This window comes from Nitrospira sp. T9 (genome assembly GCF_052156535.1).
Taxonomy (GTDB): Bacteria; Nitrospirota; Nitrospiria; order Nitrospirales; family UBA8639; genus Nitrospira_E.
In genome coordinates this window covers 1-57,671 of the sequence record NZ_JBQKUP010000024.1, presented here as the reverse complement: position 1 = coordinate 57,671, position 57,671 = coordinate 1, and the positions used below count along the sequence as shown (strand labels likewise).

Here is a 57,671-nt window from a genome sequence, read left to right as displayed (position 1 = left end):
TGCTAGAACAAGCTTTAGAACATGCCCGCCCACTGGACGATTTCTCCAAACACTTGTCGAGCGCCGCAACCGCCTCAACAACCTGGGCGAAGATCGACACCGTTCAGAATACCCGTGAGAAAATTGCCAAGTCACTTGCGCCGCTAAAGGACTTGAAGCTCTTGGTGGCAGCCGAAACTGCCAGTTCCATCGCCCGCTTGTCGAGCACCATCAATACAATCTGTGAACGTATTCGCCTTAAGGAACGGTTGGTTTACGAAGAAGCTACTATCGGCCGAAAAGAAGTCACCGTTACTGGGAGTTTTAGTCCCGGCATGAGAATCGACGCGGCACTCGTTGCTAATACATCGTGGTTGCGCGCAATCCTTTGGTCTTTCGTCTTTGCCTTGCGAGAGGAAACGATTCAAGCTTTAGGGTTTAATCCATTTCCATTGGTCGTACTGGATGATCCGCAGGTGATGTTCGATCCCCGCAACAAACGAAAATGGGCAGAAGAACTGGCCCGTTGCGCCAACATGCCGATCACCGAGATGATGGGCTCGCAGCTCATTGTAACAACACACGAGCGCAACTTCTATCAAATGTTGATCGAACACGAAAAACTTTTTGCGCAGGAAGGCCTCATCGGCGGCGTGAATAAAATATCCGGCGTCGCTACCGTCGCCAATGGTGGCGAACTTCAGCGGAGTTATGACGAAGCCAAGGCTACCAACGACGACGCCAAGGCGCGTGAATATATCCGCAAGGTTCGTATCTACTGCGAAGACCTAATCAAGTTCATGCTACGCAGTGTGAGCAATGAGATTACTGACTTGACGCTCAACAAGCTAAAAGAGGAATTGAAAAAGTTACGCAGGGACCATGTTGCACCGTATGACCGCAAGGCGTTTGAAGAACTTATCAATGCTCTAAACGAGAGCATTAAGGCCATCCAATATCTCAACGAAACTCATCATAAGGAGGACGGGACCTACAGTATCGCCGAGGCCGAGGTTGTGAAGCAGTATTGGGAAAAGACCCTGCTCGATAAAATTCATACAGCCTTCGGCGTGTTCGACACGTTCGAGCTATTTACAGGTGAACCTCGGACTTTCCCATGGGCGAAGAACGTCATCGAGTTCCCCGATGGGCATAAGAGCAAGGTCAAATCCGCAGAAATGCAGCAGACCGGTGTGGCCGCCGCCGCGAAGACAAATGGGCGAGCGGGGGACGGTGTGCTGACTGTCGAGGAATGGGAAGCCGGTGAGAAAGTCGTACTTCCGAATCATGAATTGTTCCAGCTTGCCGCAGGAACGCTCGATCCCGTTGCCGGTATCGGTGACCTCATCATCGTGAGTAATTACGCGAAGACCAATCCGCTCGACCTCGTCGTAGTCGCCTCAGGAAGCACACTGCTCGCCCGGCGGCTTAACAGGCCTGATAACCATTCCGAGATCGTCGTCTTGACTGGCCAGGCGGTTGATCCATCGACGTTGCCACAGCCGGTCATTGTTCAGCCTGATAACCAATTTCGAAAAATTGTGGGGACGCTCTTCGTTGCGCATCTGTTACCTGTGCCACCAAGCGACCCTGATAGGGAGTTTATCGCGTTACCCAATACAGGAATTATCGAACAAACGCTAAAAGGCGCACGGCTTTTTAAGGTGCAGGGTCGTAGCGCAGAACCTATCGCCTTGGAGGGACAATACCTCATCACGCGCGGAAAGGTGATCAAGACGGACGCCATAGCTTCACTTGATGGACGGTTGGTGGTCGGCATCGACGAGGATGGTGCGCGTTATTTCAAACGCCTCCGGTGCCATAAAAAGCTTGTTGTGCTGGAAAGCCTCAATCCTGACGGATCGACGGCAGCCGAAGTTCTCAGCCTCGACGGCTCTCACGCATTGCCAAAGATTACGGAAGCGTTAGAAGTCGTCGGCGTGCTATTCGAGTTGCCGAATGCCAAGGATGCAACCGTCTTGTCCTGATCGCGGTGCCATGTCACCATAATAATGAATAACCGATTATGGTGGTCAAATTGAAGGAGTTGATCAGGGGATAATATTTGGTCACCAGCACTAACGGTATAATTGTTTCCATCGCCCCGTTTCATGTATTCGATCTCTCTCATCATTTTCGCGAACTATCCCAACGCCCATTGCAACCTGCTGACTGAATTCAATCTCCGCACATGAAGAAAGATCTCTCAGGGCAACTGGTGTTTTCGCCGAGCGATCTCATCTGCTATCTGGCATCACCGTTCGCGTCCTGGATGGACCGATACGCCTTGGAGAAACCCGGAGCCGTTGCGCCTGATGAGGAAACCGAGGATGGACGACTGATCGCGCAAACCGGCGCACAGCATGAACGCGCGGTGCTTGATGAATTCAAAACATCTGGCGCCAACCTGGCCGAAATTCCAAGGACCGATCCTACCGTTGCCCGGACAACGACCCTCTCCGCAATCAATGGAAAATTCCCCATTATCTATCAGGCCTTTTTGGAACATGAACCGTTCGCGGGGTTTGCCGACTTTCTTTTGCTCGATGAAACCGGATGGTATCAGGTGTGGGATACGAAACTGGCCCGCTCACCCAAGCCTTATTATGCGATTCAACTTTGTTGCTATTCGGAGTTACTCGCCGCTGCCACTGAAGCCCCGATGCCGGAAAAGTTCGGACTCATCCTCGGCACCAAGGAACGGGTTGAATTCCGGATCGAAGATTTCATCCATTACTACCGCCGAATAAAAATAAATTTCCTGACCATGCAGAAAGGCTTCACAGGGAACATCACGGATCGCCCGGAGCCTCTACCGCGAGCCGATCACGGCCGATGGACTTCCCATGCGGAAAAATTCTTCCAGGACACGGACCATCTCGTGCAGGTGGCGGGAATCAGCATGGGCCAGATAAAAAAGCTGAAGAAAGGTGGGATCGCCACGGTAGCCGATCTCTCTGCAGCCTCAGGCGCTTCCATTCGTAAATTGGCCACCGACTCACTTGCCAAACTTGTCGCCCAGGCACGGCTTCAATGCCAAACGCGGGCGGACCGGGCTGAAAATCCCGATGCCCCCCCGCGCTACGAAATATTGCCTCCAATCGGTGCGAATGGCGAACCGGTGGGCCTGGCCGCTCTTCCGCCGGATCATCCGGCGGATGTCTTCTTCGACATGGAGGGGTACCCGCTGGTTGCCGGCGGACTGGAATATCTGTTTGGAGTCTGCACGCGAACCGGGCAGCCGGATTCATTTGAGTTCATGGACTGGTGGGCACACAACCGGGAGGAAGAACAGCTGGCCTTTGAGGGCTTCGTGGACTGGGTCTTCAATCGATGGCAGCGTAACCCCGGCATGCACATTTACCATTATGCCCCGTATGAGGTCAGCGCGGTGCGCCGATTGAGCACCCGTCACGATACCCGTCAGGACGAGGTGGATGTGATGCTCCGGAACGAGGTGTTCGTTGATCTGTTTCAGATTGTCCGTAACGGCCTACGCCTCGGCGAGAATAGCTACTCACTCAAGACAGTCGAGCGCCTTTACCGACCGCAACGCGCCACCGAGGTGGCCACAGCGGCTGACTCGATCGTGCAATACGCCAGGTGGATCGAAAGCCAACAGCCGGGTGATTGGAATCACAGCCCCATCCTGAAAGATATCCGCGACTACAACCAGGACGATTGCACATCCACGGCAGAGTTGCTGCAATGGTTACGGAAAGTGGTCGTCGAACATCAGATCACTGCGGTCAGCCTGGATTCCGAAACGGCTCCGTTGGCGCCAAAAGAATTGCCACCGGAGGTCGTGACGCGATTGGAGACCGCTGCACAGCTTCGTAGGCAAGGAGATGCCATCTCCGCAATTCTTGCCAATGTGATCGACTTCCATCGCCGGGAAGAAAAGCCCATGTGGTGGCGCATGTTTGACCGCGCCACGGCGACACCAGAAGAACTCCGGGATGACCCGTCCTGCCTCGAGGGGATCTGCGCCGTGGGACCTCCCATGCCCGAAAAACTTTCACTTGTACAAGAATATCGATTCGATCCCTCTCAGGAATGCAAACTAGCTGCCGGGGATAACTCCAAAGTGATGTTCACCCATAATCTGAGGGCAAAATTCACCCTCTTGGAGCTGGATATATCCACGGGCAGTCTAAGCCTCAAGATCGGCAAGAAATCTCTGAGCGAGAAATTTTTAGGCGCGTTCCCCTCGCAGGGTTCACTGCTTCCGGACGAGCATGTCCCGGCAACGGCCATTCAGCTTGCATTGACGGAAGTGATTTCCAGACACGTGGCAGGGAGCCTTGATGCCCCGGTGTCCGCCCTCCTGAACCGGATGCCACCCGTCACCCCCCTGCAACAAGCGGGTGAAACGCCAACCGATGCGGCCATCAGGATTGCCGGTTCGATGGGCGGTGAATGCCTGGTCATCCAGGGGCCTCCCGGAACCGGCAAGACATTCACCGCCTCACAGGTCATCACGTCACTTCTCGCTTCCGGCAAAAAAGTCGGTGTCGCATCCAACAGCCACAAGGCCGTGATGAATCTTCTCACTGCCTGCGGCGACGCCGCTCAAGAGAGTGGTTCTCAGCTCCAGGGAATAAAAGTCGGAGGGGACGCCGAAGATCCATTGTTTACCTGCAACCCCGGCTTGCAATATCTCAAAGACGCCACCTCCGCGCACCAGGCTTATACCGGCGGAGTTGTCGGCGGAACGGCTTGGCTCTTTACCAGGCCTGAGTGGGAAGGCGCACTCGATTTTTTGTTTATCGATGAAGCCGGACAGGTTGCCCTGGCCAACGCCATCGCGATGGCTCGATGCGCGAAGAACCTTGTGCTCCTGGGTGATCAGATGCAACTTGAACAGCCTGTGCAAGGCTCCCACCCCGGCGATGCAGGTCTTTCCGCCCTTCAATATGCGCTCAAAGACCTGGAAGCCAGCCAGCCCGATTCCCCTATCATGCATGCCGTGATACCTCCGGACTACGGGCTTTTCCTCGGCGAATCCCGCCGGATGCATCCGGCCGTTTGCCGCTTCATCTCAGAGAGCATGTACGAGGGCCGCCTTAGATCACATCCCGACTGCGCCCGGCAGAAGATCGTGGTCCCGCCCGGCGCAAACGGCCTCATCGCCTGCGAAAGCGGGATCATGTTCAGCGGCGTGGAGCACGATGGCAATATCCAACAGAGCGATGAAGAAGTGGAACGGGTCACGGCGATTTATCACGCACTCCAAGGACGTCTCTACACCGACAAGGACGGCATCACCAGACCACTGGACCTGAAGCACTTCCTTTTCATCACCCCCTACAACGCGCAAGTCCGCGCGCTTCAGGTCGCCCTCCCAGACGGGGCACGCGTCGGAAGCGTTGATAAATTTCAAGGACAGGAAGCCCCTGTCTGCATCCTCTCACTCTGCTCCAGTTACGGGGAATACGGTTCACGCGGACTGGCCTTTATCCTTGACCGCAACCGTGTGAATGTGGCCATCTCCCGGGCGCAATGCCTGGCCATCGTGGTTGCTGATCCCCGGATCGCCGGCACTCCTCCCGGCTCCCTGGACGACATGAAACTCATCAACCTGTTTTGCAAATTAACCGATACCTCCATATACACATGAAACGGCATCGCCTCTTCTATCCTTGGAGTAAGTAATGAACCGGATCCTTATTGAGTTCCCTGCTTTCTTATAGTTGCATCACGATAGAACCGTTGGGAAACCTTCAAGCTCTTCATTCATACCTGTAAGAGTATCCAGAGTGACAGGGCAGGCATACAATGAAATCGCGTCTGAGAGCGTAATGGCTGGAGAGATACTCCCCTTATAAAGGGCAATTGATTATCATTAACCTAAAAACGGGAGTTACAGGGCCGCGAGCCCGTTCATGCTTCGAGAGCCTCAGCACGGACGGAGTATCGAAGTGGTCAACCGTTGGGTGAGAGTCCGTTCGCCCTGAGCGCCCCGCCTTCCGCGGCATTAGAAGGGTTTCGAGATGGCCAACTGCCGTTTTTAGGATTAATCGCGGATGCCAAGTTTTAACGTTTAATTCACTATTATTTACGAGGAAGACGTGCCTAACACCTTAGCCCACATCGGAGTGCAAGGCTTTCTGAATCAGGCCGTTAAACCGGGGATCGACCCTAAACTGGTGTGCCTGGGGTGTTTGCTTCCGGACATCCCATGGATTTTTCAAAGAGTCCTACTGGGAATCTTGCCGGGAAGCGATCCTTATACCATTCGACTCTACTGTATTGCCCAAGCATCCTTATTCGTCACGTTGGTGCTATGCGGGGCCTTAGCCTTCCTTTCAAAAACGCCAAAAGCCGTGTTCATGATTCTCGGCGTCAACGTCCTCCTTCATCTCGTGCTTGATGGCCTTCAAACAAAATGGGCCAATGGGGTCCATTTTTTTGCCCCACTGTCATGGGACTTATGGAATGTGGGGTTATTCTGGCCGGAAAGTCTTACAACCTATATCATGACCGGGGGAGGCCTACTTTATATAGGATGGCAATGGCGAAAGGGAATATCACAGCCGCTGCCAATCTCGACCTGGTCTCCTTTCAAAGTGGGGATATCGGCGTCGTTACTCCTACTGTACTTTGCGCTGCCTTTGGTTCTCATTGAAGGACCTCGAAACGCCAATAACCATTTCATCCGAACACTTGAAGAATTGGAGGCTCGTCCAGGACGTCCTCTGGAATCGGATCGATCTTCCTATGTGAAAACCCCGGAAGGCGATATGCTTGGTCTCTTCAATGGTGAAGAAATCAAGAGCGCTCAGGAAATTCTGGATCACTCCGCTTCTGTTTCGATTCGTGGACGTTTTGTCACGCCCACTCAACTAGATGTTCTTGAATTTCACGAACATTCCAGTTGGTTCCGTGATACGGGCAGTTACCTGGGTATCCTTCTACTTGTTGGCATGTGGTTGGGAGCTTTCCTGAAACAAGGCCTGTTCCACTCTTCAAGCAAGGCGGGTCATCATTCGAGTTAACAACAGGAAAAATCGACCAACCAGACTGATCCTGAAAGGCCACTACTTCTCATTCAGAATATCAGGAGAGGGCACATCTATGGTGAGTTTGACAGGAAAGAGTGTATGGGTGTCAGAGCGGTGTCGGACTTCCTTTAAAAGCGTTTCGATGCGAGGGTTGGCCATCTCGTCAAAAGATATCACCCCATTCGTTTCCACCATAATAGGTTTGGAAAAATCGACCAGGTTCTGATTCAGAAACAGGGTATAGCGGCGAATACGATTGGTGCTCACCACGATCTTGTTGGGAGCTGTGACTCGCGCGTGTAATTTGGCGTACACCCCTCCCGTAATAAATTCATCGCGGCTGTCAATCAGGTTTTCGGTAAAGGCGGCAATCTGATCCGTCATATCGATCCGCACCCACGAGAATGGCGTGAGATGGGTCGCATCCCGAACCAACGAAATAGTCCGTGGTAATGGCTCTCGTTGTTGAGCATCAAACCAGTTCATCAGTTCCGGCAGGGCCTGCCTGGGAAAGAAATGCCCTCCCGCATGGGGATGTGTCCAGGTATGTTCCTGGTACTGATAGGGAATGCCGCGGCGCTCCATCTCTTTAACAAGATCGCGACTCAACTGCACAGGCATAACCTGATCCGCCGCGCCATGAATGACATAGACGGGCGTATGAACTAAATTTTCAACGAAGGGAAACAGCACATCATCAATACCACTGGCCATCGGCGCAATACCCGCAAAGCGATCCGCATGATGCATCCCGATAATCCAGGTTCCAATACCGCCATTGGACATGCCGGAGAGAAAGACCCGATCCGGATCGATATGGTAATCCTTCTGAACCTCCTGTAAGACCGTTAACGCCAGATCCTCGCCGTATCTGGTCCACCATGACCCCATGGTCACCGAAGGACAGGCCAGAATATATTTATCACCCAGACGTGGAATCCAGCGATCCAGATAGGCTTCACCCGTAAACCCTGCCCCATGCAAACACAGAATGAATGCCATTGGCTGTTCAGGTGAATAGGAAGGCGGAACATACAAAGCATATTCAGCATCCACTCCCCTCACCCGAATAGAGCGACGGGGTTGGGACCCAACCGGTTGAGCCTCATACGGGGTCGGCTGCTGAAGAATTTTTGAAATGGAGTCAACATTGGCCTCCGGCATATGTTGAATGTCAGCTAACAGCTCGTTGGCTTTTTCCGGAGAGTCTTCCAACACATAGGCTTTCACCAATGTGGACAGACTCCTGCCCGAAGACTCGAAGGCCTCGCTCTTTTCCATTTCCGGCGGGGAATGGGCCAAAATGGGAAGAGCCACCAGGGCCACCATTAAGCCTGAAAGCAGGACAATAAGATTTTTCATACCGTGTTACTCTAACAATTTTGACAATGAAGCCTTTCAAATCACTGAGGCTTCAGTACTTAATCTTCTCATATTTTACCGGACATTCCTATGGGCTCAGTGCCACTGTCGGACGATAAAAATTCCTGAAAGGTTCAAAAGAGAATGAAACAAAGACTATGCGGATTTTCGTAGAAGATAGAGGGAGTGGAGTAATCGCTGAACTCGAAGTAGACTTTTTGGGGATCATACGGAAATTATGGTTCCAGCCCTTCGACGTTGCTCGCAGGACAAACCCTTCGGCCCAGCGCAGAGCAGGCGCTAGAAGATTTCGCACTTCCCCTTGTCCTCTTGAAAGCAACGAAGGATCTAAGCCCAGTCCAACCAGGCCATGCCTGCCCTGAGCGGAGTCGAAGGGGCTTAGCATGACAATGCTGTTGCTGATGTCTCCCACCTGCGGGGATGACGCGCCCGGGACGCGACAAATCTAATTCCTGGCGGCAAACTTTCGATAGGCCTCTTGGATGGCCTCTTTGCCATGTGCGCGTTCCAATCTCCGCACGATAAAATGGCCACGTGCCATATTTTGAAAATGATCCATAAACAGCAAATTGATGGTGGCTCCCCCTGCGGCCCCCAACAACGGGATCGCCTGGGCAGCCGCTTTCTCTGATACTTGGATACTGTACCGTGAGGCAATTTCAGACAGAAATCTGACCAATGGCGGGGTGCCTGACCTCGTCAACCCACGTTCGAGTAGATACTTGCCCGCTTCGGTCATCGCACCCGCCAACGCGGCCCTCACCGCAAAATATCCCGTTTCCGCCCCGTCATCCGCTTGACTGGTGCCCCCCATGGCGAACACCTCCAAGCAGGCCAGCTTGCTCCCAGCCTCCATTATGGGTTCTCCCTCACTTCTCGCGATATCGGCAATAGACCGCAACATGAGTGTCGTAGAGATCGGCAATTCTACACTCAATGCCATGAGCCCCATGGCTCCCCCGATTGCCCCACTGACGGTCGTCAAAACCCGGTGGGCCCCATTGGCGGGTTCACCCCGATACCGTTCATCTATACTGGAGACAGCCAGATCCAACGCTTTGTTCAGGGCTTTGTGCGTAGTCGTCAGGAGTTTGTTGGAAAATCCCTCGGGCAGCATGGTGATGGCCCTTTCAACCGGCCCTCCGATGAGATTCGTAACTTTGGCGGCAAAGCTGGGGTTCTCTAAGAGATCTACCGCTAATGCTAAATCCTGCCCGTCGATGTGATTGAGAGTGGTCATAAGCGCGATCTCCCCGGTTTTTCTGTTCGACACACGATTGGAGTTTCATCTATGGTAATGGATAGCAGACACCATCAACGTGCTTATTGTCTATGACTTAGTAGACCCTCACTTTCGTGGTTCAATCGTTCCCGTGACGAGCCAATCATTCCCGAGCTTTTTGAGTTGGCAATCAGCAAGTAGCCAGGCCCGATTCAGCGTTTTCGGGGACTGTCCCCCGATGAGGCCAATGGCATCCTGCCCTCCGAGCAGCTTTGGAGTCATATACAATCTTACCTGATTCACCAGTCCCTGTTGAAACGCCGCAGCATTCACCGTACCCCCTCCCTCGATGAGCACCGAGGCGAGACCCTCTTTCCCTAATCGGGATAGACAGGCCTTCAAGGAAACTCGTCCGGCTTGCCCGGGCAACACCCACACCTGAATGCCACGTTTTCTCAAGTGTGCGATTCTTTGGGGTGGAGCCTGTGTGGTCGTGCATAAAATGGTGGGCTGCTCACCCACCCATTGCAAAACCTTGGCATTGGAGGGAATGCGCAATCGGCTATCGAGAACGACTCTGACCGGTTGCCGTCCCACACGTCTGTTTGTCATCGTTGTTCCTCTAGCCGACAATTCAGGATCATCGGCAATGACCGTTCCGACGCCAACCAGAATGGCATCCATCTGGTTACGCAAACGATGGACATCCTGACGTGCACGTTCCCCTGTGATCCACCGTGACTCACCGGTGGCCGTCGCAATTTTTCCATCCAAGGTCATTGCCCCTTTAAGAGTCACCAACGGGCGTCCGGTCGTGATCCAATAGGCATAAACCGTATTCAATTGCCAGGCAGCCTGTTCTAATACCCCAACCGATACCGGAACATTGGCTTGCTTGAGTTGTTGAAGCCCGCGCCCATTGACTTGTGGATTGGGATCGACCATCGCCACGCATATTCTGGCTAACCCGGACTGAATGAGGAGTGGGACACAGGGAGGCGTGCGTTTGTTGTTATGACAACAGGGTTCTAACGTCACATAGAGGACGGCCCCTCGCGCTCGAGGGCCCGCTTGATGGAGCGCTAAAATTTCTGCATGAGGTTCGCCGGATTGTCGGTGATAGGCTTCTCCTACGATCTGCCCATCCTTGACGATCACGGCCCCTACCATGGGATTGGGACTCGTACGCCCTTTCCCCTTGGCGGCGAGGGAAAGGGCTCGCTTCATGTAGGTGTCATCTGATGGGACGGACGTCACCGCCTTTTAGCAGCCGCAGTCGGTTTTTTACGTGTAGGAGAGGGAGAAGCCTTTTTCTTGGATGCGCTCTTCTTGCCTGTTGTCTTTGTCACGACATTTTTCTTCACGGTGCTCTTCGCCGCCGGTTTCTTGGCGGCTACTTTCTTTGTGGCCGGTTTCTTCCCGGCCACGACTTTCCTGGTCGTAACTTTTTTTCCAGTCGTTTTCTTTGATGGTGCCTTTTTAGGCGTGTTGGCGGAACCGGATTTGGACGACACCGCCCGGGATTTGTTGATTATGCGGAACGTTGATCGAGACTCACGTTGACTCTCCTCACGTTCGAGCACCGCTACTGCCGCTTGAGCCGCAGCGAGGCGTGCAATCGCCACACGATAGGGCGAACAGCTCACATAATTCAGGCCTAACTCATGACAAAAGGCCACGGAACTTGGTTCACCACCATGCTCTCCGCAGATTCCAAGTTTAATTAACGGGCGCGTCTTCCGCCCTTCCTGAATCGCCCATTTCATGAGGGCTCCAACCCCTTCTTGATCCAACACGGCAAAGGGATCTGCGTCCAAAATATTTTCGGCCTTTTTGTCGATCGTGGCCTTGCACATCCGGCACACCATTTTCTTCCAATCCACGTTGGTCCGTTGACAGACGGGGCACCGGTCCTGGCGATCCATGTAAAACCCGATATACGGTCCTGCGTCATCACGAGAAAACCCGAACGTCGTTTGCGTCAGATCATTGGTCCCAAAGGAAAAGAATTCAGCATGTTCGGCGATTCGCCCTGCCGTTACAGCCGCACGAGGCAGTTCGATCATGGTGCCAATCAAGTAACTCAACTTCATGCCATATTCCGCCATGGTCTTTTCCGCCACGTCTTGAATCAGCTCCTTTTGGGCTTTCATCTCCGACGGCATCCCTACCAACGGAATCATAATCTCCGGCACAATTTTTTTGCCTTCGCGCGCCACTTCACAGGCCGCTTCAAAAATCGCCTGAACCTGCATGCGGGTAATTTCCGGCATGGTAATCCCAAGCCGACATCCACGAAGACCCAGCATGGGATTATATTCATGTAACTCTTCGACTCGATCCAGAATGCGCTGTTTTTCTTGAATGACCTGCGGATCTCCATTGGTCACTTCCAATTTCGCGATTTCAACCAGGAGATGTTCGCGTTTGGGTAAGAACTCATGGAGAGGAGGGTCGAGTAAGCGGATCGTGACGGGAAATCCCTTCATTTCCCGATAGAGTCCGATAAAATCCTGCCGTTGAAGGGGAAGGAGTTGCTCTAAATACAGCTCCCGTTCTTCCCTTGAAGATGCCAGGATCATCTGCTGCATGATGGGTACCCGGTCTTCGGCAAAGAACATATGTTCCGTCCGGCAGAGGCCGATGCCCTCGGCACCGAATCCTCGCGCGATGTGCGCCTGCTCGGGAATGTCCGCATTGGACCGGATCTTGAGCACTCTAAACGCATCGGCCCATTTTAAAATCGTGGAAAAATACTGATATTTTTCGGAATCTTTCTGATCCATTCTTCCCTGAATGACCTGGATCACTTCGGAATCCACCACCGGAATGTCTCCCGCATAAACCTGTCCGGCAAACCCGTTCAAGGAGAGAAAGTCTCCTTCAGACAGAATCATGGATCCAAATTGAACCTTTCCGTTCGACAGGACTTCCACGGCATCACAGCCGGCAATACAGACTTTTCCCATCTGACGGGCCACCACAGCGGCATGTGAGGTCATCCCGCCCTTGGCTGTCAGAAACCCTTCGGCTGCATGCATCCCCTGAATATCATCAGGACTGGTTTCATGACGAACCAGGATGGTTCGTTCCCCCTTGGCTTTCATGGCCACGGCTTGATCCGGAGTGAGAGCAATACGGCCGGCCGCAGCTCCCGGACCCGCTGGAAGCCCTTTACCGACTGACTGAAATTTCGCCTCATCACTGCTTTCGAAAATGGGGTACAGATATTGGGAAAGTTGTTCCGGGGCAACCCGCTTGACGGCTTCCCTCCGGTCGATGAGCCCCTGACGAACCATATCTACGGCAATCCGAACTGCAGCAATACCCGTCCGTTTTCCAATCCGGGTTTGCAGCATATACAATTTGCCCTCTTGGATCGTAAACTCCAGATCGAGCATGTCCCGATAATGTTTTTCCAGGGTACGCTGGGTCTTGATGAGATCCTTATACGCCTCCGGCAACGTGTCTTGTAACGCGACGACCGGCAGGGGAGTTCGAATACCAGCCACGACATCCTCGCCCTGGGCATTCAACAGACACTCGCCAAAAAAGACCGGGACCCCGTTCGCGGGATTCCGGGTGAAGGCCACCCCTGTCCCACTGGTGTCACCCATGTTGCCGAACACCATCGACTGGACATTGACGGCCGTTCCCCATTCATCGGGAATATCGTAGAGCCGGCGATACGTCACGGCACGATCCCCAAACCAGGAATCAAACACCGCATCCACCGCCATCCGAAGTTGTTCAAATGGATCTTGCGGAAAATCTCGCGCGGTTTCGGTTTTGACCAATTCCTGATACTGCACCACTAACTGCGCCAAGGCGTCTTCAGTCAAATCGGTATCGTGCTTGACCCCTTGTGCGTGTTTCATCGCCTCAAGGGTATGTTCAAAGCGTTCACGGGAAATGCCCATGACCACGCTGCCAAACATGGTGATAAACCGCCGGTAGGCATCAACGGCAAACCGGTGATTGCCGGTTTTTTTGCCTAAACCCTGAACCGTTTGTTGGTTGAGGCCGAGATTCAACACCGTATCCATCATACCGGGCATCGACGCTCGCGCCCCTGACCGTACCGACACCAGCAATGGATTGTCCGGATCCCCGAGTCTGGCCTTCATGGTTTTTTCCACCTGCCGCAGGCCATTCAGCGCTTGATCCCACATCCCGGCGGGAAAGCGCTTTTTGGCATGAAAGTATTCCACACAGGCTTCAGTGGTAATGGTGAACCCGGAAGGAACAGAAATTTTCAGGTTGGTCATTTCAGCCAATCCCGACCCTTTCCCTCCTAAGAGCTCCTTCATGTTGCCGGATCCTTCGGCTTTGCCGCCGCCAAAGAAATAGACATATTTTTTGTGCCGCATTTCTTCGCTCTCCTTTACCCGACCCTTCGGCCCCTTGAAAAAAAAGACGTCGTCAGAGGAGGAGACTGAATGTCTGACATTCTTCTCCCAACCCTTTTCCCCCATGAATAGGGACCCTCACAGGGAACAGTCTTTTTTCTCAAAAATGCCTGAGACAGGCGTGGTGTATGAATATGAATATATGAGCTGGCTGTCAGAAAAAAGGTAGGATACACGAGCATTCAGGTTGAATGATGATTTACAGATTGAAGACGGTCCTGATATTTAGCTATCAGCATCTGCTTGGTCCACATGCCGGAAATTATGACAACTATGGCAAAAATCATGAGCGCAATCAATCGGTAAATCTCGGCTGGATTCCCGGAGACGTACAGATTCCCATCCGGCCCCATAGCCAGGGTTTTTCCTTTCGGCAACAGATGCGTTTCACCCGAGATATCGGAAAAATCAAGCCATTCGGAGCAGACCTTCACTAACCCATCCGCGCCCACAACCTTTAACCAGGTGACCTGGACACAATGCCCATTCATGGGATCATAGAGTTCCGATTTTGAGAAGATTTTTTCCAAATCAACTCCGCTCACCCAAAGACCTGTCAGGATTAAGGCATTGCAGCCGATAATAAGGGCCACCGTGACGACCAGAGTAAAGCGCTTCAGCCGTCTTGAAATCTCGGGGCTCTCTGCACGGTCCGTCCCATCCCCCATCGGATGTTCCTTCCCATGACCGTCTCGCTTTCACAGGGGCGGCCAGGAATCTTCTTCGATTAACGACTGTTACCCACTTGACGATTGCAGACAGGACAAATCGGCTACCGTGAGAAACAGGTCATCCGTCGCCTTTAACAGGGAAAGGCGATTGGCCCGTGTCTGGGGGTCTGAATCATTGACCATGACGGCTCCGAAGAACTCATCAATTGGCCCCTTGAGTTCCAACAACGCCTGAAGAGCCTTTCCGTAATTCCGGTCATTCACGGAACTGCGGACTTGTTGTTGTATCACCCCCAAGGCCTGAAACAGCCGACGCTCCGATTCATGCACAAATTGTTCAGACAGGGCCTGGGCGTTGGTCCATTGTTCTTTTTCGACAATTCGGTGAGCCCGCTTAAATCCGATCATCAGCGGATCAAAATCCGGTTGAGGCACCATGGCTTTTAAGGCCTGCATGCGTGCGACCAGATCACCCATGTCACAGTCCATCGCATGAGGAACCCGGATGACCGCTTCCATGACATCTTCCCGTAATCCCAGGTGTTGCCTGCCATAAAATCGAAGCCGGTCGAAAATAAACGCCACGACTTCTGCCCCGGTCTGAGGAGTGCCACGCACCCGCCCACCTTGTCCATCCAAGATCTCCAACGCCCGATTCACCACAGAGGTGATAGCCAACCGGAGTGGCGTTTCTGCAAATATTCGCACCAACCCATACGCGGCTCGACGTAACCCTAACGGATCTTCCGAGCCGGAGGGGGACATTCCAGCCGCAAAAAATGCCACGATGGAATCACACCGATCGGCCGCCGCGAGTAGAACACCAGGTAGTTCAGTCGGCAACTGATCTTCTGGGAATCGGGGGAAATACTGTTCGCCAAGAGCGCGACAGACCTCTGCAGATTCGCCATCGTGCCTGGCATATTCTTCCCCCATCACTCCTTGCAGGGTCGGAAACTCTCCAACCATTCCGGTCGTCAAATCCGCCTTGGCCAAAAGAGCGGCGCGTCGGCACACCTCGTCCAGATCCTTCCGACCGATCTGCTCAGCCATCCATCCGACCAGGTGACCCACACGATCCACTTTTTGACGCACGGTTCCCAGCTTGTGATGAAAAAGGACGCCTTCTAATGCCGGCACTCGTTCATGCAGTGGGCGTTTCGAATCCTCTTTGAAAAAATGTTGAGCGTCGCTCAGACGGGCTGCCAGGACTCGCTCATTCCCTTTGGTCATGAGTGGGGTATTTCCCCACGGCATATTCGTCACCGCAATAAATTTTGGGAGGAGGGCTCCATCCTTTGTCATCAGCGAGAAAAACCCTTGATGCTCTTTCATCGATGAGATCAGAACCGGCTTGGGAACCGCTAAAAACTCCTTCTGAAACGTTCCGAGAATGGTGTGAGGGTATTCCACGCCAAAGACGGCTGCCTCAATCAGCTCATCCCGATACATGGGGTCAACCTGACCCTTGGCAGATTTGGCCAACAGAGAGACTTCTTGCGTAATGAGACGCCGACGCTCTTCCGGATCAACCAGCACCCCCAGTCGTTTCATGGTCTCGATATAATTGTTGGCGGTGGTGAGTGGAAACGTCTGTCCCCGTTTTTTGCCTTTTGCCCGATAAAATCGATGCCCTCTTGTCATGGCGCTGGATTGAATTCCGGCAAATTCTACGGTGATCGCTTGATTCCCTAATAGGGCGACCACCCAGCGAATCGGACGACCGAATTTTGCCCGCGAGGCATTCCAGCGCATTGATTTCGGAAAGGCTAATTTACTCAAGACCTGCGGAAGTGCCTCCGTAATCACCCGTTTGGCCGACTGACCTCGTTGATGCGTTTCGACCGCCATATAGGTCCCTTTTGGGGTTTCCTTCATACGAAGCTGGTCAACGGGCACCCCTTGAGATTTGGCAAATCCCAATGCCGCCTTGGTGGGCTGTCCCGAAGCATCGAAGGCTGCAGACACCGGTGGGCCCAAGATGTCTTGAGTCAGAGAAGCTTGCTGAGGTTCCACCCCTTTGACCAGCAAAGCTAAGCGCCGTGGTGTGCCAAGGGTCTTCAAAGACTCATACTTCAACCGACTGTCCGCCAAGAGCCGTTGGCCAAGATTTGCCAGGTCTTCCAATGCCTGTGGAAGAACAGCTGACGGCAATTCCTCCGTCCCAATTTCTAACAAAAAAGTTGCAGTCTTGGGCTGAGATTTCGAGACAGACTTGGCCTTGACATTTTTACGGGTAGTTCTTGATGTTGTCATAAGCGTATCTGCCACAGCCCCGCATCCGGGCATTGATTCAAATAATCTTTTGTTTTCTATGAGGACGGGCGGAAGCCGCCGTGTGGCGTAAGAGTGGGAAACCCATCTGCTCCCGCTGACCAAGATAGGCTTGAGCACATTTCCTGGCAAGATTTCGGACCCGGCCGATATAGCCTGTCCGTTGCGCCACACTGATCGCCCCTCTTGCATCCAACAAGTTAAAGAGGTGGGAACATTTCATACAGCAGTCGTAGGCCGGTAACACCAGTCCCCGAGGATGCTCCAGTAACTGTTGGCATTCTTTTTCGTAGCGATCAAAGCTGGTCTGAATCAAATCCACATCCGCCGCCTCAAAGTTATAGACGGAAAACTGAACTTCGGACTCATGATAGAGTTCGCCATATCGAACGTCTTCTGTCCACATCAGGTCATATACGTTATCGACCTGCTGTAAATACATGGCAATGCGTTCCAACCCGTAGGTTAACTCCACCGTGACCGGATCTAATTCCAACCCCCCGATCTCCTGAAAGTAGGTAAATTGCGTGATCTCCATTCCATCTAACCGGACCTCCCATCCCAACCCCCAAGCCCCTAACGTGGGAGACTCCCAGTCATCCTGAAGAAATTGAATATCATGTTGATAGGGATCTAGCCCCAAATGGGCAAGGCTTTGGAGATACAGATCTTGCGAATCCGCAGGAGCCGGTTTTAACACCACCTGATATTGGAAGTAATGCTGAAGGCGATTCGGATTATCTCCATATCGTCCATCGGTTGGTCTTCGACAGGGTTCAATATAGGCCGCACGCCAGGGTTCAGGGCCGATCGCGCGAAGAAATGTAGCCGGATTAAACGTCCCAGCCCCTTTTTCAGTGTCATACGGCTGAGTCAAAATGCAGTGGTGGGATTTCCAAAACTGATGAAGGGAGAGAATAATATCTTGAAAGGTCACAACACTTGACCTTGGCCCCTAGGTTGACCCTGGAACAGCCGAGCAATGAGGTATGCCATGAATAATTCCGTTCGTTCTCTGCACGTAGAGAGAAAGATTTTACCGTAGCAATAAACCCTATACCAGTCAAGATAATCAGATTGGAAACAACCCATACGCATAAGAGATCAGGAAAGAAGATTTTGACGTCCGCACCTTGTTTTTTTCTGGAGTCTCAAGTATATTTCGCGACTTGTTTATCCATTGAGGAGGGGTTCGACCAATGAAACCATTTTCTACAATGTTCCTCTATGCTTCCTTCGGCCTCGCAACCTTGACCATGGGCTGCGCTGAGATGAATGGCGGCGCAACTGGTGCAAGTGGCTCGGCAGCTTCTCCGGCTTCACCATCGTCAAACGCGGAAGCTAAAGCCGTGACGACCGGACCGACTCGAGTCTCCACCGGCACGCAAGGCGACACGCTTGAAGCCTGTCTTTCCCGAATTCCGAGTGATGCGACTGCTGGCCAGAAAATGCTCGCCACAATGAGTTGCGAACGTGACGCCAAGGCCAGAAACTCCATTGACGCTGTCCCAGGCAAATAAGATATCGCTTGCTGGTGACTGACTGACACCAGCAAGCATTCTGCCAGTCGTCTCCATTCGTATTTCTAAATTTCGCCAGACAATCGAAGTCCCTCAGGTCTTAGAGGTGCTTAAGTTTCCGACCTACGCCAATAAAAAATCCAAGGCTTTGCGGTTGCCTGCCGACCTTTTTGTGATTTCCTCGATAAAGCATTCATAATTTTGAAGAACGATCTTTGACGAGGATCGTGCCCTCCATGCCGGTGTGCCCTTTTATCCAACAGCGAAAGGGATAGAGACCGGCAGACGGGGTGAAAGACAACTCAATCGATTGACCAGGCTCAAGGACAACGGCATTGGCTTCTTGAAGCGCCACCTTTGGCTGATGCCATAGGACGCCGGACTCCGGCCCGAACAATTCCCGGCTATGAAACACGTGTCGTTCCCGTCCCTGATTTCTAATCAGAAGACGAAGAGGCTGGTCGGATACCCATTCAATCCGGGTAGGATTAAATCGAAACTCCTCAGCCGTCACCATGATGGTGGATGACCCACCCCATTCACACGAACCCTGGAGAAGGAGACAAGAGAGGCAACCGATGATCCACCCAAATCCAGGGCCGGCCTTTAGACCTATCCACCGCTGGCGGGAGATCCATTTACCGAATTTCATCAACACCTCCCGAATGAAATCCATCCAAGCACTCTATTCCGGAACACGATCCGGACTACGAATCGCCTCCCTTCAAATATCACATGCACACGACCAGGAAGTTCTGACATAATGGCCCATGTCTTCATCTATCGTCCTCAAAGGTATCCAGTTGGCCGCACGATGCGGGGTCACTGAAACGGAAAGACAGCAACCCCAACCTCTGCTGGTCGATCTTATCTTCCGATGTCCCAATCAATCGGCCTTTCAGAGTGATCACATTTCCGATACGGTCGATTACGGAACAATCACGCAACGAATTCTAGACATTGGGGAAGGGCAGGCCTTTTCGCTGATTGAAACATTGGCTGAGACAATCTGCCAAGCCCTGCTTCATGAATTTCCCATTACCCGTCTCAAAATATGGGTCAGAAAAATCCGCCCTCCGTTGAAGAGTATTGAGGGGTCTGTCGGGGTCCAATTGATCCGATCGCGCAAACCAATCGCCTCCCTTGATCACAAGCATCTTTCTCCATTTCTAGTAGACCAGCTCTCCCGACTTCCTCATGGAACGGTGTTGGATGTGGCAACGGGACGTGGTCGTCATGCCATGTATCTGGCTTCCAAAGGGTTTTCAGTTCATGGCATCGATCGCGATGCCGACGCGCTCCATGAGCTTCAGGAGAAAGCCCAAGAAGCGGCCCTACCCTCGATAACGACGGAATGCATAGACTTAGAAGCGAATCCGCAACATCCCCCGGACTTGGGCACAGCCCTGTACGATGTGATTATCGTCTTCTTCTACTTGTACCGGCCGCTCTTTCCTCAACTGGTTAACGCCCTGAAATCCGGTGGCATCATCATGTATGAGACCTTCCTTCTGGACAACCATATTCATCGGCAACACCCGCGCCGAAAGGAGTTCTGCCTGGAAACCAATGAATTGCTCACACTTCTTCAAGGGCTCAGCATTCTCCATTACGACGAAGGGGATCATGAAAGCTCTTCAGCACGGGCGTTTACCGCACGCATTTTGGCACGGAAACCATAAAACTCAACCGATCTCATGAGCCGTATCGACCTGCATACTCACACTCATTTCTCGGACGGCAGTGTTTCGCCCACCGCACTTGTGGAACTTGCTCATCAACAAGGCGTGAGCATCCTGGCCATTACCGACCATGACACGACTGAGGGCCTGCCGGAAGCCATGGACGCGGCTCATCATCTCCCGATTGAAATCATACCGGGTATTGAATTAAGTACAGAGTTTCAGGGGCGGGAAACGCATATGCTCGGCTATTTCATTGATCTCGCTGATCCTCAGTTTCAAGCCAGACTCGAGCAGCTTCGCGCGACACGCGTTGATCGCCTTCACCACATCCTTGACCGGCTTCACACCCTCAAAGTGGAGATTTCTCTTGCTGAAGTGGAGCATGTTGCCGGAGGCGGAACCATGGGTCGCCCACATATCGCGCACATGTTAATTGAAAAGGGGTACGTGAAGGGGATGAAAGAAGCTTTCGATCGATTCCTGGGAGTCAGAGGCGCAGCCTATGTTCGGCGGGTCGTCCCCGAGGCGGCTGAAATCATGACGTGGATTACTGAGGCCGGCGGCATCCCAATCCTTGCTCACCCCTATTGGGAGGGATTAGGTGCCGATAAGACGACGGACTCATGCCGGACGTTGGTTGAGCAGGGATTACGAGGGCTTGAAGTCTTTTATGGAACGTTTTCCGCTCGCCAAATTTCAATCAATCTCAACTTAGCCCGCAAATTCGATTTACTTATGACGGGAGGCAGTGATTTTCACGGCGCCTTCAAGCCTGAGATTTCGGTCGGAACGGGGCGCGGTTCGCTACGGGTTCCTCCCAAGTTGATCGATCACTTACGTCAGGCGGCTGGCCGGTCAGATCCCCAAACAATGAACGAGACCCCATGACCGCCAGGTCGATATTTAATTGTCAGTGGCTTCCACAATGTGATTTTCAAATCGCGTGCAGCCCTCAGCCAGCAGGCGATTGGTTAACAATTCCCCCGGCCATTCAATTGGCAAATCTGCCGTAAACACCCACACATCCGGGGATGTCCAAATCGGTCCATGGTCTTCAGGAAGATCCGGATCAAACAGATCGGTCCACACAGGCATATACACGCCATTCCCGCATTGGGTATGGAGATGCACCACGGTTCGGCTTCGAACCGGGCCTTCCAGGTCATGCCACACCGCAGCGGTTTCATCAGCCAATCGATGAAGACGAACGGCGTTTTGTGCATCATACAAGGCATAGGCCGCGTAATTAGGAGCCTCCAGAAGTTGCGGCGCCTTGGCGACTTCGGGGCATTGACCCACCAGATGATCCATAATAGCCTGACAGTCGTCCTCGGAAAGGGCTTCCGGCAACGTCGTATCGGGAACGCCAAGAATTTCAAAAAATAAAAATGCGGTGGCTTCAACGGGTGGATGAAGCCTGGCCGCAATCGTCTGACGTGGCTGTCCTTCAGCCAGGTTGGAAATATGGTCGTGAATCTTCTGCAAGCTTAAAAACTCCAATGTGGAATCGGTGAGAAGCCTCGGTTCGACCGTGATCACCGCCCCTGGCGGGACATGCAGATGTTTCCGCAACAAATCCGCCGTTTCCACAGGATCAATTTTCAATTTCAAAGGATACTCCAAATTGGCTTGGAGTGATAATTCAAATGAGGCAAGAATTCCATACATCTCGCTGTCTTCGCTCTCATCCTCCATCAGACAGGAGCTGGCCGCTTCCGCCAGCAAATCAAATAACCACTCCGCCATACTTTCGTCTAAGGCTGCAAGAACGGTGAGAACCTCATGTTCACGATCCTGATCTAATAAGGCCTGTAACACTTCAATGGCCAAACTGGGATCCCCATGTTCATGCCGCCGGGCATTAATGAGATGAATCAAATCCCGGGTGAGGGGATCAGGACGATACCAACTAGACATTGCATTCATGGGTTTTCACAATTCCAGACGAAGGTAAAAATTTTCTGAGAAGGCAGATCATCCAAATTTCCACGGTATTTTCACATGACTGGAACCCGTTTGCCAACTCACTATTCTCCAATGATCTTCACCAACACCCGCTTGCGACGTCTCCCATCAAATTCCGCGTAAAAAATTTGTTCCCATGGACCAAAGTCCAAGCGTCCCTTGGTGATAGCCACAACGACTTCCCTGCCCATGATTTGACGCTTGATATGAGCGTCACCGTTGTCCTCTCCGGTTAGATTGTGCCGGTACGTTCCCGTCTGCGGCACAAGGCGCTCAAGGAACTGTTCATAATCCTGCAGCAACCCGGCTTCGTCATCATTAATATAGACACTCGCGGTGATATGCATGGCATTCACCAGGACGAATCCCTCTTGAATCCCACTTTGTTGTACCACACGTTCCACCTGAGAGGTAATATTCCGATATTCCCTGCGTTCTTTGGTCTGAAACCAGAGTTCTTCCCGATATGATTTCATGTTCCCTCCCCAACCACAGATTCCATCCGAGGTGTATTTTCCATAACACTGATCCTCATATCAATCCTCATGGCCAGGGACAACAGGCAACTCGGATCATTTTACCCTTGGAATGGACTGGATCGTTTCATCCTATGCACTCTGTTCGCCACAAGAAGAAACCATGTTTCCTTATCAATATGTTGGGAAGATTTGACAGGAAATAGAAGTGATGTTAATAAACTTCATGAGTGGGTATTTCTTCGTACACGACCTGGATTTGGCAATTTCATACCACGCCAATCCGGCACTGACACTGCTTGCAGACCTCACGACAAAAAGGAGATAGGCATGATGACCTCGACAATGGGTGCGGTGTTCTCCCCAGAACAACCTTCTCGATGGAACGTGCTCTTTGCCCAGGAGCCTGACAAAGACTTGGAATTTGACGAAGGATTGGAAGAGGACGATCTCAATCAATCCAAGCCTCCTTCAAGGAAACCGCTTCTCTGGATTGTACTTTTATTGTTGTTTGTTGGGGTGGCCTATTGGGTTCTCAACTCAAATACCTTTATGCCTCAAGGCACCGCCACCGATACGGCTGCCATCACCAGAAATCAAGATCAGACTGGGATCACACCTCCGACCTTTCACGAGAATCAGGAAGTGTCGCTGACAGATACCCTTGGAAGGTCCATGCTGATGGGTGATCCTGCCAACACTACGCCTGGTCCCATAGTGAAACCAGGCGAAACACTCACGATTCTGGATGGAGCCTATCAGGCAACCGGATGGGTCTATCAGGTTCAAACGCCAACGGGAAAAACAGGTTGGATCTCTGCCGAAAAACTCAAGTCACAGGCCCAAAATACGGGAAAGGGTCCCACCCAGTAAGAGGAACCCTCCAAATTTTCATTGCGTTGGTCGGCCTTATGGCACTTAAAGGATCAAGGAATCGGTTATAGAGAATCATCCGGTGTTCTGTTGAATCAACCGCAAAACATTCCACACCATCCTGGATATTATCCGCTCACCATGCATTGAAGAGCTTCGCAATCCTTGCTACTCTGGGCTCTTGCTCACAGTAGTGTATTCGCCAATGAGATTGTTGTCATAATGGAGCCCAGTGCCCCACCTATGAGTCACCAAGCGCTATGCGAAAAAATAAGGGAATCCTCAACATAACCGTTCAACGCGGTAGGGAGCGAACGTTGTTGACGGCTTAGCCCCACACTCCTTGTCTTGGAATAGAGAAAACACCGTCATCCAGTTATACATTTGTCCCCGCGTTTCACGATCATTGCCTGGCCACGGCCTTTGGGAAATACTCCATGAAGCCCATGACTCCTATTGAAGCACAGACATTCTGCACCAAATATACAAAAGAAAGTGGCAGCAACTTCTACTACTCTTTTTTGTTCCTGCCACAGCAACGGCGGGAAGCCATGTATACCATTTATGCCTTTTGCAAAATGGTGGATAGCGCCGTTGATGAACCGGCCCCGGGAAGCCATCCCATCGAAGAAGTCCGCAAATGGCGACAAGAGGTGACGGCCACCTATCAAGGCAATCCGACCCAACCGGTCACGACGAGCCTCGCCGCCCACCTGCAGACCTTTGACATCCCGGAAACGCTCCTTCAAGAATTAATTTCCGGTGTAGAAATGGATCTGACTTCCAATCGGTTTGCGACGTTTGCCGATCTGTATCAATACTGCTACAGGGTCGCTTCAGTGGTTGGACTGATTTGCCTCAAGATTTTCCAAACCCAATCCCCTGCGGCGGAGGACTATGCGGTCAACTTGGGATTGGCGTTTCAATTAACGAATATTCTTCGTGATCTCAAGGGGGATGCCGAACAGAACCGCATCTATCTTCCGCTCGAAGACTTACAGCGTTTTGGTTATTCGGAACATGCTCTCCTGCACCAACAACGGTCGCCGGCGCTGGTTGAACTTCTGAAATTTGAATGCGAAAGAGCTCGCACCTATTACCGCCAAGCTCAAGAAATTCTCCAATCCCTGCCCCCCTCCGATCAAAAATCGCTGGTGGTTGCAGAAATCATGCGTGGAGTCTACCGCCGCATCCTCAAACAACTCGAAGACCCGCACTACCAGGTATTCGGCCCACGGGTTCGAGTCGCCCCCCTACAACGACTCGGGATTGCCGCTCATATTTGGATTCGGTCTTTTCTTTCCCATAACAGTGCTCCAACAGTGTGACACACCACATTCTGATACTGAGCGGAAATCTGCCAGGATTACTCGCGGCTTACCGGCTCATTCCCTACGGATTCCGGATCACCATTCTTGAGGACGACAACCCTGATTCTCCAGCACCATCATTTCCCTATTTTGCGAAACCGATAGAACCGGATCATCCACCATCCCTTCAACGCCTCACGACGCAGTCGTTCCCACTTATTCTCCCACGGTATTACCATGCCACATGGGGACTTTTTCAGGAACTGGCATTCCAGCACGCAGCCCAAGGCATTCAACCGGTCAACCTGGAGTTTGGGACATCCGAAGGTCAAACACTCACCCTCCCCGCCGCGAAGGGTATTGCGACTCTTCACCCCATGATCCGACTCGCCGGCATTCGCGCTCTTCCCTGGTCAGATCGCTGGCACTTGATTAATTTTTTAGAAAAAAAATGGGAGGAACCCCGTTCACCAGATCACCACCCTGATATGCTCACGGTTGAATCCTGGCTGATTTCCACTCAACAATCGGCTCTTGCACGACAACGTATCTGGAATCCATTCTGTCGATTGTTTTTAGGGTGTGATGTGACCCAGGCATCACTCGGGTATTTCCTGGAAGTACTTTCTCGATTCTGGTTATCCAAACCGAATGGACCAGAAACATTCTTAGCCTCACCTGACATGCAGAGCCATCTTCAACAAAAACTCAGACATGTCTTAATAGAAAAAGGGGTCACGTTTTATCCCTCACACGCCATCACCGGCATCCATGCCGACACAGAACGGATTCAAGCCATTGGCCTGGCTAAAGGCGAGCGCCTTAACGCCGACATCTACGTCTCGCCCCTTTCCCCTCCAGAACTACTTCGACTCTTACCGGAAAGAGCCCCGGCACGTTTTTCGTGTTTTTCCCATTTGGCTCAACTACAGGAATCATCGGGAACACTAGTCCGATTGACCCTTAACGACATACTTCTTCCTCCTCGGCTTATCCTTAATTCCGGTGTATTTGATTGGGTCACCAGCCAGGCCGTTCCATACACGGATGGTCCAACGACCTTGATTACGGGCATCAGCCTCTCTTCTTCACCATCAGCGTTACACACCAACGACTGGCTGAGAGAAACCGTCTGGCCTCATATCAATAAGATATTCAACATTTCCCCTAAGCCGTCATTGCCATATAGTGGGTCATCAGACACGCCATCCGTTTACCGCTATATTCCCTGCCGGACTGGTTTCCGCACCTTTCGTCCTCTGTCCAACACACCCATTCCCAATCTCTTTCTTGCCGGTCCCTGGACGGCCACCCCACTCCCCCCTTCTCTGGAAAGCACCGTCCTGAGTGCCTATGCCTGTGCCAGGGCTGTAACTGAATGGGTCCAAACCTCTTCGCATTGACATCCTAAACTGTCAAACCTAAGATCCCCTCTCAATGGATCTTGATGAACTCAAATCATCCCTTCACAACTGCCAACGATGTGGCTTGTCTTCAGGACGCACGCAGGTGGTGTTTGGGACAGGGCATCCTCAGGCCGACATCATGTTTGTCGGAGAAGCCCCGGGCTTTTATGAAGACCGGCAGGGAGAGCCTTTTGTCGGGGCCGCAGGAAAATTACTCAACGAGTTACTACAATCTATCGGGCTCAGTCGCGCGGATATTTTTATTGCTAACGTCATTAAGTGCCGGCCACCCAACAATCGAGATCCTCTTTCAGAGGAAATCGAGACATGCAAACCGTTTTTGCTTCAACAAATCGAACTCATCAAACCTAAATTGGTTTGCACGTTAGGAAACTTTGCCACACAAACGTTATTGGAAAGAAAAGTCGGTATCACCAAAGTACGTGGGCAGGTCATCCGAATGCCAAACTTCATCGTGTTCCCACTGCTTCATCCGGCAGCCGCACTCCACCAGGGCAATCTGCGCATTCCTCTTAAGGAAGATTTCCAAAAACTCAAGACGGTTCTGGAAGAAATGAGCAAAACTCCCACGCTTCCGCAATCCGCGTCAACACCAACCCTTCCCACATCCAAAGCCTCCCCCAAAGAAGAAACCCCAGCCGATCCCCCCACCCAAATGAGCCTGTTCTAGAAACCATCTAGTCAATTTGAATGTTAGTTGCGGGGTTTCGCCCCCGCGCCACCAGCCACTTTTGTTTCGGCAAAAGTGGCCAAAACCATTGACGCCCCGTCTGGTCTCATAAGAGGGGAAGGACGCCAATTTGGGGAAAGCGGACCAACTCGCTTGGCTCAAACAAGGTCCGCAAGGGAAAAGAGCGTCCTCCCTTTGACCAGACGGCAGGCGTCGGAGTTCTCAACTACTCCGTCATTCTGAGCCACCGGCGAAGAATCTGTGCCCAGCCAACGAACGTATTCGTAATTGCAAAAAGACCTGGTGGATTTGAGTGTTTGGTTTCGGCCTCGAATAGTTTTCGAAAAAACACGAATCATTCCTTGACTTATTTCGACGATTATTAAATTATTTCCTGACTTGAAATGTTCGGTGGAGTTATTAGATGGAACCGCAGGCCAGTGGTTTGAAGTTGAGCTAATTATACGAGGGGATGTTATGCGGATCCGGATAACATGCCGCGATAAATAGACCATGAGGTACACCTCATGGAAACGACGGCAAACATGGAATTTTTCTGAAAATTGGTTAGACGGACAGGAATACACAGGTCCGGCTCGTGTGCGGATCCGCCTAAACATTGTTAGATGACATTGGACTTGAACATGCAAGGTGCTCTGATTGGTCTGGTCGGCTTACTCGTGGGAGCACTCTTGAGCGAATACTTTCGGCGCAAGAATCGCATTGAGTCGTATGCACAAAAGGTGTTCGAGCGCCGTCTGGGCATATACGAGAAACTTCACGAAATGCTGAATACTGCGTATCGGATCGCAACCGAAGTAATGGAGAACGACAAACTCAGTGGCGAAGAACGAAAAGAATTAATCTCGTCCGCTATACTTAAGCTCGCAGAATTTACAGACGAACATGCTTTATTTATCGATGAGTACATATCAGTACATGTGGTGGCCACGTTTATGGGCGCGGAAGATGTTCTTGATATTGACAATGGCCTTGAGCGAGCGGCAGCGAAAAGCGGGGTATTAGAGAGGTTTAAGGAGGCGAAATCGCTGATCTATGAGGACTCCGGTCTTCGGGAAATTGATAAACACTACAAATCTATTTCCCGTTCTGCACCTGATTCAGCGATTATCCGCTACCTAAAAGAGTTAAAGAAAAATGTCACCTAACAATCTGCTGGTGCTTTGGATCAAATCTTGCGAAATGATGGATGGTCACGCTTTGGGATAGTGGATTGAAATAGAAAGCGAATTGTGTGATTGCCAGACCTGACTCCAGAAAAACAAACCTACAACTGACAGCCAACTCCTAAATGCAATGCGGGGTTTCGCCCCCGCGCCACGAGCCACTTTTGTTTCGGCAAAAGTGGCCAAAACCATTGACGCCCCGTCTGGCCTCATGAGAGGGGACGGACGCCAACTTGCGGAGAGCGGACCAACTCGCCTGGCTCAAACAAGGTCCGCAGGGGAAAAAAGCGTCCCTCCCTTTGACCAGACAGATGGCGTCGGAGTTCTCAGCTACTCTGTCACTCTGAGCCCCTTCGACTCCGCTCAGGGCAGGCTCCGCGAAGAATCTGGGCCCAGCCTGACGATGATGTTCGTACCTAAAAAGACATCAGGTAGATTAGGCAGGTGGTTTCGGCCTCGAATAATTTTCGAAGAGGCATGCAACTTTCCTTGACATATTTCGACGTATCATAAAATATTTCAAAATTGAATCTTCCGAAAGCTATTCTAATGGTTCTTAATCGGGGGGATTGGCTTTCCTGTCCATTCAGGGGCTGTTAAATTAAGAGGTGCGATTTTCAAAAAAACCGACATTTTTGCAAGTATTCAACAGTTCCATTAATGTTGGAAGGTCGTGTTGTGGCTGGGACGTGATGCCTTAAAAAGCCATGCTTTGCGAGCTCGAACAACCATGGGTTGTTTCTTCCCTTTTCAAAGAAAGGAGAGGTGATGTCCACTGAAATAAAATTTTTGCCCGACAAGATATTACAGGTCGTCGGCAGCATGAGCGACTTCATTTTGCAATATGCGCTGGCGCTCACCGCGACCAGTGTCCTTGCGGTGGCACTGCTTGAAGCATGGAAGAGCCTCCGGAAAACACGCGAGCGCTTCCTTATGCATCAACTCTACCGATGGATCAGCAAAGGCCGAATGCCCCCAAACTATGAGGGTCCGTACAAGTTTCATGACCAAGTTTACCGCCAGCTCGTTTTGCTTACGACAGGCCAGGATCTTGACCCACGGTATGCTCTTGATAGGATTCAAGGCGGCCGATTCAAACTCGATCCTTCAAACGCTTTGTTTGCGCTGGAAATCGAACGCATGATGGGACAGATCCAGGGGGCTGCGGATATTGTTCTCTCAAATCCGGCCGTCTATCCAGAATTTTATAGTTTTCTGACCTTGGGTGCGAGTGAGTATGACATTAATTTGTGGCAAGTGGAATCGAGACGGGTACCCCATGAAACCGAGAACAGCCAAACCATGAAGGATCGTGTCGATGCATTCAGTAGGTTGAGCCAATTTGTTAAGCGGCGCCTTGATAGCTTGCAGATAACAATGAACTACCAATGGGCGAACTGGAACCAGCTACGCTCCATTGTTCTGGGCGCCGTTCTCTTGTTTATAAGCCTGGCGTACATTGAGATCAGTATGTCCGCCTTGAATTTGATAAACCCGCTGACTTGGTTGCGAATCTTTATCGCGTCACTTGTAGGTGGCATTGTGGCGCCCGTTGCCAAGGATTTAGTTGTTGCCCTCAAGAAAGTCCGCGAAGGTGGCTAAATATTTCAACCCCCCGATCGACTATCGGCCGGGAGTGATTTTCCAGCTTCGTCATTTGCTTGAAGGAGGGGATCTAAGGCCGATCGTGCTCGAATTGCCTCAGGAGGGCAGCAAAGCCGGCCGTGAGGCGATAATACTTGTGCACGGATTCAACAACCACTATGGCGAAGCGGCAACCGCCTTTCAGGGATTTCGCAAGCAACAGTACCGGCGGGATCCTAGCCTTCTGCCGCCTGCACTGGAGACGGTTCTTGCGGACGCGCACTGGCCAGGCGACGCGGCGTGGGGAATAGCGGACCTTGTCGATTTTCTTGTCTATCCGGTTGCCGTGACTACAGCCAAGAAAGCCGGGCTTGTTCTCGCAAGTCATCTTGCCCGCATGCCCAACCTTGAAATTGTTCATTTCATCGGACACTCGCTAGGATGCCGGGTTATCCTCGAAACCATTCGCGCTTTGGGTGCTCGGCCTCAAGTCGGCAAAGTGTGTCTGATGGCTGCTGCTGTACCTGTATTCCAAGTGGAATGGGGCGGAAGGCTCGAGCCGGCCATGGTTCGTGCCAGGAAGGTTTTGGTGCTCTACTCCGGGAGCGATATCGTGCTCACCCTTACGTTTCCTCCAGGCCAATTCGCGGCTGGAAGTGGCGAAGGCTTCCTTCCTACAGCCTTGGGACACGAACGGCCAATACCATCTGTGGCGGGCGCAGTTGATGCCATCGAAATTCCGGGCGCTGGTCACGGCGACTATTGGGGTCATAGCAATACAGAACCGTCATGGCGCGCAACGGCCCGTGCTGGGGAATTCATGGAGTTTGGTAAGCACATTCGGACCATAGCTTTACGGACTGCCGCGCCGCCGGCAACTGGTCCCATGCCACGCGAGCGCAGTGGCGTACGTGGAATCGGTTGAAAATGAGTCGCAGTCTATGTCTAGGAAGAGCAGTGATTCGCACCGCTATGTTTTCTGGGGTAAGGGGCAGGTCTTGCAATACAGTATGGAGAGAATCTGAAAATCCAGCACATGCTGAGTTAGGTTGCGGAGCTTTTCTTCTTCCTTTTTCCACCCTTTTTCTGACCGTCGCCTGCCGTCTGGCCCCTGGTCGGACGCTCTTGTTCTTGACGGGCATGTGTGAGCCCTGCGCGTTAGCCCGTCTCTTTGCTTCGCGTTCCATCAATCTGTTGAGGCGGGCGGGGCCTCAATGGTTTTGGGTCCTTTTCCCGAAACAAAAAGCCTGTCCTGAGCCCGGTCGAAGGAGACTTCGGCTGCCGGGCCGACACCCGGCATCTAATTCATATCATTCAAAATTAAACAGTCCGTGAAATTATTGTTAGGCTGTACCACAGAAACCGTTTAGCCCCTGCGACCTCTTTAGCTATGATCTGATCCCAGAAAACGTAATGGCGGTAGATGTACAGGACAAACGAAAAGAATTATGGCTCCTAAAGGCAAATCAATGCGCCGGAGCAGGCTGGAAGACGTTCTGGAAGTCCTTCGTGAGATCAGACGCCTTAGAACAACAGCCGTGCCCGACGCGACCGCTGAAGACCTTCGTCGTGAGGCAGTGAATATTGTAGCTACTCGTGAACTTGAGCGTCGCCGATTTAGCAACCAATATTCTGCTGAAAAGTCGATTCATGATGCGTGCGGCCGACGCTCTATGGGGGAAATTGGAAAATTTGATGAAGTTGTAACGCGGTGGCTTTCTGGTGATTTCGAACAACTCAAAAACATGCTAGCCCCAGATACTCCGAGTGAGCAAGTTATGGTTGCCGCTTTTCTTGAGACTCCTAGTACCGTGGTACCCGATGGAACATCTCGACCTGAGGTTATGGCTCCAGAGGAAGTCCCTCCGACCCTGGAGTATCCAGAGGGGGCCGTACTTCGAATTCAAGTTAATCGCTACGAGCGAGATGAAACAGCAAGAGCCTGTTGCATTGAACACTACGGGCCAGTGTGTACGATCTGCGAGTTCAGCTTTGCAGATGTCTATGGTCCCCTTCTTTCCGGTTTCATTCATATTCATCATCTAAAGCCGTTGGCTACAGCGGGTGGAAGTTACTCCGTCGATCCCATCCTCGATCTCCGGCCGCTCTGTGCGAACTGCCACGCTGTCGTACATCGTCGCGAACCCCCTTATACAATTGAGGAAGTGAAGGCAATGCTGAGTAGGAAGGATGAGATGGGTCACTGAGAGTTTGTGGTCAGGTCTTGCCATTTGAAAGGAAAGTGTCACGTTTGGGGATCGTTGAGTAAGGCCCAAAGCGGATTGCGTGATTGCAATACCTGCCTTCAAAAATAAACCCCCGAAGCTTACTCGTTCCTTTTCCGTTCCTTCCTTGACCGACGCCTGCCGTTCGGCCCCATGGGCGGACGCGCTTATCAGCCGGCGAGCACCTGTCTGAGCCCTTCGAAAACTCAGGGCAGGCTCCGCGAGTCGGTCCTCTATAATTAAAGAAAGCATAGTTTCAGCAGACTCCCCTGGCCTTGTGATGTGGCCGAGCAGTGCAGCCGACCCCGGAAAAAAGGCGCGCATTGCTTGAGCCTTGCGAGTTTGCGCGACGCCGGGGTCAGCGAACCGCACAGGGAACCCGAAGGGCCACAGCATGGCCAAGATGGTTTTGGCTACTTTTGCCGAAACAAAAGTAGCTCGGCTGCCGAGCCGAAACCCGGCAAACTGTAATGGGGATTCCCTACCATTTGTTATCGAGGATCTATTTGGGAAGAAAATGGATACTCGCCCCTACCAAAAGCTACAGGGAAAAGCTCTACTATGGCGGGTATTGGAGACGGAAATGGATGTATGCCCCTAGAATAAGCTTCCAGGTAAGCTCGGCTTAGGATACATCAGACAGCAAGCTTTTCCTCAACTCTTCAATCTGCTTCATAATTTCCCCCGTACACAATTGAAGGGATTCCTTACTCGGACGAACCTCTTGAGGGAATTGCAGAGGTTTCCCATACCGAATCCTCGCCTTACTCGGAACCAATAACGTTTTGACCATCGACGTCACCGAATGGGGGCCGTCCCACACGATTGACGACGGAATGACTGGGGCACCTGATTTTATCGCCAGATAGCCAATACCTAAATACCCCGTATCTAAACGATGCCGATCCAATCCGCCTTCGGGAAAAAGACCGATCACCTCTTTCGCTGCCAGGCCATCTAACATCATACGAATCGCACGGATATCCCGCTTGCCTCGTTGTACCGGAATACAACGAAACGCCTGAAACACCCAACGGAGGTGTGACTGCGCATAGATCTCTTTCGCCATTAAAAACCGGATAGGACGTCCTACGGTGGCCAATAAGACCAATGGGTCCCCCATCGAGGTATGGTCACACACAATCAACGCTGGTCCCTGAGCTGGAACCGGGCATGAGGACGCCACCGTCACACCATACATGAGCCGACAGACCCAGGAGTTCAATTGATGTAACGAAGTATGGACGAAGCCCCGCAAGGTGCTTGGAACTGGCAACGGTGAAGACGAGAAAGGCCGGAGGAGTTTTGTTCCCACCATGGTCCCCCATGCCATTACTCTAAAAAATTAGGCTCAAGGGACCTGAAGGAATCGGACAGAAATGAATTTAGGTAATGGTTTTTTGGGGGTGAGCGGCGTCTGTAGGACTTGAGGCCTCGTCGGCCTCAGCCAACGATTCCGAATCTTCAGACGACCCGGCGTCTGGAGCGTCTTCGACCTCTTCTTCTGGTTCTTCAAACCAATTGACGAGCATGTCTTCCCACCAGGCCTCATTGACTTCCGAACCGGGATCTTCTCCAAAAAATTCTGTCACCTGGTCTTTGGTAAAACCCGGATCAATGACCGTGGGTTTAAACAATGCCCGGTCAATCACTTCCTTGGTGGCAAAGCCGCCCACAATCCAAGAAGGTGGATCGGCCCGGCGGGATTTATAGGCTTGTAGCCCGACCTTAAGGTAAAGAAACGCTTTGCGTTGATCTTCGTCTTTCAACCCTGATGGGGGCAAACTTAAAGTCTTTTCAATTTTCTTTCTCCATTCCCGTGCATTGTACCGGGAAGTGATCAACTGGAGAACTTTTGCCCCATCCTCTTTTTCCAGTGGCATCCTGACTCCTTATGGCCTTCTGGCCGATTTCTGAATTCATGAAATAGATCAGCAATCGATAAACTCTTGAATGAGTTCTTATCCTGTATACCTCTAATGACCGGCAACCATCATCTTGCGAATTTTAACCGTAGGACTGGCCACCCGGCCACGAAATTCTAAATCATTCCCGATCATTTCAATATCCTTCAGTATCTGTTGTAAATTCCCGGCAATGGTGACCTCTTCCACCGGATGGGTCAACTCTCCGTTTTCAACCCAAAACCCCACCGCTCCCCTGGAATAGTCCCCGGTGACAAGGTTGACACCAAATCCAATCAGATCCGTGACGTACAACCCTCGCTTCATTGACTTGAGAATTTCATCGGGCGAATAGGAGCCTGGCGAGAGAAATAAATTCGTGGTGCCCACTGTCGGATTTTCGCCCACCGATCTTGATGCATTCCCTGTGGATGCCATCCCCAATTTTCGTCCTGAATACGTGTCTAACAGATAACTCGAAAGCACGCCTTTATCGATCACCAGGTTTCTTCTCGTGGGCAACCCTTCACCATCAAATGGTCGAGACCCCAGCCCTCCGGGTAATCGACCATCATCAACCACTGTCACCAAATCTGAAGCAATAGATTTTCCGAGTTGCCCCAAAAGAAACGAGGCCCCCTTATACAAGGAGTACCCGGATACCGCTGAGGAAATATGCCCGAGGAGGCCTTTGGCCGTTTCCGGATCGAAGATCACGGGAACTTCTTGTGTCGTAATGGCCTGACTGCCTAGCCGCCTCACGGTTCGGCGAGCGGCCTCCTGGCCGATCGATTCCGGGCTATCCAATTCATGGAATTTACGCTTCACGGAGTACCAATAGTCCCGCTGCATACCGCCATTTTGGCTGTCCATCGCGATGGGCGACACAGAGAGTGAGTAGGAAGAACTGGCATACGATCCAACAAACCCATGGGAATTCGCTAACAAAATCGATCCATAGCCAGCCGAACACTCAGCCCCTTCAGAATTGGTGATGCGGGGATCTGCGGAAAACGCGGATTGTTCGGTTCGCTTGGCCAGGTCTATTTCCTCATCAACTGCCAATTGCCGATCATCTTTCATATCCATGTCTGGGATATCGACTACCATTTGATCCGGCGCCGGCAATCCTGAAGTTTCATCTTCAACCACAGCTCTGGCCAAACTACATGTGTCACTGACTAAACGATCCAGCGAGGCTTTGGAAAAATCGGATGTAGAAGAACTGGCTGAACGCTTGCCAAAAAACACCCGAATTCCCAAGACCTTCTCGCGGGCCTTGGAGAGCCGATCCACCTCCGACATCCGCACCTGCACCGAGACTGAATCGCCTTCCGCCACAAGGAGATCCGCCTCCGTCGCCCCTAAAGCCTTGGCTCGCTTGAGAACGGTGGCGGCTAACTCCGGGAACCGGTCACCATGTGTGGTGGGCAGATTTGACATTATTAAATGATTAAATGGAAAGAAACAAAACAGGAGGGTTATCCATCAGCCCATCGCCGTGCCACCGACGATCATTTCATTGATTTTAATGGTAGGAAGTCCCACGCCGACCGGAACCGATTGCCCATCTTTTCCACAGGTCCCAATTCCTTCATCTAATTTCATATCATGTCCAACCATCGAAACTTTTTTGAGCACATCCGGACCGTTCCCAATCAACGTCGCCCCCTTGACCGGTTTGGTCACCTGCCCATCTTCGATTAGATAGGCTTCGCTAGCTGAAAAGACAAATTTCCCACTGGTGATATCAACCTGCCCTCCACCAAACGACACGGCATACAAACCGTTTTTCACCGACCGAATGATATCCTGTGGATCGGATTCTCCGGCTAACATAAAGGTATTGGTCATACGTGGAAGAATAATGCTCCGGAAATCTTCACGTCTTCCATTTCCTGTTAACGGGATACCCATCAAACGGGCATTGAGCCGATCCGTGATATAGCCGCGCAACACACCTTTTTCAATGAGCATGGTTCGTGACGTCGACGTCCCCTCATCATCAATGTTCATCGAACCTCGCCGAAATGGGAGGGTCCCGTCATCCACAATTGTGCATAGTTCGGACGCGACGGTTTTTCCCACTAAATCACTAAAGGCTGACGTTTTGCGACGATTAAAATCCGCTTCCAATCCATGTCCGATCGCTTCGTGAAGCAGAATGCCCGGCCATCCCCCACCTAACACAACCGGCATGGTGCCGGCCGGAGCTTCGACCGCGCCTAGATTCACAATCGCCTGACGTGCAGCTTCCCGGGCAAACTCCATCGCGCGATTCTGCTCCAGGTAGAAAGCAAATCCGACTCGTCCCCCTCCTCCAAAAGACCCAACCTGGCGATTGGCCCCATCTTCGGCAATACAGGAAATCTGAAGACGAGATAGAGGCTGCACATCTCCAACCAGTTGTCCTTGGGAGTTGATGACTAAGAATATTTTCTGTTCCGTGTTAAAAGAGGCCATGACCTTGGTAATTCGCGGGTCATATCGTCTGGCTTCCACGTCAATCTCATTCAGTAAGGCAACCCGAGCTTCTGTCGTAATATCGGTGAGCGGCTGGGACAACGGGTAGAGATTCTGGGAGGGCTGAGAACGATGAGTGACGGCTATGGGATTGTCCCCTTGGGGAGAATCGGCAATATACCGTGCCGTATCAGCGGCAATTTCCAGGTCTCGTACAGATAGATCATCTGAATATGCAAACCCGGTTCGTTCTCCAGCCACCGCTCGAACACCCGCCCCCTGGGAAATACTTTTGACTGCGCGCTTGACGAGGCTTTCCTCCATAGAAACGGAATCGGTCACGCAGGACTCGACATACATGTCCACGTAATCCACTCCCCGAGCGGTGGCCTTATTTAAGGCCTGAAGGACATCCTTTTCTTGGAGGGCGAAGTCTGAAAGGCTGGGTACCATAGGATATCAATGACAACGAAGGACAAAATGAGAATGAAACAAAGAAGGAGTATAGCCCATCTCCCAGGTGGGCGCAATTTCCGGTGAAGATCGTCTCGTGGGAATTTGACAAGAATCGCTTTCATTATTAGACTGAATTTATTGTAAAATTTTGCCTAACTCCAATAATCTTTCGATAGATTCCAACGCAGTTCTTACCCTTACGATCGGGTCCAGCACAATTCCATGGATGAATTTCAGGCGGTGGAAGCAAGACAAGTTGCTGAAGGCGAATTGCTGGATCAACTTGACCTCACATCCCTTCCACGACATATCGCTATCATCATGGATGGCAATGGCCGATGGGCCGCTCAACGCGGGTTGCCTCGAATTGCCGGTCACAAAGAAGGGCTCCGGGCACTTCAAGATGTTCTGGAAATCGGGCATGAGCTCACGATTCCTTATATCACCATCTATGCATTTTCTCAGGAAAATTGGAAACGGCCTCATTCAGAAATTCGACTGCTTATGGGGTTACTTGAGCAGTACCTGCATCAAGAACGCCAACGGTTTCAGGAGCGCCAGGTACGATTTCTGCCAATTGGACGACTGGAACAACTGCCCTCTTCCGTCCGTTCGCTGGCCTTAGAGGTGGCAGAGGAAACCCGCCATTTGACTCAGCGCACACTGGCAGTCGCCCTCAGCTATGGGGGAAGAGCCGAAATTGTCGATGCCGTACGGAAAGTCGCGATCGAGGTTCAGATGGGATCGCTCACACCAGACCAAATTGATGAGAACTTGTTCGAACAACATCTCAGCACATGGGGTTTACCGGATCCAGATTTGCTCATCCGTACCTCTGGAGAGGCGCGAATCAGCAATTTCCTTCCCTGGCAAATTGCCTACACCGAACTCTATTTCACCAAAACCCTGTGGCCTGATTTCCGTCGCATTGAGACTCTTCTCGCCTTACTCGATTATCAAAAACGGGAGCGTCGTTTTGGCCGAATCACTCAAACTGTTTCGCCATAAACCGTCTGTGGCGCTCCTGCATGCATACCAGGCACCCTTCTTCTAGTTTATCTGACGCACTGCCCCTTTTACTCCTATAAACAATGGATCCCCGTCGACTGTACTCAGCCATCGTATTTATTCCTTTGCTCTATGCGGGAATACGCTATTCTCCACCTTGGCTGCTTTCTCTCCTGATTGGCACAGCTTCTCTCCTCGCATTATGGGAATTTCTCACACTCTACTTCGGACCAACCGGAACCCTTGGCACCAAGATAATCTCCTGTGTTGGTGCCGTCATGCTTCTTGTTGCCATGTACACCGGCTACTCCCAAGGCTTGAATCTCTGGCTCTTGGGAATCGTTCTGGTTGTTTTAACGGGGTTTTTTGTAGCCCCGACTGCCATGAGGCAACGGCTCCCCTTATGGGCGGCCTATCCCTTTGGAATACTTTATGTCGTGGTTCTGCTCGGGCATTTCATACTCCTCCGGCAACTCCCCCATGGAATCGCCTTAATCTTTTTTGTCTTGGCGATCACATGGTTAGCTGATACCGGTGGATTTGTCGTAGGCTTATCTCTTGGACGACATGCCCTGGCGCCAACCCTGAGTCCTAAAAAAACGATTGAAGGTTTGATCGGAGGGGTACTTTTTTCTTTGCTGGGAGGTCTTATCAGCCACTTTTGGTTTCTCCCCTTTTTCTCCTTGGGGGAATGCGCTATTCTCGGCATGGCTATGGCCATAATCGGAGCGCTTGGGGATCTTGCAGAATCCGCGATCAAACGTAGCGTGAGTATCAAGGATTCAGGCACAATCATTCCAGGACATGGGGGAGTGTTGGATCGTGTGGACAGTCTGCTCTTTACCGGACCGGCCTTTTACTACTATGCCCTATTCACGGGCTCAACCTAATAACCAGACCGTGCACAACCATAGGGAGAGAATCTGGTGAAACACATCGTCATCTTAGGATCTACCGGATCGATTGGGAACAGTACATTAGATGTGATCTCCAGATTCCCTGAAGAATTTCAAGTAGTCGGCTTGGCTGCCGGATCAAATGATCAGGCTCTTGAGGAACAGATCCGCATCTTCAAGCCAGAAGTGGCTGCGCTCTCCTGCCGGGATGCTGCCAATCGATTGCGAGCACGGATGGGACACACGTCCACGGAAATTTTGGACGGAGAGCAGGGGCTCTGCGCCGTCGCCAGTGCATCGAAAAGTGACTTAGTGATTTCTGCGATCGTCGGTGGAGCAGGACTCAAGCCAACCTTGACAGCCATTCAAGCAGGCCGGCAGGTTGCGCTTGCCAATAAAGAGCCGATGGTCATGGCAGGCCGGTTGATGCAACTGGAAGCCCACAAACATGGCGTCACCATTTTTCCCATCGATAGTGAACATAGCGCCATTTTCCAATCAATGGAAGGCCACCGAAAAATAGATATTCGCCGGATCGTGTTAACCGCCTCCGGCGGGCCATTTTGGGATTGGCCTATCAATGACCTGGAACACGTGACCCCCGAACAAGCAATGCAACATCCAAATTGGAAAATGGGTGCTAAAATCACCACCGACTCCGCCACCTTGATGAATAAGGGCCTGGAGGTGATTGAAGCCCGATGGCTCTTTGATATCCCTCACGATCAAATTGATGTCGTCATTCACAGAGAAAGTATTATCCACTCTTTGGTAGAATATTGTGATGGGTCAGTCATCGCGCAATTAGGGCACCCGGACATGCGAACACCAATTTCCTATGCTCTCAAATACCCGGAACGCATTCCTTTGAATCCTCCACTCCTGGATTTAGGAAAAATTGGGAAATTTACATTTTATCCAACGGATTCGAAAAAATTCCCCTGTCTCCAGTTAGCCTATGACGCACTGGCAGGAGCGGACGGACTTCCACCTGCATTAAACGCCGCAAATGAAATCGCCGTTGATGCCTTCCTTAAGGAACAAATTGCCTTTTTGGATATTCCCAGAGTGATTCAGGAAACAATGAATGCCTATATCGCGACTCCCGTCACATCCATTGAAGATGCCCTGGAGGTAGACCAATGGGCCCGACGCACAGCCACAGAAATGATGAAAGCCTGTTCCTCTTCACCAATATGAACCCGCGATAAACACCCATGAATAACCTCCTGTCATTTTCTCCAGATTCCATCTTTCTATTTGGGCAAAAGTTATGGTGGTTCCTGGTCGTACTGGGAGTCCTTGTAACCTTTCACGAATACGGCCATTATCTGGCCGCTCGATGGGTAGGCGTCAGGGTCCTCAAATTTTCCATCGGTTTTGGACCAAAACTCATTGGTCGCAAGATTGGCGATACCGAATATCTTTTGGCAGCGATTCCTCTTGGAGGATATGTCAAATTATATGGTGAGGAAGTGACAGAGGCTGTTTCACCTGCTGAACAACGTGAATCCTTCATTCACCAGTCACTTCCCCACAAAACGTTGATTGTGGCGGCTGGCCCAGGATTTAACTTTATTCTCAGTTACCTGATCTTTACGGGAATGCTGGCCTTAGGGTCACCCCTGTTTGTGCCCAGCATCGACAACATCACACCGGTCATTGAAGCGATCACACCAGACTCCCCAGCTGAAACTGCCGGATTACATATCGGTGATCGTGTAATCCGGGCCAATGAAGAAGACATCTCGACTCTGGGTGAACTATACCAACAGGTCGGCAAGGCCCATGGGCGTCCCGTCACACTGGATGTCATCCGTGGGGATACCGTTAAAACGCTGATCATCACTCCAACGGTTCAAATGGTGCCAGATCGCCCGGACGAGCCTCAATACACCTTAGGCATTGAGGATCATGCTCCGCTTGTCGGAGGAGTCATGCCGGACACCCCTGCCATGGCCGCGGGGCTTCAACAAGATGACCGAATTATCCAAATTAATGACACGCCGATTGTCACCTGGTCTCAGATGACCGAGATCGTTCGCCAACACCCTGGAACCCCTCTAGATGTTCAGGTCGATCGCGGAGGACAGATTGTCTCTCTTCGCATCACCCCTGAAGGCCAAACCGTTACCTCTTCCGATGGGGAAACCAAGTCTGTTGGCCGCATTGGGATTAAACTAGCCGGTGCGGGTACGGTGCTCAAAAGCACTTCTCTATTTCTCGCCCCCTGGGATGGACTCAAGGCCACATGGAAATGGTGTGAACTCACCGTTATTGGTTTATACAAACTCTTGACGGGGGAGATTTCTTCAAAGCACCTCGGTGGCCCGCTAATGATTGCCAGTGTGTCAGGCGAACAAGCCCAACAGGGCCTTGCCAGCGTCGTGTGGCTTATTGCGATCTTAAGTATTAATTTGGGAATTTTGAATTTATTACCCATTCCCATTCTTGATGGAGGGCATCTCTTCTTTTTTGCCTGCGAAGGCATTTTAGGTCGCCCGTTAGGAGACCGGTCGAGAGAAATGGCGCAACAAATTGGACTGGTCTTATTGGTCTTCCTGATGGCCTATGCGACCTGGAATGACATTAGTCGCCTACTCCAATAATTCCACCCAGTTGAACGTCTCGCTGCCTTTTGCTATCCATGTAAGTTTTCCCTTCGGCTGAGTCTTTCCTTAACCATATAACCAGGTGTCTTCATGCATGTATCACAATCATTAATTCCCACGATGCGACAGGATCCCGGGGAAGCCGAAGTGGTCAGCCACCGGCTCATGCTTCGCGCGGGTATGATCCGAAAAGTCGCGGCCGGCATTTATTCCTACCTTCCTCTAGGATTGAGGGTCATTCGGAAAATTGAGACCATTGTTCGCGAAGAGATGAACCGGATAGGAGCACAAGAACTGTTACTCCCGATTCTATCCTCGGCCGAGCTTTGGAAAGAAACAGATCGCTGGGATTTCTACGGAAAGGAACTATTCCGATTACATGATCGCCATGAGCGGGACTTTTGCCTGGGCCCCACTCACGAAGAAGTCGTCACCGATTTATTCCGCCGAGAGGTCAGTTCTTATCGTCAATTGCCCGTCACTCTATATCAAATCCAAACGAAATTTCGCGATGAAATCCGCCCCCGGTTTGGCATCATGCGAGGGCGCGAATTCATCATGAAAGATGCATATAGCTTTGACCAGGATGTGGAAGGAGCCAAACATACGTACCAGGACATGTACGATGCCTATTGCCGCATTTTTTCTCGTATGGGCCTCGAATTTCGTCCAGTGGAGGCCGATACCGGCTTAATCGGTGGCATCTCTTCTCACGAATTCATGGTCCTAGCCAATACCGGCGAAGAACTCATCGTTTTTGATCCGGACACGCAATATGCAGCCAATGTCGAACGGGCCGAAATTGCCCCACCCATCATCAGGGAACCTGAGGCCGCACTACCGCTGGAAAAGGTCTCCACACCCAATGCTAAATCAGTTGAAGAAGTGTGCGCCTTACTTAACGTGCCTCCTTCCCGCCTGGTGAAAACCCTTCTATATCAGACCGGCACGAATGAGATAACCGCGGTCCTGATCCGAGGGGACCATCAAGCGAACGAAATTAAAATTCAACGACATCTTGGTATTCATGAATTATCTTTGGCAACCCCAGAGATGGTCCTCCGCTTCACAACGGCCCCAGTTGGTTTTGTCGGCCCGATCGGTCTTCAAAAAATTCGAATTCTGGCTGACCAGGCCGTGGCTGTTTTGAGAAATTTCATTGTGGGTGGAAACGAACCAGACGTCCACCTTATTCATGTCAATATTGACCGGGATTTTGCCATTGAGAGCATAGGAGATTTTCGCCAGGCTCAGGCCGGTGACCCTTCCCCACGTGGAGGCAGCTCGCTGCAAACAGCCAGAGGAATCGAAGTAGGGCATATCTTTATGCTAGGGACAAAATATAGTGAAAAAATGGGGGCAACCTACCTTGATGCTCAAGGTCAGACCCTTCCTGCTGTGATGGGATGCTATGGAATTGGTGTCAGCAGAGCAGCGGCGGCAGCCATTGAACAAAACCATGACGACAAAGGCATCTGTTGGCCCATGCCCATTGCTCCATTTCAGGTTCACATCCTTTCGGTCACCGCATCAGAAAATGTCCGTCAAGCTTCCGAGCAACTCTATCAGGACCTTTCCCAAAACGGGATAGAGGCATTACTTGACGACCGTGAGGAACGGGGTGGAGTTAAGTTTAACGATGCAGATTTGCTCGGCATTCCTTTCCATATTATCCTGGGGGATAAGGGACTGGCACAGAACACCATTGAAATTAAAGACCGTAAAACTGGCGAAAAGCATCACATTGCCCGTGAGGAGGCATGTGAGTGGATAACTGGCACAGTCAGAGCAAAACTTGAATTTCAGACATGATAAAGTAAATAAAACAGATCAAATGCAGGTTGGTTACCGATGCCCACTCACGCATGGTATAATTTTTCTAAACCAAAATGCTCTTTATCTTAAGGACGACCAATGACGAGATCTCAATCCAAAGCATAGGGAGATGGACAAGCCCTTATTTTCATTGACAATACATATCATTGAATGCTAATTTTCAAGGTTTGATTTTCAAGTAAAACACACGTCCTTTATTTATGACTGGCCTAGCGTATGTTGAATCAAATGAACGTGAGGGGTCTTTTATTTGACCCCTACAACAATGCCTATATTGTCATCCTGAGAGATGAACAAAATTCTGATATGCTCCCAATCTGGGTTGGGAAGGCCGAAGCCAGCGCGATTAGTTTTGCCTTAGAGCGGATCGCTCCTCCAAGGCCGATGACCCATGATCTCATGAAAACGGTCCTGGATAATATGGACGCTAAGGTCATCAGTACCGTCATTACAGATCTGAAAGACAATACGTACTTCGCCAAAATCCATCTCCTTTTTGGAGATTCCGAGTTCACCGTTGACTCTCGGCCAAGTGACGCGATTGCCGTGGCCCTTCGCACGGATGCTCCTATTTTTGCTTCAGGGGAAGTGCTCCATAAACAAAACTCAGAAGAATTGGAACGATGGCTGGAAAACCTCAAGCCTGAGGATTTTGGGAAATCAGACGTCTAGCTGATGCTCATGTGGCCATCTGAAATATTTACGATTGATAGTGAGTGTGCGGGTGATGACTGAAATAAACACATTAATTCCGTTAAAGGTCCATGGGGTCCTGGTCGATCCGAATACCGACACGCAAATCGTAGTCTTACGGGATGAAAAAAATTCAGAGGTTCTTCCCATATGGGTCGGAACCGCCGAAGGAACATCGATTCGGTTGGCCTTGGAGAACGTCATCCCACCACGCCCCATGAGCCATGACCTTATTTGCAGTTTTACCTCGCACCTTGGATTTACCCTCAACAAAGTCGTAATCACGGAAGTCAAAAATAATACGTATTTTTCAACGCTGTTTTTGTCTAAAGATGACTTGGAAAAATCGATCGATTCAAGGCCGAGTGATGCGATTGCCCTAGCTCTCCGATGTCAATGTCCCATCTACGTGACCCCGGAGGTGCTGGAACGTCGCGGGGGGGAGGATCTGGATACTTGGCTTTCCAAGCTCGATCAAAAAGGATTAGAACAAACCGATATCTAGATATGTAATCAAGTAGAGGAAAGGAACTCAGACACTCATGCGATCTTATCAAGCTAAACCGCTGGAAGTTGAACGACAATGGTTCTTAGTCGATGCTAAAGGGAAAACCGTTGGACGCTTGGCCGCCAAGGTTGCCTCAATCCTTCGTGGAAAGCATAAGCCGACGTTCACGCCGAATGTCGATACGGGCGATCATGTCGTCATCATCAATTCCAGTGAAATTCAGTTCACCAGCGATAAATTTCGTAGAAAGATCTATTATCATCACACCGGTTACCCTGGAGGAATCAAAGCCATTACCGCCGAGCATCTTCATGCAAAGAAACCAACCGAAGTCCTTACCAAAGCCATTCGTGGGATGCTTCCAAAATGTACGTTAGGGAAACAAATGGCCAAAAAGCTCAAAATTTACCCTGGTGCCGAGCATCTGCATCGAGCGCAAAGCCCAACGCCTTTGAATCTCTAAATTCATCAGTAACTGTTCCAACGAAAAAAAGGAGACTTATTCTCACATGGTCGATACCATTCAATATGCAACCGGAAAAAGGAAAAACGCGATTGCCCGAGCGTGGGTAGAACCAGGGCAAGGCGACATTCTCATCAACGCACGATCAGTCGATTCATATTTTCCACGATTAACGCATCAAATCCAGATACAAACGCCATTCGAGGTCACCAAAACAAGCGGGCAATTTAATGTCAAAGCCACCCTGATAGGGGGAGGCGTTTCAGGTCAGGCGGGAGCCCTTCGCCATGCGATTGCCAAGGCATTGGCCTTATATAATCCTTCGCTACGGGATCCCCTGAAAAAAAATGGATTGCTCACCAGAGATAGCAGAGTGAAAGAACGGAAAAAATACGGGCAAAAAGGCGCCAGAGCCAGGTTCCAATACTCCAAACGATAATTGGCCGGACACCATTCACGCAGAATTATGGGGGAGGCCTTCCAGCCTCCCCCATTTTTTTAATCCGACTTCTGTCTGATGCCGTCGCCACTCCAATCAAACTGTTCGCAAATAATCAATTGTCACAAAGGAAAATCATTTCCCGATAGGTATCCTGCTCAAACTTTCTCCCCTCAATCAACTTTCTAGAAAAAAGACCATGGATAGAAAAATTCGCGTTGCTGTAATTGGAGCTAGTGGCTATACAGGTGGGGAATTACTTCGATTACTCACCCTCCACCCTCAGGTCACACTGTCCCGTGTGGTGGCGTCTGAAAAATCTGAGGGCCGCGCTGTCGCGTCGCTGCTTCCTCATCTTACGAAGATTTATGACTGTTCATTGTCTTCGTTGAATATCGACTCGATCGCCAAGGAAGTCGATGTGGTTTTTCTCGCGCTTCCTCATACGCAATCCTTGCAGCCAGTAGCCGATTTTCTCTCACAGGGGAAACATGTCATTGACTTGAGTGCCGATTATCGTCTTCAGGATCCGTTGGTGTATGAGCAATGGTATCAAACCCCCCATACCTTCCCTGGCCTGCTCAAAAATGCGGTGTATGGACTACCAGAACTCAATCGCGCAGCTATCGCCAAAACCAACCTTGTCGCCGTTGCCGGGTGTTATCCCACCGTCGCCATTTTGCAACTCGCGCCCTTTGTGGCCCAAGACCTTATTGAGCTCAACTCGATTATCATTGACGCAAAGTCGGGAATTTCAGGAGCCGGTCGCACACCTGCACTGGGCACTCACTTTCCTGAATCGCATGAAGCCATTCATGCCTATAAAATTGGCAAGCATCGCCATGTGCCTGAAATCGAACAGGAGTTGGCACGACTGATTCCTGCTCCATCATCAAAAACAGCTTTTCCCAGTCCATCTATAATTTTCACACCTCACTTAATACCGATTAACCGAGGCATTCTGAGCACCGCCTATGCCAAATTGAAACCCGGCATTGAACAATCCCATCTGGATGCAGCTTATAACAGTCGGTATCGAGACGAATATTTCATTCGACTCTTTCCCAGTTCCGAAGGGGTCAATCCGAAAAATCTGCGAGGATCAAATTTTTGTGACCTCAGTTGTACCTATGATTCTCGAACGGGCTATCTCATCACCACAGGTTCGCTGGACAATCTCGTAAAAGGCGCAGCCGGACAAGCGATTCAATGTATGAATCTTATGTTAGGACTTCCCGAAACACTCGGATTGACCGCGCCAGGGCTCTTTCCCTAGACCACGTTCACCAGTTTCTCCTGACGAGAAGGGGATGTTTTCATGTCTAAACGCATAAAAGGCGGGATCACTGCCCCCAAAGGATTCCTAGCCGCAGGGATTCATTCAGGAATTAAAAAGACCAAGCAGCTTGATCTGACCTTGATCGTGTCAGAGAAGCCTGGACCTATCGCCGGGGTGTTCACCTCCAACAGGCTCCCAGCCGCTCCCGTAATTCTCGACCGGCTTAATCTCAAGAAAGGCACAGGTCAAGCATTCATTGTTAATAGTGGCAATGCTAACGCATTTACCGGACCAGAAGGTTTGGTCCACGCCAGGGAAATGGGTCGGAGAGTTGCCGACCAACTCACAATTCCCCTTCACCATGTGTTTGTCGGATCCACTGGTGTCATTGGGGTTCCCCTACCGATGCCGGCAGTACGAAACGGGATTCCCATTTTGATCTCACGACTACGCAAGGCTGGTCACCAGGAAGCTGCCAAGGCGATCATGACGACAGACACCTGGCCTAAGGAAATCGCGGTTCAAGACCGAATTGGCGGAAAAATAGTGACAATAGGGGGAATCGCCAAAGGTTCAGGAATGATCCACCCTGACATGGCGACCATGTTGGCCTATGTCACAACAGACGCAGCCATTGACCAAAAAACGCTACAAACTACCTTTCGCGCTGTCACCAACCAAACATTTAACTGTATTTCTGTTGATGGGGAAACCAGCACCAATGACACGGCCTTATGTCTGGCCAACGGGGAAGCCGGAAACCTACCCATCAAAACCGGAACGACGGCACATAGCAAATTTGAAGCCCTCTTATTTCAAGTCTGTCACCATCTGGCAATGGAAATTGTTCGGGATGGCGAAGGTGCCACCAAAATCATTGAATTCCAGATCACTCAGGCTTCCAGTGACCGGGCCGCCAAACAATTTGCCAATACCCTAGCCACCTCCCCTTTAGTCAAAACCGCTATATTTGGGACGGATCCCAACTGGGGGAGAATTGTGGCCGCATTAGGACGAGCCGGTGTCCCTGTTAAAGCGGAGAAACTTCTCATTGGATTCAATAAGATTCCCATCGTCAAAAACGGGAAAGGGCTGGGGCCTCATGTGGAACGCCGAATTAAACAGGAAATGAAGAAGTCCTTCCTGACCATCTTTATTTCACTCGGAATGGGCAAAGGATCTTCCAAGATCTGGACCACGGATCTGACTTACGATTACGTAAAAATCAACGCATCCTATCGATCCTAACTCTTTTTCTCTGCTCAATTTGGAAGTTGGGAATTGTCTATTACCGAGGAGGGATAGTTATTTTTTTATGTGATGGCGGGAAATTAAATCATGCAGGGTCGGGCGGCTCACACCAAGGATGGTCGCAGCCTTGGTAATATTTCCACCTGTTTTGGCTAGAGTTTGCTCAATCACTCGCCTTTCGACCGTATCTCTGGCTACTTTCAAGGTAAGCCCATCCTGACTCTCATCCGGAGGGGATAAATCTAAATCTTCCGGAGCAATTCTTGGATTGTCGGTTAGCGTCACGGCGCGACGAATCCTGTTTTCTAATTCTCGAATGTTTCCGGGCCAATGATATTGCTCGAGAGACATCAGCGCTTCCCGCGTAAATCCGGAAATCTTCTTTTTCGCTTCTTCTGAATAACGCTGAAGCAGGGATTTGCCCAACATCACGATATCGCCACCCCGCTCCCGTAAGGGAGGAGCCGTAATGGTCACGGTATTCAATCGATAATACAGATCTTCCCGGAAGCGGCCATCTTTCATTGCCAGCTGAAGATCCATATTGGTGGCTGCCAGAACCCTTGTGTCAACTGGAATTTCTACCCGTCCGCCTACCCGCTCGATACTTCGTTCTTGTAAAACCCGAAGTAACTTGACTTGTAATGCAGGAGAAATCTCACCAATTTCATCTAGAAAAAGCGTCCCGCCATGGGCTGACTCAATTCGACCTGAACGCTGGAGATGGGCTCCGGTAAACGCACCTTTCTCATGTCCAAACAACTCACTTTCCAGCAACGTTTCGGGAATAGCCCCACAATTAATCGCGATAAAAGGGCCGTCCTTTCTGTGACTTTGCTGATGAATCGCCCGAGCCACTAACTCCTTTCCTGTACCGCTTTCTCCGACGATTAAAATAGAAATATCCGAACCGGCTACTCGCCGGATGGTATCGAAAACTTTAACCATGACCGGGCTGCTTCCGATAATTTCAGGAAATCCCCGTTTCGCCTCACGCTCCAGAAGTTTTTGGTTTTCTTTTTCCAGACCGGCCAAATATACGGCGCGCTGCAGAACAACTTTTAACACTTCCAAGTCTACCGGCTTTTCCAGAAAATCATATGCGCCCAATTGAATAGCCTTGAGCGCATTCGCTCGATCTTGATTTCCCGTGATGACGACCACCTTCACCAAAGGATTCACCGCAAGCAATTGTTCCAAGGCAGACAATCCCTCCGTCACCCCACCGGCATCAGGTGGCAAACCTAAATCTAAGGTGACCATTGAGATCTTTTCCCGTTGCAGAATATCGACAGCTGCCGCGCGATGATCTGCCTCATAGATCATATAGGAGGACTTTAATCCCCACTTCATCTGTTCAAGAATTTCTTGCCGGTCATCAACCAGAAGAAGTGAAGGAAGATGTGAATTTTCAGCAAGCGGATCAGACTTCATGGTCACTTGTTTCTTCTTGAGTCATATTCTACCCCGACTTGAGACACACCAAACACCATAGTACTTGCATTATCGGCACTTTGTACGGGAAATGTAATCATCACCGATGTGCCCCGCCCTTCCTGACTCTCAATGTGAATGACGCCATGATGGTCCTCTACAATACGCTTACATTGAAACAGTCCTACACCCAATCCATTCTTTTTGGAGCTTTTGAATGGCTGAAAAATATTTTCAAGCTGGGCCACGGACATTCCACCCCCTGTATCGACCATTTCAACGATCACCTCCTTGCCATCATAGGCGGTGGATATTTCAATCGTGCCCTGTCCCTCAATCGCCTGGCGCGCATTTAGAATGAGATTTAGCAGAACTTGTTTGATTGCCTCCCTTTTGAGCTGAAGGACCGGAACCTCCAGCCCCGGGGAAAAATTCGGTTGGCATCCAGGGCCGTTGACGGCCACCAGAATGTCCTTGATCAACAGATTCACATCCACCGACTCTGTCGGGACTCCCTCACTCAAATTCGGTTCGTTCGCCTGACGAGATAATTCTCCCATTAAATCGATAATTCGCTGAGACGTACTTTTAACGGTCTGCATTGCCGTTGTCTGAAATTCAATATTACTCCCGTATTGCGCCGCATTCTGAGCCACCATAGATAAACTCGACGCCAAATTTTTTAAATCATGTAAATAAAAAGCCGAGAACCGATGCACGGCTTCCCATTTAGCGGATGAACTACGCTCTTCAACTAACTCAAATTGAATGAGCAGCATCGTCACATGGTGCGCAATGGCTCGCAGTAAATCCAAATCGTCATGATCGTAATCGTCAAGAACCGATTCCTGACTAAGCGTACAAAATCCAAGCAGTCGGCCTTGCTCCGTCACCAGGGGTACACACACATGGGCGTGAGTGACATCAAGAAATTCCCTCCAATCCTCACCCGTCCGCTGCCCCACTTGCACCAACAAGGGTTCTTGTTTTTTTTTCAATAGATGAACAAGAGGGTGTGTTCCAGGAATGGGAATCGGCTCTGACACATTCGATGACCGATTATTCTCCGTTAATTTCCTTCGACGCCGTTCCATTCGTATTTGATGATACCGTCCATCAACATCAAAATGTTTCCAAATTGTGACCCGAGACGTTCCAAATGTTCGACCGAGCCACTCAAGGTATCGGTTTAAAAGTTCGGAGCCATCCTGACAGGCCGAAAATGTCTCAGTGACCTCTAACCATTTCTCTCGATAATCATATTTCGCCTTAAAAAAATGGCGAGAAACGACTTGCAGAAATTCGACACGAACACGCCTGGAAAGCAGGGCGACCACCAAACCCATAACGGCAAGAAACATGAGAACCATTCCCAGTGATTCCTTGACCTCCCAATCGGTTTGTTGCACCACTACGGTCACCATAGCGACAAGAAGGAAATACCCACTCACACACACGACGACCAGGGAAGCATATAATGCCTGGTGACTAATTTGAATCTTCTGGATCACCTGCGGTCCTCGCCATCGCCTCAATCCCAGTGCCATAACCATGAGAGAACTCAACGATGCGATCCCCCCTGCCCACACATCTTCCGATCGCCACACCGAAACCACGACCAAATGAAAGGCCTGCGCGATGGATATGCAGGCCAGACCTCCCAATCCAATCAGCACGTATTTCAATCGATATCGTAGAGGATCGGGAAAAGACTGAAGGATACGTTCCAGCTGAAATATTCCCACACAGGAGGCCAATACGATAAACCCCCAGATCATCAATCCCTCTGGTCGTCTGAACACAATGTCCCCCTCAGGATTGACCTGCATGAATCCATCTGGAGTACCCACGATCACCATTGCTAAAAGAGCAGCTCCACAGGCAATAATCTTCCACCACCCTCCGCCCAATGCCACAGAATTCGCAGAAAATTCATGTAACAATGAAAAACCGACCAAGCCGATCATGACCGGCAGCATGACCTCACCAATGAGAATAAGTTTTTTGGAAATAATGAGATGGGCTGGAAACACTTCTTGTATCCCATTCAGCCCATGGATCCAAATCATAACCGCCATCAGCAAAAGTAAAGGGAAAAAATGTGCCCCATCCTTTCTCTTCACAAATATGATCGTGGCCAAAAACAGGGAAACTCCTGCCGTGAGAATAGATGGAATAACCCACACACTCATAATGCCCCAAATTCCTATTGAGAGTTAGAGACAGACACGTTCATTTCTCGGTGTGACCAAAGACCACAGTCTTTTCGTTATTCTGATTGATGGAGACATGCTACGTAACACATGCTTTCATCTCTCGGGCGCACCCGGATTTATGGAAGAACCACTCGGATACCTACGCTGGCTTTCGAGCCCTTTACATATCAAGGTAAGATTTTCTCTTCTGGCCTGGGTCATGAGGATTCAGTCACCAGGCTACAAAAGCCTGGTTTAATAAATGAAGGAATTTCTCCCAACAGGTTTTTATGACACCTTTATCATGGAGAGAGAGGTCAAGATGGAGCACCATCCTAGCCTGCTCCACAGGACATTAATCAGAATAAAACTGTAGTAGTTTTTTTCGGAAGATGAGGAGGGGGACTGTAGGGTTCAGCCTCTCAAATCGACCTCGCCTCTCGCCGGACAAGGAAGGCTAGGGTTCGATTTTGATGAAGAGGAGTATCTTCAGCTTCTTTATCTACTATAGAACAAAGCCGTCCCGTTTCAGCCAATAAATTTAATCATGTAGAAATGGGAACATGAGGCTATCCGACAGGAGTGACGTGTCAGAATTACTGGGATGACATATCAGGCATATATGGGCCTTTCCAGCCCATTCCTGCCGAGAATTTCGAAGTATGAACCAGCGTAAACCGACTTAACTGCCGTTGTTAAAATGGAGAGAATTTGGCGCCTTCCCGACCCCATGCTAAGAAATAAGCCTCTTGACAGCTGCACCAAAATTACTGGAGTCCTGGTTGGCCGTTTGAAGGAGACGCATCTTCCTGTCTATCGGAGGGATGCAGTCCATATTTTTTGAGCAGTTTATAAAAATCTGCCCGATAGCGCCCGGCAATTTGTGCCGCCTTGGAGATGTTTCCTTGGGTAGCTTTCAGCAAATCCTGGAGGTACTCCTTCTCAAATGCCTCTTTCGCATCAGTTAATGGCTGAAGGCCACCTGGCTTGCTCTGTTCTTGTGGAGAAAGCGCAAGGAATTCGGCCGTAATAATGTCTTGAGGAGACATGACAACCGCACGTTCAATCATATTCTCAAGTTCTCGAACATTACCGGGCCAAGGATACGTAATTAAGGCCTGCATGGCTTCAGGGGAAAATCCTTTGACGATTTTACCGTGATGCTCTATGCTCCGCTTAAGAAAAAACTGTGCGAGAGAAGGAATGTCCTCCCGTCGTTGCCGAAGCGGAGGAATCCACAAAGGCACGACGTGAATCCGATAATACAGATCTTCTCGAAATCGTCCTTCCCGAACGGCTAATTCCAGATCCTTATTGGTTGCGGCCAGAATTCTCACATCCACCTTCACGGGCACTTGCCCTCCGACGGGCACCACCTCTCGATTTTGAATGGCCCGCAAGAGTTTCCCCTGTAATGACAAAGGCATTTCACCAATTTCATCCAAAAATAATGTTCCCTTATCAGCACTTTGGATTAATCCTCTTTTATTTTGATGGGCGCCGGTAAAGGAACCCTTCATATGCCCGAACAACTCACTTTCGAACAACGTTTCTGGAATAGCTGCACAATTGACGGCCATAAACGGTTTCGAAGCTCGAGGGCTATTACAATGAAGCACGCGGGCAATAACTTCTTTCCCGGTTCCGGTTTCTCCGGAAATACAGACGGTGGTATCGGTCTTCGCCACTTGCGCCACCTGCTTCAACACCGTATGCATTTCTGCACTCCGGGCCACGACATTTTCAAGCCCATATAATTCGTTCACAAGCAATTGTAGTCGATGAATTTCCTGACTCATTCGTTTGGTGGTGAGGGCTTTATCAATACTCTCCAGTAACTCTTTGTCATCAAACGGTTTGGTTAAATACCCATACGCACCTTTTTTCATGGCTTCCACCGCATTAGGAATACAGCCATGCGCCGTTAAAATCAGGATTGGAAGATTCGTTTGATGCTGATGCAATTCTTCCATCAGATCCAAGCCATCAGCATCCGGCAATCGAAGGTCCAGAATGGCAAAATCATAGGGATCTTCCTGAACGCGGCTCAACGCATCCCCCCCGGAGCCACAGGCCGTCACCACAAATCCCATGGAATGCAGGCGCATTTTCAAGAGGGTCAGTAAACTCGGATCGTCATCAACAACAAGAATTCGTTCATCAGCCATCACAATTCCTCTATTTTTTTCCTTCACCTTCATTTGGGAATTCTTTCTCCTCGGCTCTTTCGAGTTTGGGGGTTGGGGCCATTTTTTCAGACGGGCGGGTCGGTGGGGCCTTCTCGCGGATTTCCTGATCGATACGTCGTAACGCCTCTAATTGATTCGTCAGTTCTTGAACTTTTCTCTCACTGGACTTCAGTTCCTGCTGCACATCCTGGCGGAGTGCCTGCTCCTTTTTTAATTGTTCTGTTTGTTTGGAAAGATTCGAGAGTGCCTGATTCAATTCGTCGACAGCCTTTTCCCGATTCGTTAGTTCTATCTTCAGTGCGTCAACCGAATCTGTTTCCAATTGACGACTTAATTCATGGACCAGTAATTCCTTATTCACTATTTCACGAACCAATCGCTTAGTTAAGCCCTCGGAAGCGATCCCTCCTCCTGGAGCATTCAATACGTCCAACAACCATAACCAAAATCGGCTCTCACCCGCCAATACGCTGTTGGGGTTGGAAGCCACCACTTTTCGAAAATGCAGCGCAGCTAATTCCCTATTTTCATATAACGCAACGACTCCACGAAGAAAATGGACCGCACGGCATTCATCTTCACTTTTACAAGTACTCAGCTTCTTTTCCTGATCATCTGCAATTGCCCGAAAAAATGGAACATCTTCAGGGTCAGGAGTTAACACCGAGGACACCGAAGAGTATCCGGTTGAACCAGATTGAGCCAAGGCAGATCGATCCCAATCGGTGAGGTTAGACCCACCCCATTCAAGAAGCATTACGGAAACTAAAAACACCAGGATCAACGACTCAATTTTTTTGCGTGTCAATTGACACTCCCCGTATGTTTTCGCTTGGGAATGGTAAAATGCAAGGCAGTCCCGGTTCCCAGAATACTCTCAGCCCAAATTTTTCCACCATGGGCTTCGACCACCCGCTTCGCCAAGGCCAACCCGATTCCACTCCCCACATACACACGGCCTTCTTGGGTTTTCCCCTGGTAAAATCGTTCAAAAATATGAGGCAAATCAGCTTCGGGAATTCCCGGTCCCGTATCAGACACCGAAAATTGCAACCCTCCTCCGGCACTATCCGGCCTTGATCGAATCAGCACCGTCGTTCCTTCAGGACTAAATTTAATCGCATTCGATAAAAGATTTTCCAACACTTGTTCCATCCTCGGCCCATCCAGATCATAGAACCTCACCTTGTTCTGAAACAAATCGAGGGTCAGATGAATGTTTTTTCGTTCTGCGAGAAATTTGACTTTTTCTGTCGACCGGACGACCAAACGATTTAAGTCGGTTGGACTAAAATTATAGGAGACCATGTCGGCCTCCATCCGGGATAAATCCAAAAGATTCCCGATTAAGTGATTGAGCCGTTGACTACTCTCAGAAATAATGGTGAGGGTTTCTCGTTGGTCTTTCGTCAGCGTTCCAGGAATTCCATCCAGCAGAAGCTGTGAGCCTTCACGAATAGACGTTAACGGGGTCCGTAACTCATGGGAAATATTTGCCAGGAATTCCGATTTCATCTCATCTAACTTTTGTAGTTTTTCGCCCATCCAATTTACCTGGCCAACCAGTTCACGTAACTCCTGTGGAACAGAAAGGGAGATCGTCCCTCCAAATTGACCTTGTCCAATTCTGCGGATTTGAGCTTTAACTCGTCGAAGGGGCCGGAGGATACTATAGCTGGCGATCCCGGCCAAGCCAAGACCTAGAACCAACGCCATCACCAGAAGCTGTTTCGTAATTTCCTGGGCCTGCACCGAACGAAGATGGGAATCCTTGAGAATCGCGCCGACACTGGCTTCCTGAGCAGTGATATAGGCGTTGATGGATTGGGTTATAGCGGTAATCAAGGTATCACGATTTTGCTCATAGCTGGCGATAGCCTGAGGAGAACGGTCGGCTTGCTCAACGCCAACACTCAAAAATAAGGTATGAAATTCTTCGTGAAGTTCCTTTGTTTTCGCAAGTGCTTCCAGCGTACTGCCAGGGTTTTCCTGATCTTGAAGCGCTTTTAAGGTTTTGCGAAAATTTTCAGCCTCCTGAAGAAAATCTTTCAGAAGTGTGGTATCCCGAAGTACCAAATATTGCTTGTCACTTTTTAATTGCGCATACAGACTGGTAATGAGACGCTTAGCCGTTTCCACAGCTGGAAAGTGATGAGTCGCTAACTCAGCGCCTAATTCCGTTAAGGCACGAAATTGATGGAGAATATATAAATTCACGCCAACCACCAATGCAAGGATTGTCAGGTACCCAAGGGTTAATCGCCAAAATATAGATAGACGTGTCAACATTTTTAAAACACCAAAACGAATAGGAACGTTTCAAAAGTATTTGTATCTGTTGACTCTAGACCTGAGTGAAAAAATTTCCAAACAACCTGCTTTGTTCTCTCCATTGCAAATTTAACTATCCCCCTTCCTCGAAAACACCAAAGAACTTTCACATAAAAGTTGGCTACGTAGCAATGCTGAATTGTATTTCCTACATAAGATTGATTAATCCTACACGAAAATCCAATATTTCATGAAGTTTCTATAAAAGCGCCTGCCAATTTTTCTGTTTAGAAACAATTAAATATTTAGACCTTGGCTTCACTGGTCTCTTTATTGCATGTGCCACCGTAGCTAACTTAATTATTGGAAAGATTTTCAAATTCTATCAAAAACCCCACTCCTTGAATTTTCCCACCTGTCGGATGCGAAAATTTAATGGGGCATGTTTATTATCGTGACAATTACTTTATCTACTCATTGCGTGTCTCTTTATTTCCCCCCCCCCAATTTATCCATCTTCATAATTTTTCATCATCCTCCCCCTGAATTAAAAACACCTTCCAAGTTTTCTTAGACAGTACTTGGAAATTTAGATTTTATTGCCCGATTAAACAATTCGGCTTGCCTTTCTCCTCCTAGGAGTAATTTAAGAAAGCCATGCTTTCTTCTCTGATTGAACTTACATTTAGAGAGGGCAAGTTGAAAATAGACACGCACAGAGAAAAAACCGTTCGAGAAAACTATTTTTGAAATGGGAAACAGTCTACCAATGCAGGAGATGAATAATGAAATTCCAAAGCACCATCCCCTTATTTAAAAATTCTCTCTCCACCAAAATTCCCAGGGCCGTGATGTCTCAACTTGTGCAAATGGGCCAGAGGCTTTCCAACATCGTCGTACAGCTTTTTACAAAATTAATCTTGGGCCTGGCTTCTCACGTATCTCCAAAAATACTTTCGTTTTATATGCTTTTGTTCGCATTGATAACTGTAATACCTTGCGCCAAGGTTTTTTCAGCTAACGTTTCGGTGACCTGGAATAAAAATACCGAATCGGATTTAGCCGGATATAAAGTTTACAAACGGGCGTTACCTTCTCAAGACTTTGGACAACCCATATTTTCAGGAATGCCCAGCAATCCATCCTCGCCCGCAACAACCGTTTCCGGGCTCAATGGGGGCACAACCTATGGATTTATAGCAACAGCATTTGACACAGCCGGAAATGAAAGCGCCCCTTCCACTGAAAAGCAGATTTCCATCCCTACAGGTACCTCCCCTCCCCCCCCACCCACCTCAACCCTCAATATTTCGAACCTGACCGTGTCCAATGGGAAAGCCTATGTTGTGCCCACTTCCGGCCTGCAAGCGGGTGGCACCGTATATATCGACCGTTCCTATACCTTTACGACCGTCCCCACTCTCGTGCAGGGTGCGGCATATATCCGTACGGCAAATGATGACAAAGCAGCGACCAATACCGCCTTCCTCAGCTTTACAGTTAATCAACCTGTATCCGTGTATGTCGCCCATGGCGATCGCATTACCTCGAAACCTGCGTGGCTGAACACGTTTACCGATACCGGCACAAATCTGGTGACCTCGGATGCGACCTTCAGCCTGTTTGTGCGCTCCTTTCCAGCCGGCACCATCACCCTCGGGGGCAATGCTAGCGGTGGATGTTGCAGCATGTATTCCGTCATTGTTAAAGCAGATGGTGCCACCCCAGGTGACACCACGCCCCCGACCATCACGTTGACGTCCCCCAGCGCTGGAACTATCTCCGGCACGGTAACGGTTAGCGCCAGTGCCAGCGATAATGTGGGTGTTACAGGCGTCCAATTCCGTCTCCAGGGCGCGAACCTCGGGGCTGAAGATACGACTAATCCCTATAGCACCAGCTGGAATACC

45 protein-coding genes (1 of these 45 running past the window's edge) are annotated in these 57,671 nt (G+C 50.4%); 26 read left to right on the top strand and 19 right to left on the bottom strand.

Going from position 1 to position 57,671, the window contains the following annotated elements; all coding sequences use genetic code 11:
• From ACTRXD_RS03050 to ACTRXD_RS03040, 3 genes are all read left to right on the top strand, one after another.
• On the top strand, nucleotides 1-1,967 hold the 3' portion of the coding sequence (locus ACTRXD_RS03050; protein WP_442430370.1) for an AAA family ATPase. The gene continues 1,915 nt to the left of window position 1, outside the view; 1,967 of the gene's 3,882 nt are visible here — the last part of the coding sequence; its start codon lies beyond the left edge, outside the window; the stop codon is at nucleotides 1,965-1,967.
• Between the two features lie 203 nt (nucleotides 1,968-2,170).
• On the top strand, nucleotides 2,171-5,599 hold the full coding sequence (locus tag ACTRXD_RS03045; RefSeq protein WP_442430369.1) for a TM0106 family RecB-like putative nuclease: 3,429 nt from the start codon (nucleotides 2,171-2,173) through the stop codon (nucleotides 5,597-5,599).
• Nucleotides 5,600-6,050: 451 nt separating this feature from the next.
• Nucleotides 6,051-6,977: a hypothetical protein gene (locus tag ACTRXD_RS03040; protein WP_442430368.1), complete on the top strand. Its 927-nt coding sequence runs from the start codon at nucleotides 6,051-6,053 to the stop codon at nucleotides 6,975-6,977.
• 42 nt (nucleotides 6,978-7,019) lie between these two features.
• On the opposite strand, the gene ACTRXD_RS03035 is transcribed toward ACTRXD_RS03040, so the two are convergent.
• The 7 genes from ACTRXD_RS03035 to ACTRXD_RS03005 all read right to left on the bottom strand — a co-directional run bounded on the left by ACTRXD_RS03035 (nucleotide 7,020) and on the right by ACTRXD_RS03005 (nucleotide 17,879).
• Entirely contained in the window at nucleotides 7,020-8,345 is a 1,326-nt protein-coding gene (locus ACTRXD_RS03035) for an alpha/beta hydrolase-fold protein (RefSeq protein WP_442430367.1), read from the bottom strand.
• A 466-nt stretch (nucleotides 8,346-8,811) separates the two neighbouring features.
• A complete protein-coding gene (locus ACTRXD_RS03030; protein WP_442430366.1) occupies nucleotides 8,812-9,606 on the bottom strand; it encodes an EcsC family protein in 795 nt (264 codons plus the stop codon).
• Between the two features lie 108 nt (nucleotides 9,607-9,714).
• A complete protein-coding gene (gene ribD / locus ACTRXD_RS03025; protein WP_442430365.1) occupies nucleotides 9,715-10,815 on the bottom strand; it encodes a bifunctional diaminohydroxyphosphoribosylaminopyrimidine deaminase/5-amino-6-(5-phosphoribosylamino)uracil reductase RibD in 1,101 nt (366 codons plus the stop codon).
• A gap of 26 nt (nucleotides 10,816-10,841) precedes the next feature.
• Entirely contained in the window at nucleotides 10,842-13,958 is a 3,117-nt protein-coding gene (ppdK, locus tag ACTRXD_RS03020) for a pyruvate, phosphate dikinase (RefSeq protein WP_442430364.1), read from the bottom strand.
• Nucleotides 13,959-14,179: 221 nt separating this feature from the next.
• Complete coding sequence (locus ACTRXD_RS03015) at nucleotides 14,180-14,665, bottom strand: hypothetical protein (protein ID WP_442430363.1); 486 nt, start codon at nucleotides 14,663-14,665, stop codon at nucleotides 14,180-14,182.
• A gap of 69 nt (nucleotides 14,666-14,734) precedes the next feature.
• Nucleotides 14,735-16,924, bottom strand: coding sequence for a glycine--tRNA ligase subunit beta (gene glyS, locus ACTRXD_RS03010; protein ID WP_442430362.1), 2,190 nt, complete (start codon nucleotides 16,922-16,924; stop codon nucleotides 14,735-14,737).
• Between the two features lie 37 nt (nucleotides 16,925-16,961).
• On the bottom strand, nucleotides 16,962-17,879 hold the full coding sequence (locus ACTRXD_RS03005) for a glycine--tRNA ligase subunit alpha (RefSeq protein ID WP_442430361.1): 918 nt from the start codon (nucleotides 17,877-17,879) through the stop codon (nucleotides 16,962-16,964).
• Between the two features lie 262 nt (nucleotides 17,880-18,141).
• On the opposite strand from ACTRXD_RS03005, the gene ACTRXD_RS03000 reads away from it, so the two are divergent.
• Nucleotides 18,142-18,462 (top strand): hypothetical protein, encoded by a 321-nt coding sequence (locus tag ACTRXD_RS03000; protein ID WP_442430360.1) that lies wholly within the window; start codon nucleotides 18,142-18,144, stop codon nucleotides 18,460-18,462.
• A 193-nt stretch (nucleotides 18,463-18,655) separates the two neighbouring features.
• Here ACTRXD_RS03000 and ACTRXD_RS02995 read toward each other — a convergent pair whose 3' ends face one another.
• Entirely contained in the window at nucleotides 18,656-19,114 is a 459-nt protein-coding gene (locus tag ACTRXD_RS02995; RefSeq protein ID WP_442430359.1) for a cupredoxin domain-containing protein, read from the bottom strand.
• A 118-nt stretch (nucleotides 19,115-19,232) separates the two neighbouring features.
• Between ACTRXD_RS02995 and folB the strand changes: the two genes are divergently transcribed.
• Both folB and ACTRXD_RS02985 read left to right on the top strand, forming a co-directional pair.
• Entirely contained in the window at nucleotides 19,233-20,144 is a 912-nt protein-coding gene (gene folB / locus ACTRXD_RS02990; protein ID WP_442430358.1) for a dihydroneopterin aldolase, read from the top strand.
• 15 nt (nucleotides 20,145-20,159) lie between these two features.
• Complete coding sequence (locus ACTRXD_RS02985; RefSeq protein WP_442430357.1) at nucleotides 20,160-21,035, top strand: PHP domain-containing protein; 876 nt, start codon at nucleotides 20,160-20,162, stop codon at nucleotides 21,033-21,035.
• A 15-nt stretch (nucleotides 21,036-21,050) separates the two neighbouring features.
• Here ACTRXD_RS02985 and ACTRXD_RS02980 read toward each other — a convergent pair whose 3' ends face one another.
• Together ACTRXD_RS02980 and ACTRXD_RS02975 are read right to left on the bottom strand one after the other, a co-directional pair.
• Nucleotides 21,051-22,073 (bottom strand): hypothetical protein, encoded by a 1,023-nt coding sequence (locus ACTRXD_RS02980; protein WP_442430356.1) that lies wholly within the window; start codon nucleotides 22,071-22,073, stop codon nucleotides 21,051-21,053.
• A 101-nt stretch (nucleotides 22,074-22,174) separates the two neighbouring features.
• The gene (locus ACTRXD_RS02975; protein WP_312748751.1) at nucleotides 22,175-22,588 is read right to left on the bottom strand and encodes a secondary thiamine-phosphate synthase enzyme YjbQ; all 414 of its coding nucleotides are present in this window, start codon (nucleotides 22,586-22,588) and stop codon (nucleotides 22,175-22,177) included.
• A gap of 330 nt (nucleotides 22,589-22,918) precedes the next feature.
• On the opposite strand from ACTRXD_RS02975, the gene ACTRXD_RS02970 reads away from it, so the two are divergent.
• The 8 genes from ACTRXD_RS02970 (at nucleotide 22,919) to ACTRXD_RS02935 (ending at nucleotide 31,846) form a co-directional block, all read left to right on the top strand.
• The gene (locus ACTRXD_RS02970; protein WP_442430355.1) at nucleotides 22,919-23,461 is read left to right on the top strand and encodes a hypothetical protein; all 543 of its coding nucleotides are present in this window, start codon (nucleotides 22,919-22,921) and stop codon (nucleotides 23,459-23,461) included.
• A gap of 437 nt (nucleotides 23,462-23,898) precedes the next feature.
• A complete protein-coding gene (gene hpnD, locus ACTRXD_RS02965; protein ID WP_442430354.1) occupies nucleotides 23,899-24,789 on the top strand; it encodes a presqualene diphosphate synthase HpnD in 891 nt (296 codons plus the stop codon).
• The gene (locus ACTRXD_RS02960) at nucleotides 24,786-26,174 is read left to right on the top strand and encodes an FAD-dependent oxidoreductase (RefSeq protein WP_442430353.1); all 1,389 of its coding nucleotides are present in this window, start codon (nucleotides 24,786-24,788) and stop codon (nucleotides 26,172-26,174) included. The genes hpnD and ACTRXD_RS02960 overlap by 4 nt, the downstream gene beginning before the upstream one ends.
• A 34-nt stretch (nucleotides 26,175-26,208) precedes the next feature.
• Nucleotides 26,209-26,868: a uracil-DNA glycosylase gene (locus ACTRXD_RS02955; protein WP_442430352.1), complete on the top strand. Its 660-nt coding sequence runs from the start codon at nucleotides 26,209-26,211 to the stop codon at nucleotides 26,866-26,868.
• 644 nt (nucleotides 26,869-27,512) lie between these two features.
• Entirely contained in the window at nucleotides 27,513-28,037 is a 525-nt protein-coding gene (locus ACTRXD_RS02950) for a hypothetical protein (RefSeq protein ID WP_442430351.1), read from the top strand.
• 786 nt (nucleotides 28,038-28,823) lie between these two features.
• The gene (locus tag ACTRXD_RS02945) at nucleotides 28,824-29,657 is read left to right on the top strand and encodes a hypothetical protein (RefSeq protein ID WP_442430350.1); all 834 of its coding nucleotides are present in this window, start codon (nucleotides 28,824-28,826) and stop codon (nucleotides 29,655-29,657) included.
• The gene (locus ACTRXD_RS02940; protein ID WP_442430349.1) at nucleotides 29,650-30,564 is read left to right on the top strand and encodes a DUF726 domain-containing protein; all 915 of its coding nucleotides are present in this window, start codon (nucleotides 29,650-29,652) and stop codon (nucleotides 30,562-30,564) included. The genes ACTRXD_RS02945 and ACTRXD_RS02940 overlap by 8 nt, the downstream gene beginning before the upstream one ends.
• A 544-nt stretch (nucleotides 30,565-31,108) precedes the next feature.
• On the top strand, nucleotides 31,109-31,846 hold the full coding sequence (locus tag ACTRXD_RS02935) for an HNH endonuclease (protein ID WP_442430348.1): 738 nt from the start codon (nucleotides 31,109-31,111) through the stop codon (nucleotides 31,844-31,846).
• 643 nt (nucleotides 31,847-32,489) lie between these two features.
• Here ACTRXD_RS02935 and ACTRXD_RS02930 read toward each other — a convergent pair.
• The 4 genes from ACTRXD_RS02930 to tldD all read right to left on the bottom strand — a co-directional run bounded on the left by ACTRXD_RS02930 (nucleotide 32,490) and on the right by tldD (nucleotide 36,684).
• Nucleotides 32,490-33,182, bottom strand: a complete 693-nt coding sequence (locus tag ACTRXD_RS02930) for a lysophospholipid acyltransferase family protein (RefSeq protein WP_442430347.1) — start codon at nucleotides 33,180-33,182, stop codon at nucleotides 32,490-32,492.
• A gap of 67 nt (nucleotides 33,183-33,249) precedes the next feature.
• Nucleotides 33,250-33,747 carry a hypothetical protein gene (locus ACTRXD_RS02925; RefSeq protein ID WP_442430346.1) on the bottom strand — a complete coding sequence of 166 codons (498 nt, stop codon included), beginning with the start codon at nucleotides 33,745-33,747 and terminating at the stop codon, nucleotides 33,250-33,252.
• Nucleotides 33,748-33,840: 93 nt separating this feature from the next.
• The gene (locus ACTRXD_RS02920) at nucleotides 33,841-35,211 is read right to left on the bottom strand and encodes a TldD/PmbA family protein (protein WP_442430345.1); all 1,371 of its coding nucleotides are present in this window, start codon (nucleotides 35,209-35,211) and stop codon (nucleotides 33,841-33,843) included.
• Between the two features lie 45 nt (nucleotides 35,212-35,256).
• Nucleotides 35,257-36,684, bottom strand: coding sequence for a metalloprotease TldD (tldD, locus tag ACTRXD_RS02915; protein ID WP_442430344.1), 1,428 nt, complete (start codon nucleotides 36,682-36,684; stop codon nucleotides 35,257-35,259).
• Nucleotides 36,685-36,909: 225 nt separating this feature from the next.
• Between tldD and ACTRXD_RS02910 the strand changes: the two genes are divergently transcribed.
• From ACTRXD_RS02910 to argJ, 11 genes are all read left to right on the top strand, one after another.
• Nucleotides 36,910-37,695 (top strand): isoprenyl transferase, encoded by a 786-nt coding sequence (locus tag ACTRXD_RS02910; protein WP_442430343.1) that lies wholly within the window; start codon nucleotides 36,910-36,912, stop codon nucleotides 37,693-37,695.
• An 83-nt stretch (nucleotides 37,696-37,778) separates the two neighbouring features.
• The gene (locus ACTRXD_RS02905) at nucleotides 37,779-38,585 is read left to right on the top strand and encodes a phosphatidate cytidylyltransferase (RefSeq protein ID WP_442430342.1); all 807 of its coding nucleotides are present in this window, start codon (nucleotides 37,779-37,781) and stop codon (nucleotides 38,583-38,585) included.
• Nucleotides 38,586-38,621: 36 nt separating this feature from the next.
• The gene (locus tag ACTRXD_RS02900; RefSeq protein WP_442430341.1) at nucleotides 38,622-39,791 is read left to right on the top strand and encodes a 1-deoxy-D-xylulose-5-phosphate reductoisomerase; all 1,170 of its coding nucleotides are present in this window, start codon (nucleotides 38,622-38,624) and stop codon (nucleotides 39,789-39,791) included.
• A 17-nt stretch (nucleotides 39,792-39,808) separates the two neighbouring features.
• Nucleotides 39,809-41,200 (top strand): RIP metalloprotease RseP, encoded by a 1,392-nt coding sequence (rseP, locus tag ACTRXD_RS02895; RefSeq protein WP_442430340.1) that lies wholly within the window; start codon nucleotides 39,809-39,811, stop codon nucleotides 41,198-41,200.
• A gap of 93 nt (nucleotides 41,201-41,293) precedes the next feature.
• The gene (locus ACTRXD_RS02890) at nucleotides 41,294-43,015 is read left to right on the top strand and encodes a proline--tRNA ligase (protein ID WP_442430339.1); all 1,722 of its coding nucleotides are present in this window, start codon (nucleotides 41,294-41,296) and stop codon (nucleotides 43,013-43,015) included.
• Between the two features lie 240 nt (nucleotides 43,016-43,255).
• Nucleotides 43,256-43,711: a bifunctional nuclease family protein gene (locus ACTRXD_RS02885; protein WP_312642969.1), complete on the top strand. Its 456-nt coding sequence runs from the start codon at nucleotides 43,256-43,258 to the stop codon at nucleotides 43,709-43,711.
• 55 nt (nucleotides 43,712-43,766) lie between these two features.
• On the top strand, nucleotides 43,767-44,237 hold the full coding sequence (locus ACTRXD_RS02880; protein WP_442430338.1) for a bifunctional nuclease family protein: 471 nt from the start codon (nucleotides 43,767-43,769) through the stop codon (nucleotides 44,235-44,237).
• 37 nt (nucleotides 44,238-44,274) lie between these two features.
• Nucleotides 44,275-44,703 (top strand): 50S ribosomal protein L13, encoded by a 429-nt coding sequence (gene rplM / locus ACTRXD_RS02875; RefSeq protein WP_442430337.1) that lies wholly within the window; start codon nucleotides 44,275-44,277, stop codon nucleotides 44,701-44,703.
• A 46-nt stretch (nucleotides 44,704-44,749) separates the two neighbouring features.
• Nucleotides 44,750-45,142, top strand: a complete 393-nt coding sequence (rpsI, locus tag ACTRXD_RS02870; RefSeq protein ID WP_442430336.1) for a 30S ribosomal protein S9 — start codon at nucleotides 44,750-44,752, stop codon at nucleotides 45,140-45,142.
• Between the two features lie 199 nt (nucleotides 45,143-45,341).
• On the top strand, nucleotides 45,342-46,418 hold the full coding sequence (argC, locus tag ACTRXD_RS02865) for an N-acetyl-gamma-glutamyl-phosphate reductase (protein WP_442430335.1): 1,077 nt from the start codon (nucleotides 45,342-45,344) through the stop codon (nucleotides 46,416-46,418).
• A 42-nt stretch (nucleotides 46,419-46,460) separates the two neighbouring features.
• The gene (gene argJ, locus ACTRXD_RS02860) at nucleotides 46,461-47,669 is read left to right on the top strand and encodes a bifunctional glutamate N-acetyltransferase/amino-acid acetyltransferase ArgJ (protein WP_442430334.1); all 1,209 of its coding nucleotides are present in this window, start codon (nucleotides 46,461-46,463) and stop codon (nucleotides 47,667-47,669) included.
• Nucleotides 47,670-47,726: 57 nt separating this feature from the next.
• On the opposite strand, the gene prsR is transcribed toward argJ, so the two are convergent.
• From prsR to ACTRXD_RS02835, 5 genes are all read right to left on the bottom strand, one after another.
• Nucleotides 47,727-49,106 carry a PEP-CTERM-box response regulator transcription factor gene (prsR, locus tag ACTRXD_RS02855; RefSeq protein WP_442430333.1) on the bottom strand — a complete coding sequence of 460 codons (1,380 nt, stop codon included), beginning with the start codon at nucleotides 49,104-49,106 and terminating at the stop codon, nucleotides 47,727-47,729.
• A 2-nt stretch (nucleotides 49,107-49,108) separates the two neighbouring features.
• Nucleotides 49,109-51,298: an ATP-binding protein gene (locus ACTRXD_RS02850; RefSeq protein ID WP_442430332.1), complete on the bottom strand. Its 2,190-nt coding sequence runs from the start codon at nucleotides 51,296-51,298 to the stop codon at nucleotides 49,109-49,111.
• A 770-nt stretch (nucleotides 51,299-52,068) separates the two neighbouring features.
• Entirely contained in the window at nucleotides 52,069-53,469 is a 1,401-nt protein-coding gene (locus tag ACTRXD_RS02845; protein ID WP_442430331.1) for a sigma-54-dependent transcriptional regulator, read from the bottom strand.
• Nucleotides 53,470-53,479: 10 nt separating this feature from the next.
• Entirely contained in the window at nucleotides 53,480-54,298 is an 819-nt protein-coding gene (locus ACTRXD_RS02840) for a hypothetical protein (protein WP_442430330.1), read from the bottom strand.
• Nucleotides 54,295-55,779: a sensor histidine kinase gene (locus ACTRXD_RS02835; RefSeq protein WP_442430329.1), complete on the bottom strand. Its 1,485-nt coding sequence runs from the start codon at nucleotides 55,777-55,779 to the stop codon at nucleotides 54,295-54,297. The genes ACTRXD_RS02840 and ACTRXD_RS02835 overlap by 4 nt, the downstream gene beginning before the upstream one ends.
• A 767-nt stretch (nucleotides 55,780-56,546) precedes the next feature.
• On the opposite strand from ACTRXD_RS02835, the gene ACTRXD_RS02830 reads away from it, so the two are divergent.
• The coding region (locus ACTRXD_RS02830) for an Ig-like domain-containing protein (protein WP_442430328.1) at nucleotides 56,547-57,671 on the top strand (1,125 nt) is incomplete at its 3' end.

What these genes read in the sequence shown, in the direction of transcription:
- ACTRXD_RS03045 (WP_442430369.1), top strand. Translation starts at nt 2,171, where the DNA reads ATGAAGAAAGATCTCTCAGGGCAACTGGTGTTTTCGCCGAGCGATCTC.
- ACTRXD_RS03035 (WP_442430367.1), bottom strand. Translation starts at nt 8,345, where the DNA reads ATGAAAAATCTTATTGTCCTGCTTTCAGGCTTAATGGTGGCCCTGGTG.
- ACTRXD_RS03030 (WP_442430366.1), bottom strand. Translation starts at nt 9,606, where the DNA reads ATGACCACTCTCAATCACATCGACGGGCAGGATTTAGCATTAGCGGTA.
- ribD (WP_442430365.1), bottom strand. Translation starts at nt 10,815, where the DNA reads ATGAAGCGAGCCCTTTCCCTCGCCGCCAAGGGGAAAGGGCGTACGAGT.
- ppdK (WP_442430364.1), bottom strand. Translation starts at nt 13,958, where the DNA reads ATGCGGCACAAAAAATATGTCTATTTCTTTGGCGGCGGCAAAGCCGAA.
- ACTRXD_RS03015 (WP_442430363.1), bottom strand. Translation starts at nt 14,665, where the DNA reads ATGGGGGATGGGACGGACCGTGCAGAGAGCCCCGAGATTTCAAGACGG.
- glyS (WP_442430362.1), bottom strand. Translation starts at nt 16,924, where the DNA reads ATGACAACATCAAGAACTACCCGTAAAAATGTCAAGGCCAAGTCTGTC.
- ACTRXD_RS03000 (WP_442430360.1), top strand. Translation starts at nt 18,142, where the DNA reads ATGAAACCATTTTCTACAATGTTCCTCTATGCTTCCTTCGGCCTCGCA.
- ACTRXD_RS02995 (WP_442430359.1), bottom strand. Translation starts at nt 19,114, where the DNA reads ATGAAATTCGGTAAATGGATCTCCCGCCAGCGGTGGATAGGTCTAAAG.
- folB (WP_442430358.1), top strand. Translation starts at nt 19,233, where the DNA reads ATGTCTTCATCTATCGTCCTCAAAGGTATCCAGTTGGCCGCACGATGC.
- ACTRXD_RS02985 (WP_442430357.1), top strand. Translation starts at nt 20,160, where the DNA reads ATGAGCCGTATCGACCTGCATACTCACACTCATTTCTCGGACGGCAGT.
- ACTRXD_RS02980 (WP_442430356.1), bottom strand. Translation starts at nt 22,073, where the DNA reads ATGAATGCAATGTCTAGTTGGTATCGTCCTGATCCCCTCACCCGGGAT.
- ACTRXD_RS02975 (WP_312748751.1), bottom strand. Translation starts at nt 22,588, where the DNA reads ATGAAATCATATCGGGAAGAACTCTGGTTTCAGACCAAAGAACGCAGG.
- ACTRXD_RS02970 (WP_442430355.1), top strand. Translation starts at nt 22,919, where the DNA reads ATGATGACCTCGACAATGGGTGCGGTGTTCTCCCCAGAACAACCTTCT.
- hpnD (WP_442430354.1), top strand. Translation starts at nt 23,899, where the DNA reads ATGAAGCCCATGACTCCTATTGAAGCACAGACATTCTGCACCAAATAT.
- ACTRXD_RS02955 (WP_442430352.1), top strand. Translation starts at nt 26,209, where the DNA reads ATGGATCTTGATGAACTCAAATCATCCCTTCACAACTGCCAACGATGT.
- ACTRXD_RS02950 (WP_442430351.1), top strand. Translation starts at nt 27,513, where the DNA reads ATGCAAGGTGCTCTGATTGGTCTGGTCGGCTTACTCGTGGGAGCACTC.
- ACTRXD_RS02945 (WP_442430350.1), top strand. Translation starts at nt 28,824, where the DNA reads ATGTCCACTGAAATAAAATTTTTGCCCGACAAGATATTACAGGTCGTC.
- ACTRXD_RS02935 (WP_442430348.1), top strand. Translation starts at nt 31,109, where the DNA reads ATGCGCCGGAGCAGGCTGGAAGACGTTCTGGAAGTCCTTCGTGAGATC.
- ACTRXD_RS02930 (WP_442430347.1), bottom strand. Translation starts at nt 33,182, where the DNA reads ATGGTGGGAACAAAACTCCTCCGGCCTTTCTCGTCTTCACCGTTGCCA.
- ACTRXD_RS02925 (WP_442430346.1), bottom strand. Translation starts at nt 33,747, where the DNA reads ATGCCACTGGAAAAAGAGGATGGGGCAAAAGTTCTCCAGTTGATCACT.
- ACTRXD_RS02920 (WP_442430345.1), bottom strand. Translation starts at nt 35,211, where the DNA reads ATGTCAAATCTGCCCACCACACATGGTGACCGGTTCCCGGAGTTAGCC.
- tldD (WP_442430344.1), bottom strand. Translation starts at nt 36,684, where the DNA reads ATGGTACCCAGCCTTTCAGACTTCGCCCTCCAAGAAAAGGATGTCCTT.
- ACTRXD_RS02910 (WP_442430343.1), top strand. Translation starts at nt 36,910, where the DNA reads ATGGATGAATTTCAGGCGGTGGAAGCAAGACAAGTTGCTGAAGGCGAA.
- ACTRXD_RS02905 (WP_442430342.1), top strand. Translation starts at nt 37,779, where the DNA reads ATGGATCCCCGTCGACTGTACTCAGCCATCGTATTTATTCCTTTGCTC.
- rseP (WP_442430340.1), top strand. Translation starts at nt 39,809, where the DNA reads ATGAATAACCTCCTGTCATTTTCTCCAGATTCCATCTTTCTATTTGGG.
- ACTRXD_RS02890 (WP_442430339.1), top strand. Translation starts at nt 41,294, where the DNA reads ATGCATGTATCACAATCATTAATTCCCACGATGCGACAGGATCCCGGG.
- ACTRXD_RS02885 (WP_312642969.1), top strand. Translation starts at nt 43,256, where the DNA reads ATGTTGAATCAAATGAACGTGAGGGGTCTTTTATTTGACCCCTACAAC.
- ACTRXD_RS02880 (WP_442430338.1), top strand. Translation starts at nt 43,767, where the DNA reads ATGACTGAAATAAACACATTAATTCCGTTAAAGGTCCATGGGGTCCTG.
- rplM (WP_442430337.1), top strand. Translation starts at nt 44,275, where the DNA reads ATGCGATCTTATCAAGCTAAACCGCTGGAAGTTGAACGACAATGGTTC.
- rpsI (WP_442430336.1), top strand. Translation starts at nt 44,750, where the DNA reads ATGGTCGATACCATTCAATATGCAACCGGAAAAAGGAAAAACGCGATT.
- argC (WP_442430335.1), top strand. Translation starts at nt 45,342, where the DNA reads ATGGATAGAAAAATTCGCGTTGCTGTAATTGGAGCTAGTGGCTATACA.
- argJ (WP_442430334.1), top strand. Translation starts at nt 46,461, where the DNA reads ATGTCTAAACGCATAAAAGGCGGGATCACTGCCCCCAAAGGATTCCTA.
- prsR (WP_442430333.1), bottom strand. Translation starts at nt 49,106, where the DNA reads ATGAAGTCTGATCCGCTTGCTGAAAATTCACATCTTCCTTCACTTCTT.
- ACTRXD_RS02850 (WP_442430332.1), bottom strand. Translation starts at nt 51,298, where the DNA reads ATGAGTGTGTGGGTTATTCCATCTATTCTCACGGCAGGAGTTTCCCTG.
- ACTRXD_RS02845 (WP_442430331.1), bottom strand. Translation starts at nt 53,469, where the DNA reads ATGGCTGATGAACGAATTCTTGTTGTTGATGACGATCCGAGTTTACTG.
- ACTRXD_RS02835 (WP_442430329.1), bottom strand. Translation starts at nt 55,779, where the DNA reads ATGTTGACACGTCTATCTATATTTTGGCGATTAACCCTTGGGTACCTG.